The sequence below is a fragment of the Streptomyces sp. NPDC044003 genome (assembly GCF_056435185.1).
The window spans coordinates 225,584-279,090 of sequence record NZ_JBWKFA010000003.1 but is presented as its reverse complement, the minus strand read 5'-3'; the positions used below and the strand labels follow the sequence as shown (position 1 = coordinate 279,090).

The window sequence follows — 53,507 nt, the reverse complement described above, 5'->3', positions numbered from 1 at the left end:
CGCGCCCATGGGACGGCGCCTGCCGCGTCGGGTGCCCTCGGGATGGCCACCTCGCGCACCAGCCGTGCGCCTGCGCGCCCGGAGCCCAACCCCGCCCGTGTGGGCCCGCGCCGGGCGGTGCCCTCAGCCCACCCGCCGTGTGGGCAATCGTCCCGCAGGGGCGATGGGGGTCCCCCCTGCTCGAGCGAAGCCGAGAGCTTGGGGGAGGGTGGGCACACGGGACGGCGCCCTCTAGCGGCGCCTCCGCGTTCCGCGCCTGGACCCGCACCACGACCGCGCCGTACCTGCTGGTGCGGGTCAGGGCACGGAAGCCTAGGCCCGGCAAGGGGCGCCGTCCGTTGTGCCCACCCGTTCCGCCCCAGCGGAACGATTGCCCACAACAGGGTGGGCGGGGGCGCCGCCCCGGCGGAACGCGTGCCCACAACGGGGGCGCGGAAGCGCTGCCCACAACGGGGGCGGGCGCGGGCGTACGGCGGGTGGGCGCAGACCGCGGCGGAGGGGTCAGCGGGTGCCGTACACCGGGTGCGGGGGCTCCGCGGTCGCCAGGAGCTTCAGGGTCGTTTCGCCCGCCTCCGTCGGGGTCCAGCGGGCCCCCTTGTCCGCCGTCGGGCCCGGTCGCCAGCCCTCCATGACCGTGATCCGGCCCGCCTCGGCCTCGAAGACGCGGCCCGTGACCCCGGCCGAGGCCGCGGAGCCGAGCCAGACGACGAGGGGGGAGACGTTCTCGGGGGCCATCGCGTCGAAGGCGGCACCACCCGGCGCGGCCATCGTCTCGGCGAACGTCTGCTCCGTCATCCGGGTCCGGGCGGCCGGGGCGATCGCGTTGACCTGGACCCCGTACCGGCCCATCTCGGCGGCGGCGACGAGCGTGAGGCCGACGATCCCCGCCTTGGCGGCGGCGTAGTTGCCCTGGCCGACGCTGCCGAGCAGCCCCGCGCCGGAGCTGGTGTTGATCACCCGCGCGACGGGCTCTCGCCCCGCCTTGGCCTCCGCCCGCCAGTACGCCGCGGCGTGCTTGAGCGGCAGGAAGTGGCCCTTGAGGTGGACGCGCATGACGGCGTCCCAGTCGTCCTCGTCGAGGTTGACGAGCATGCGGTCGCGCAGGAAGCCGGCGTTGTTGACGAGGGTGTCCAGGCGGCCGAAGGCGTCCAGGGCGGTGGCGACGAGCGAGGCCGCGCCGTCGGCGGTGGCGATGTCGCCGCCGTGGGCGACCGCCTCGCCGCCCGAGGCGACGATCTCGTCGACGACCTGCTGGGCGGGCGCCGCGCCGCCTCCGGTGCCGTCGAGGCCGACGCCGAGGTCGTTGACGACGACCTTGGCGCCCTCGGCGGCGAAGGCGAGCGCGTGCGCGCGGCCGAGCCCGCGGCCGGCCCCGGTGACGATGACGACGCGTCCGTTGCACAGTCCGGTCATGGTGGGTGCCTTTCGGTGATCGGTGATCGGTGATCGGTGAGTGGGTTCAGTGGTTGACGCTCGCCGCGTCCAGGAAGGCCGGGCGTTCCCCGCCTCCGTGCACGAGCAGGCTGGCGCCGCTGATGTAGGCGGCCCGTTCGGAGGCGAGGAAGACACAGGCGTCGCCGATGTCGGTGGGTTCGGCGAGTCGCCCGAGCGGCACGGTGCGGCCGACGGAGGCGATGCCGTCCTCGTCGCCGTAGTGCAGATGGGAGAGTTCGGTGCGGACCATGCCGGGGACGAGCGTGTTGACGCGCACCAGCGGTGCCCATTCGACCGCCATGGAGCGGGCGAGGTTGTCCAGGCCCGCCTTGGCGGCGCCGTACGCCGCGCTTCCCGGTGAGGGGCGGGTGCCGCTGACGCTGCCGATCATGATGATCGACCCGCCGCCGGGCTGATGGCGCATCACCTCGTACGCGGCGAGGGAGGCGGTCAGCGGGGCGACGAGGTTCAGTTCGAGGACGCGGGCCTGTTGCTCGGCGCTCCCCTCGCCGAGCATTCGGAAGGGTGTTCCTCCGGCGTTGTTGACCAGGACGTCCAGCCGTCCGTGGTCCTCCCGCACCCGGTCGAAGAACTCTGTGACGGCGGCAGGGTCGCGCAGGTCGACGGGGAGGAAGCGGGCCGTGCGCCCGCCCGCCTCGACGGGCTTCTCGGGGGCCCGTCGCGCGCAGGTCACGACCTCCGCGCCGGCTTCGAGCAGAGCGCCGGCGATGCCGGCGCCGACGCCTCGTGTGCCGCCGGTGACGACGGCGACTGATCCCGTCAGATCGATGGTGACTGGCAAGGGACACCTCCCGCAGCGAGCGAACCGCTGCTATCTTCCACCTAACAAACGTTTGGTGGAAAGGTAGCTGATCTGCTCATGGGTGTCTCCACCTCCGCCCCGGACAAGGGCATCGCCGTCGTCACCGTCGACTTCCCCCCGGTCAACGCCCTCCCCGTACAGGGCTGGTACGACCTCGCCGCCGCGGTGCGCGCCGCGGGGGCCGATCCCGAGGTGCGCTGCGTCGTGCTCACCGCGGAGGGCCGCGGCTTCAACGCCGGCGTCGACATCAAGGAGATCCAGCGCACGGCCGGGCACGACGCCCTCCTGGGCGCCAACCGCGGCTGTTACGAGGCCTTCGCCGCCGTCTACGACTGCGAGGTGCCGGTGGTCGCCGCCGTGCACGGCTTCTGCCTCGGCGGCGGCATCGGTCTGGTCGGCAACGCCGACGCGATCGTCGCCTCCGAGGACGCGACCTTCGGCCTGCCCGAGCTGGACCGGGGCGCGCTCGGCGCGGCCACGCATCTGGCCCGGCTCGTCCCGCAGCAGCTGATGCGGGCCCTGTACTACACCTCGCGCACGGTCACGGCCGAGGAGCTGCACCGGCACGGCTCGGTCTGGCGGGTGGTCCCGCGCGAGGAGCTGCTCGGCGCGGCGCTCGAACTCGCGCGGGAGATCGCCACCAAGGACGGGCAGCTGATCCGGCTCGCCAAGGCCGCGATCAACGGCATCGACCCGGTGGACGTCCACCGCAGTTACCGCTTCGAGCAGGGCTTCACCTTCGAGGCCAACCTCAGCGGTGTCGCCGACCGGGTCCGCGACACCTTCGGCACGAACGCCGGAACCGACACGGACAAGGAGCAGCAGTCGTGAGCAGGGACAAGACGATGACCGCCGAGGAGGTCGTGGGCCGGCTCCGCAGCGGGATGACGATCGGCATCGGCGGCTGGGGCTCGCGCCGCAAGCCGATGGCGCTGGTACGGGCGCTGCTGCGGTCGGACCTCACCGACCTGACCGTGGTCTCGTACGGCGGCCCGGACGTCGGGCTGCTCGCCGCGGCCGGGAAGATCCGCAAGCTGGTCGCGGCCTTCGCCACCCTCGACTCGATACCCCTGGAGCCGCATTTCGGCGCGGCCCGGCAGCGCGGTGAATTCGAACTGGTGGAACTGGACGAGGCCATGGTCATGTGGGGCCTGACCGCCGCCGTGCACCGGCTGCCCTTCATGCCGATCCGGGCCGGGCTCGCCTCGGACGTGATGACCGTCAACCCCTCGCTGCGGACGGTGACGTCCCCGTACGACGACCGCGAGGAGCTCGTCGCCGTCCCCGCGCTGCACTTGGACGCCGCCCTCGTGCACCTCAACCGTGCCGACGCGCACGGCAACGGCCAGTACCTGGGCCCCGACCCGTACTTCGACGACCTGTTCTGCGAGGCCGCCGACGCCGCGTACGTCTCCTGCGAGCGGATCGTCGAGACCTCGGAGCTGCTCAAGGACGCGGGACCGCAGTCGCTGCTGCTCAAGCGCGCGTTCGTCGACGGTGTCGTGGAGACCCCGAACGGCGCGCACTTCACCTCCTGCGCCCCCGACTACGACCGGGACGAGGCCTTCCAGCGCGCCTACGTCAAGGCGGCCCGGGACCCGGAGGCCTGGCGGGAGTTCACCGCCCGGTTCCTCTCCGGCGACGAGGACGCCTACCAGGCCGCGGTCGCGGCGTTCCAGAAGGAGGAAGCGTGAGCGGCACCGACAGCACCACACCGGCCACGCGGGCCGAGTACTGCGTCGTCGCCTGTGCCGAGGCCTGGCGGGACGCGGGCGAGGTCCTCGCCAGTCCGATGGGTACGGTCCCGATGATCGGCGCCCGCCTCGCGAAGCTCACCTTCTCCCCCGAGCTGCTGCTGACCGACGGGGAGGCGCTGCTCATCGCCGACGTCCCGGCGGTCGGCGCCGCGCCCCGGGTGGTGGAGGGCTGGCTGCCGTACCGCCAGCACCTGGCCATGGTCACCACCGGGCGCCGGCACGTGATGATGGGCGCGAGCCAGCTCGACCGGTACGGCAACCAGAACATCAGCTGCATCGGCGACTGGCAGCGGCCGAAGCGCCAGCTCCTGGGCGTGCGGGGCGCCCCCGTCAACACGCTCAACAACCCGACCAGTTACTGGGTCCCCAAGCATTCGACGCGCGTCTTCGTCGAGCGGGTCGACCTGGTCTCCGGCGTCGGCTACGACCGGGCCGCGGCGGCCGGCCCCTCGGCGACCCGCTACCACCGTCTCCCGGACGTCATCAGCGACCTCGGCGTCTTCGACTTCGAGACCCCGGACCGCACCATGCGGCTGCGCTCGCTGCACCCCGGCGTCACCGTCGACGAGGTCCTCGCCGCGACCGGCTTCGCGCTGACCGTCCCCGACGAGGTGCCGTACACCCGTGAGCCCACCGCCGAGGAACTGCGGCTGATCCGCGAGGAGATCGACCCGAAGGGGCTGCGCGACCGGGAGGTCCCCTCGTGAGCGACGCCACGATCGCCACCCGGCTCACCGAACTCGTCGGGGTGCGCCACCCCGTCGTGCAGACCGGCATGGGCTGGGTGGCCGGTCCCCGCCTGGTCTCGGCCACGGCGAACGCCGGGGCGCTCGGCATCCTGGCCTCGGCGACGATGACCGTCGACCAGCTCCGCTCCGCGGTGCGCGAGGTGAAGTCCCGTACGGACGCGCCCTTCGGCGTGAACCTGCGCGCGGACGCCGGGGACGCGGACGAGCGCGCACGGATCATCATCGACGAGGGCGTGAAGGTCGCCTCCTTCGCGCTCGCTCCGTCCCGCGAGCTGATCGCCCGGCTCAAGGACGCGGGGGTCGTCGTCATCCCCTCCATCGGGGCCAGGCGGCACGCCGAGAAGGTCGCGGCCTGGGGCGCCGACGCGGTGATCGTGCAGGGCGGGGAGGGCGGCGGCCACACCGGCAGCGTCGCCACCACCGTGCTGCTCCCGCAGGTCGTGGACGCCGTGGACATCCCGGTCGTCGCGGCCGGCGGCTTCCACGACGGACGCGGCCTGGTCGCGGCGCTCGCCTACGGCGCCGCCGGGATCGCGATGGGCACACGTTTCCTGCTCACCTCCGACAGCACGGTCCCCGACGCGGTGAAGGCCCGCTACCTCGCCGCCGCGGTCACGGACGTCACCGTCACGACGAAGGTGGACGGACTGCCGCACCGCATGCTGCGCACGGAGCTGGTCGACGCCCTCGAGCGCTCGGGCCGGGCCGCCTCGCTGCTGCGGGCGGTCCGGCACGCGGCGGCCTTCCGGCGCGAGTCCGGCATGAGCTGGCCGCAGATGGTCCGCGACGGCCTGGCGATGAAGCACGGCAAGGACCTGACGTGGAGCCAGATTCTGCTGGCCGCCAACACCCCGATGCTGCTCAAGGCGTCCATGGTCGAGGGCCGCACCGACCTGGGCGTGATGGCCTCCGGACAGGTCGCCGGCCTGATCGAGGACCTGCCGTCCTGCGCCGAACTCGTCGACCGCCTGATGGCCGAGGCGCGGGCGACCCTCCAGGCCCTGCCGGCCACGGACTGACCGATCACGCACATGTCCGCCGGGGTACCTTCGCCCCGGCGGACATGTGTCTCGACCGCAACTCCTCCGCACCTGCTTCGAACGGAACCACCATGCCGATCCAGCGGCTGAACCACGCCGTCCTCTTCGTCTCCGACCTGGAGCGCAGCCTCGCCTTCTACCGCGACGTCCTCGAATTCCGGCCGTTGCCGCAGGCCTTCCCCGGGGCGGCCTTCCTCCAGGCGGCGGGCTCCGCCAACGACCACGACCTCGGTCTGTTCCAGTCCCCCGAGCCGGGCCCCGGGCAGCGCACGGGGCGGGTCGGCCTGTACCACCTGGCCTGGGAGGTGGACACCCTGGCCGAGCTGCGGCGCATGCGGACCCGGCTGGCCGAGGCCGGGGCCCTGACCGGGGCCAGCGACCACGCCTCCACGAAGGCCCTGTACGCCCGGGACCCCGACGGCATCGAGTTCGAGGTGTGCTGGCTGGTGCCCGACCACGCGGTGGCCGAAGAGCTGAAGGCGATGACCTCGCCCACCCGCCCGCTCGACATCGACGCCGAGATCGCGGTCTACGGTGCGGAGACCCCGGGAGGCCCCCGCACCGATCACGCGGTCTGGCAGCAGCTCTTCGGCCCCGGCGTCACAGACGCTCGGTGATCGTCACGTCCGTGGCCGGGGCCTCGTCGGTCAGAGGCGCTCGATGATCGTCACGTTCGCCTGGCCGCCGCCCTCACACATGGTCTGCAGGCCGTAGCGGCCGCCGGTGCGCTCCAGTTCGTGGAGGAGGGTGGTCATCAGCTTGGTGCCGGTGGCGCCAAGCGGGTGGCCGAGGGCGATGGCGCCGCCGTTGACGTTGACCTTCTCCGGGTCGGCGCCGGTCTCCTTCAGCCAGGCCAGGACGACCGAGGCGAAGGCCTCGTTGATCTCCACGAGGTCGATGTCGTCGAGCGTCATCCCGGCCTTCTTCAGCGCGTACGCTGTCGCCGGGATGGGGGCGGACAGCATACGGATCGGGTCCTCGCCCCGGACGGACAGGTGGTGGACGCGGGCCCGCGGCGTCAGGCCGTGCTCCCGTACGGCGCGCTCCGAGGCGATCAGCATCGCCGAGGCCCCGTCGGACACCTGCGAGGAGACCGCAGCGGTCAGGCGGCCGCCCTCGACCAGCGGCTTCAGGCCGGCCATCTTCTCCAGGGTGGTGTCGCGACGCAGGCCCTCGTCGGTCGTGACCTCGCCGTACGGGACGATCTCGCGGTCGAAGCGGCCCTCGTCGATGGCGCGGGCGGCCCGCCGGTGCGAGCGCAGGGCGAACTCCTCCATGTCGCGGCGGGAGATGTCCCACTTGGCGGCGATGAGTTCGGCGCCGTGGAACTGGTTGACGGGCTGGTCGCCGTAGCGGGCGCGCCAGCCCTCGGAGCCGGCGTACGGGCCCTCGGTGAGCCCGAGCGGGTCGGCGGCCTGGCGGCTGGCGAAGGCGATGGGGATCATCGACATGTTCTGCACGCCGCCCGCGACCACCAGGTCCTGGGTGCCGGACAGGACGCCCTGTGCGGCGAAGTGCAGGGCCTGCTGGGAGGAGCCGCACTGCCGGTCCACGGTCGTGCCGGGCACCTCCTCGGGCAGTCCGGCGGCCAGCCAGGCGGTGCGGGCTATGTCGCCGGCCTGCGGGCCGACGGTGTCCAGGCAGCCGAAGACGACGTCCTCGACGGCGGCCGGGTCGGCGCCCGAGCGCTCCATCAGCGCCTTGAGGACGTGTGCTCCGAGGTCGGCCGGGTGGACGGCGGACAGTCCGCCGTTCCGCCGGCCGACCGGGGTGCGGACCGCTTCGACGATATAGGCCTCGGCCATGACGGCTCCTTCTTCTCTGTCCACGATGTCATGTCATCTGCGGGTAGCGGGGGCGATGCCTTCCAGGACCATCGACAGGTACTGGCGGGCGATCTCCTCCGGGCTGTGCTGTCCGTCCGGCCGGTACCAGGACGCGGCGACCCAGACGGTGTCGCGCACGAAGCGGTAGGTGAGCCGGACGTCGAGGTCGGTGCGGAAGACCCCGGCGGCCACGCCGCGCTCCAGGGTCCTGAGCCAGGCTTCCTCGAATCTCCGCTGCGAGCCGGCGAGGTAGCCGAAGCGCGGCTGCTCCCGCAGGTGCCTGGACTCCTTCTGGTAGATGGCGACGGCGGCGCGGTGCCGGTCGATCTCCCGGAACGATTCGGTGACGAGGGCCTCCAGGGTCTCCCGGGGGCCGAGGAGTGCGGCGAGCACGGCGTCGTACCGGGCCCACAGCTCGTCCAGGAAGGCGCGGAGGATCTCGTCGAGCATCGACTCCTTGGAGTCGAAGTGGTAGTAGAGGCTGCCCGCGAGCAGGCCGGCCGCGTCGGCGATGCGGCGGACGGTGGTGGCGTCGTACCCCTGGGCGGCGAACACCTCGGCCGCGGTGTCCAGGATTTCGCGGCGCCGTTCCGGCGCCGGTCTCACGGGTGCTGGCTGCTGACGGAGAGGACCTCGCCCGTCAGGTACGAGGAGTAGCCGCTGGCCAGGAAGACGATCACGTTGGCCACCTCCCACGGTTCGGCGTAGCGGCCGAAGGCCTCGCGGGAGGTCAGCTCTTCGAGGAGTTCGGGGGTGGTGACCTTCACCAGGTGCGGGTGCATGGCCAGGCTCGGGGAGACGGCGTTGACCCGTACGCCGTACTCGGCGGCCTCCAGGGCGGCGCAGCGGGTGAGCGCCATGACGCCGGCCTTGGCGGCGGCGTAGTGGGCCTGTCCCTTCTGGGCGCGCCAGCCGATCACCGAGGCGTTGTTGACGACGACTCCCCCGGCGCCCGCTTCCTTCATCCGGCGCAGTGCGGCGCGGGTGCAGCGGAAGGTGCCGTTGAGGGTGACGTCGAGGACCTTGTCCCACTGTTCGTCGGCCATGTCGACGAGGTCGGCGGTGCCGCCGAGGCCGGCGTTGTTGACGACGATGTCGAGGCGTCCGTGGCGCTCGACCGCGAGGTCGAACAGGGCGGCGACCTGGGTCTCGTCGGTGACGTCGCAGGGCAGGGCGGTGACGCGGTCCGCGCCGAACTCGGCGGCGAGCTCGGCCTCGGACTCCTTGAGTCTGCGGGCGTGGGCGTCGGAGATGACCACCCGCGCGCCCTCGTCCAGGAGCCGCCTGGCGGTGGCGCCCCCGATGCCGGCGCCGGCGGCGGCGGTGACGAGGGCGTCGCGGCCGGCGAGCAGGCCGTGGCCCGGCACGTAGGGGGGTGGGGTGCCGGTCATGGGCGGACCTCCTTGGGCAGGCCGAGGACGCGCTCGGCGATGATGTTCCGCTGGATCTCGTTGGAGCCGGCGTAGATGGTGTCGGAGCGGGAGAAGAGGTAGAGCCGCTGCCAGTCGGTGAGGTCGTACGGCTCGCCGTCGGCCAGCATCCCCGCGGCCCCGCAGACGTCCATGGCGAGTTCGCCGAGCTCGCGGTGCCAGGTGGCCCAGAAGATCTTCCCGATGGAGGCCTCGGGGCCGGGGGCTCCGGCGGCGACGCCGTCGAGCATGCGCAGGGCGTTGAACCGGATGGTCTCCAGGCCGATCCAGGCGCGGGCGATGCGGTCGCGGATCAGCGGGTCGGCTGCCGCGCCGTTGCGCCTGGCCAGCGCGATGAGGGCTTCCAGCTCACGGCGGAAGCCGACCTGCTGGCCGAGGGTGGACACGCCCCGCTCGAAGCCGAGGGTGGCCATGGCGACCCGCCAGCCGTCGCCGGGGGAACCGACGACGTGGGAGGCGTGGGTGCGGGCCCCGTCGAAGAAGACCTCGTTGAACTCGGAGGTCCCGGTCAGCTGGACGATCGGTCTGATCTCCACTCCCGGCTGGTCCAGGGGGACGAGCAGGTAGGACAGGCCGTGGTGGCGGGTGGAGCCGGGTTCGGTTCGGGCGACGACGAAGCACCAGTCGGCCTCGTGCGCGAGTGAGGTCCACACCTTCTGCCCGGTGACCACCCATTCCTCGCCGTCCCGTTCGGCGCGGGTGCGGACGTTCGCCAGGTCCGAGCCGGCGTCCGGCTCGGAGTAGCCCTGGCACCACTGCTCCTCGACGCTGACGATCTTCGGGAGGAAGCGCTCGCGCTGTTCGGGGGTGCCGAAGGCAATAAGGGTGGGGCCCAGGAGCTGTTCGCCGATGTGGCTGACGCGGGCGGGGGCGTCCGCGAGCGCGTACTCCTCGTGGAAGGCGACCTGCTGTTCGAGGCTCGCGCCCCGTCCGCCGTATTCCTTGGGCCAGCCGACGCAGGTCCATCCGGCGGCCGCCATGTGCCGCTCCCAGGCGAGGCGTTCGGCGTGTGCCTCGTGTTCCCGTCCGGGGCCGCCGCGCCCGCGGAGGGCGGCGAACTCGCCCGTGAGGTTGGCGCGCAGCCAGCCGCGGACCTCTCTGCGGAACTCCTCGACGTTGCTCATGGCCGTACGTTAACCTACCAAACACTTGTTAGGGAAGGAGGGCGGATGTCCGCTGCCCGCACCGCATCCACGGCCCCGGTCCGCTACGAACGTCTCGGCCCGGTGGCCGTGGTCACGATGGACCGGCCCGATTACCGCAACGCCCAGAACTCCGCGATGACGTACGCCCTCGACCGCGCCTTCTACCGCGCGGCCGACGACGACGAGGTCAAGGTCGTCGTCCTCGCCGGAGCGGGGAGGCACTTCTCCGCAGGCCATGACATCGGCACCCCCGAGCGCGATGCCCACCTGCCGTTCGACCGACGCGCCGGACTCTGGTGGGACCACTCGGACAAGCAGGGCGCGGAGAGCCGCTTCGCCCGCGAGTCCGAGGTCTACCTCGGCATGTGCCGCCGCTGGCGCGAACTGCCGAAGCCCGTGATCGCCTCGGTGCAGGGCGCCTGCGTCGCGGGCGGCCTGATGCTCGCCTGGGTGTGCGACCTCATCGTCGCCGCCGAGGACGCGTTCTTCGCCGATCCGGTGGTCCGCATGGGCATCCCCGGCGTCGAGTACTTCGCCCACCCGTGGGTGATGCCGCCACGCATCGCCAAGGAGTTCCTCTACACCGGCGACCGGATGGACGCCCGGCGCGCCTACGAGGTCGGCATGGTCAACCGGGTCGTACCGACCGGAGAACTGGCGGAGAGGACCCTGGAGTTGGCGAACCGCATCGCCGAGATGCCCCGCATGGGCCTGGCCCTGACCAAGCGCGCCGTCAACCAGGCCGAGGACCTCCAGGGCCTGCACACCGGCATGGACTCGGTCTTCGGCCTGCACCACCTCGCGCACGCGCACAACGCCGAGACCGCCCCCGACGCGCTGGGCGGCATGGACATACGCGCGATGAAGGAGGCGGGAGCCTGATGGACCTCGACTTCACCGCGGCGGAGGACGCCTTCCGGGCCGAGGCCCGCGCCTGGCTCACCGCCCACGTGCCCGACACCCCCCTGCCCTCGCTGGAGACGGAGGAGGGCTTCGCCGCCCACCGCGCCTGGGAGCGGACCCTCTCCGCCGACCGCTGGTCGGTGGTCTCCTGGCCCGAGGAGTACGGCGGCCGGGGCGCCTCCCTCCTCCGGTGGCTGGTCTTCGAGGAGGAGTACTACGCGGCCGGCGCCCCCGGCCGGGTCAGCCAGAACGGCATCAACCTCCTCGCCCCCACCCTCTTCGAGCACGGCACCGACGAGCAGCGCGCCCGCATCCTGCCCTCCATGGCGAGCGGCGAGGTCATCTGGGCCCAGGCCTGGTCCGAGCCCGAGTCCGGCTCCGACCTCGCCTCGCTGCGCTCCACGGCCCGACGGACCGACGGCGGCTGGCTCCTGAGCGGCCAGAAGACCTGGTCGTCCCGGGCGGCCTTCGCCGACCGTGCCTTCGGTCTCTTCCGCAGCGACCCCGACGCCGCGAAGCCGCACCAGGGCCTGACGTACCTGATGTTCCCGCTGGACGCCGACGGGGTGACCGTACGGCCCATCGGCCGTCTCGACGGCAAGCCCGCCTTCGCGGAGCTCTTCCTCGACGAGGTGTTCGTGCCCGACGAGGACGTGATCGGCGCCCCGGGGCAGGGCTGGCGGGTCGCGATGAGCACCGCGGGCAACGAGCGGGGGCTCACCCTGCGCAGCCCCGGCCGGTTCACGGCCGCCGCCGAACGCCTCACGGCACTGTGGCGGGAGACCGCCGATCCCGCCGACACCGCCCTGCGCGACCGGGTCGCCGACGCGGTCATCGGCGCCCGCGCCTACCGGCTGTTCGCGTACGCGGGCGTCTCACGCATCGCCGCCGGAGGCTCGATCGGCGCCGAGTCCAGCCTCAACAAGGTCTTCTGGTCCGAGCTCGACATCGCGCTCCACGAGACCGCCCTCGATCTGCTCGGACCGTACGGCGAGCTGTCCGACGGGGCCGCGGACGCGCCCGCGCACGGCGGCTGGGCCGAGGGCCACACCTTCTCCCTCGCCGGACCCGTCTACGCCGGTACCAACGAGATCCAGCGCGACATCATCGCCGAGCGGCTGCTCGGCCTCCCGAAGGGACGCCGGTGATGCGGTTCCTCCTCGACGACGAGCAGCGGGAGTTCGCCCGCTCCCTCGACGGCATGCTCACCGCGGCCGACACGCCCGCGGCCGCCCGGGCCTGGGCGGCCGGGGACACCGCGCCGGGCCGCGCGCTCTGGTCCCGGCTCGCGGAGGCGGGCCTCTTCGCCCTCGCCGTTCCGGAACGGCACGACGGGCTCGGCCCGCTGCCCGTCGAACTGGCCGTCGCCTTCACCGAACTGGGCCGCCACGCGGTCCCCGGCCCGCTGGTCGAGACGGTCGCGGCCGCGGCCTTCCTCGACCGGCTCGACGATCCTGCGGCCGCCGCCTGGCTGCCGCAGATCGCCTCCGGGAAGGCGCTCGTCTCGCTGTGCGTGCCGGCCGCCGGCAGCCCCTACGCCCTGGACGCCGACACCGCCGACGCCACTCTCGTCGTCGAGGGCGACACCGTGCGCCTGGCGGAGACGGCCGGCCCCGTCCAGCCCTCGGCCGACCCCGCCCGCCGCCTGGCCCGCCCGCTCGGCGGAGCCGTCCTGGCGCGCGGCCCGGCCGTGCCGGCCGCCGCCGCGCACGCCTGCGACGTCGCCGCGCTTGCCACCGCCGCCCAGTCCCTCGGCCTCGGCCGCGCCCTGCTCGACCGGACCGTGGAGTACGTGAAGCAGCGCACCCAGTTCGGGGTCGCCATCGGCTCCTTCCAGGCGGTGAAGCACCGCCTCGCGGACACGCTCATCGCCCTGGAGTTCGCCCAGCCCCTGCTCCACTCGGCCGCCCTGGCCCTCGCGCACGGGGCGGACCACAGCTCCGCCGAGATCGCCGCGGCGAAGGTCACGGCCGGCGAGGCCGCGTACGCCGCCGCCCGCACCGCCCTCCAGCTCCACGGGGCCGTCGGCTACACCGAGGAGCTGGACCTCGCCCTGTGGATCCGCAAGGCCCGTCCCCTCCGCGACGCCTGGGGCACCCCCGCGGCCTGCCGCGCCCGCGTCCTCGCGTCCTGAGCGGTGCCCGCTGCCCAGGGCCGGGCAGCGGGCACGTACTCCCCCGAAAAACAGGCCCACCACCGCTCATCCGTCCCCACCATCCCTACCGCACCCGGGAGTCAGCGTGTCCCCCGCACCGTCCCCGCACGTCCCCGAGAGACCTTCGGACCCCGCACTGCTGCGCAGGGTGGCGCTGTCGAGTCTGCTCGGCACCGTCATCGAGTACTACGACTTCCTGCTCTACGGCACGATGGCCGCGCTCGTCTTCGGCGAGCTGTTCTTCCCCCGGTCCGATCCCACCGTCGGCACGATCGCCGCCTTCGGGACGCTCGCCGCCGGCTATGTGGCCCGCCCGCTCGGCGGCGCCGTCTTCGGCCACTTCGGCGACCGGCTCGGCCGCAAGTCCATGCTCGTCCTCACCATGGCCCTCATGGGCGTGGCGAGTTTCCTGATCGGCGTCCTCCCGACGTACGGGACGATCGGCGTCGCCGCGCCCGTCCTCCTGGTGCTGTTCCGCGTCGTCCAGGGCATCGCCATCGGCGGGGAGTGGGCCGGCGCGACGCTCATGGTCGTCGAGCACGCCGACCCCGAACGCCGGGGTCTGTGGAGCGGCGTGATGCAGATGGGCTCCCCCATCGGGTTCCTGCTCTCCACGGTCGCCGTCACCCTCGCCTCGCTGCTCCCCCACGACTCGTTCCTGGCCTGGGGGTGGCGCGTCCCGTTCCTGTTCAGCGCGGTGCTCCTCGGCATCGGTCTGTACGTGCGCGTCAGCATCACGGAGAGCCCGCTGTTCCGGCAGGCGGCGCGGAAGGGTGACGCCGGTGAGGCGCCCGGTGTTCCGCTGGCGCAGGTGTTGCGCACGCCGCGCACTCTCGTCCTCGCGTGTGCCGTGGGCATCGGCCCGTTCGCCCTGACGGCGCTGATCAGCACGTTCATGCTCACGTACGCCACGGCCATCGGGTACGCCACGTCCGAGGTGATGACCGGGCTGCTCTTCACCTCGGTCACGGGCCTCGTGTCCATCCCGCTGTTCTCCGCGCTCTCCGACCGCGTCGGTCGCCGGGCCGTGGTCCTCGGCGGTGCGGCCGGCGTCGTGTTGCTCGCCCTCCCGGTCTACGCCCTGGTCGACGCGCGCTCGACCACGCTGCTGATCCTCGGCATGGTCCTCGGCCAGGTGGTGCAGTCCGCGATGTACGCACCCCTGGGCCCGCTGCTCTCGGAGATGTTCGGCACCCGCGTCCGCTACACCGGCGCCTCGCTCGGCTACCAGCTGGCCGCTCTCATCGGGGGAGGATTCACCCCGATGTTCGCCGGCAGTCTGCTCTCCGCCTCCGACGACGTCCGCAGCACGCCCCTCGTGGTGCTCGCCGTCGTCTGCGGGCTCGTGACCGCGCTCGCCGTCTGGCGCACCGCCGAGACCCGGGGCCGGGACCTGTCGGCGGAGGACCCGGCGGCGCCGGACGAGCAGCCCCGTACCCGTACGACATCGAGAGGAGCCGAGGCATGAGGCCGACGGAGGAACAGGAGGAACTGCGGTCCGCCGTACGGGCCGTGCTCGGGCGCCATCCGGGAGACACGGCCTGGCGGCCGCTGACCGAACAGATCGGTGTCGCGGGTCTCGCCGTGCCCGAGGAGTACGGCGGTGCCGGGTACGGGGCCGGGGAGGTCCACGTCGTGGTGGAGGAGCTGGGACGGGAGCTGAGCCCCGTCCCGTACCTCGGATCCGCGGTGCTCACGGTGCAGGCGCTTCTCGCCTCGGGCGACTCGGGGGCGTGCGCGCGCCTGCTGCCCGAGCTGGCCTCGGGTGCCGTGGTGGGGGCCCTGGCGTGGGCCGAGGGAGGTTCCTGGGAGCCGTCGGCGGTACGGGCCGAGGCCGGCGCGGGGCCCGGCGGGACGTGGCGGATCACCGGAATCAAGGAGCACGTCCTCGACGGCGCCGGCGCCGAGGTGCTGCTCGTGGCCGCCCGTACAGGAGCTGGGGTGTCGCTCTTCGAGGTCCCTGTCGACGGCACGGGCGTGGCCCGTGAGGCGACCGTGACGATGGACTCCACCCGGGCGCAGGCGCGCGTGGTGCTCACGGAGGCGGAGGGCCGGCTCGTGGGAGCGGAGGGCGATGCCGAGCGGGTGCTCGCGCACGTGCTCGACCTCGGCTGCACGGCGCTCGCCGCCGAACAGGTCGGCGCCGCCGCGCGCTGCCTCGAACTCACGCTGGCCTACGCCAGGGAACGGGTCCAGTTCGGCCGGCCCATCGGCTCCTTCCAGGCGGTCAAGCACCGCCTCGCGGACGCGTACGTCCTGGTGGAGTCGGCGCGCTCGGCGGCGCTCGGCGCCTCCTTCGCCGCCGCCGCGGGTGACCCGGAGCTGTCCCGCCACGCGGCCGCCGCCAAGTCCGCCTGCTCGGAGGCGTTCTCGGCGGTGGCGGGCGAGATGATCCAGCTGCACGGCGGCATCGGCATCACCTGGGAGCACGACGCCCACCGCTACTTCAAGCGGGCGCACGGCGCGGCCCAGCTCTTCGGCCCGCCGGCCTGGCACCGCGCCCGTCTGGCGGCCGACCTGGGTCTGGCCGTGGCCTGACGGGCAGGGGGCGGGGCCGCGCGCCCCGCCCCCTGACTTCGTCCGTCACCCGGCGTGTACGGCGGCGATGTGGGCGAGCACCGGCGCCGCGCCGTCCTCCGCGGCGATCCCGCGGGCGAGTTCGGCCGCGCGGCGGCGGATGGCCGGTTCGGACACGCAGGTCGTGATCGCGTCGCCGAGGGTCTCGGCGGTCAGGCTCGCGAACGGCACGGGCCGCGGGGCGACTCCCAGCGCGTGCAGCCGGGCCGCCCAGAACGGCTGGTCGTACATGACGGGGACGGGCACAGCGGGGACCCCGGCCCGCAGTCCGGCCCCGGTGGTGCCTGCCCCGGCGTGGTGGACGACGGCGGCGGTGCGCGGGAACAGCCAGTCGTGCGGGACGTCGCCGACGGCCAGGATGTCGGAGCCGTGGCCGCTCAGTTCGGCCCATCCCGCCTGGACCACCGCGCGGACGCCCGCCCGCTTCACCGCCGCGGTCACCAGTTCGCCGAGCCGTTCGCCCTCCCCCGGCGCCATGCTGCCGAAGCCGAGGAAGACCGGGGGCGGACCGGCCTGGAGGAAGTCGACCAGTGCGGCCGGGGGTTGCCAGTGGTCCGGCCGCGGGGGCCACCAGTAGCCCGTGACGTCGACGCCGGGCGGCCAGTCCTCGGGGCGCGGCAGGACCAGCGGGCTGTAGCCGTGGAAGGCCGGCCGGATGTCGGCGGCCGCCGAGGGTGTGTCGGCGGGGAGTCCGAGGCGGTCGCGCAGCCGGGTCACGCCGCCGGCGAAAGCCCCTTCGGCGCGCCTGAGTACGTCCCGGCCCGCGGCGAGGTTGCCCTCGGGGCCCGTGTCTGCGGCGCTCCGCGCGTGGGGCAGCGGGAACGTCCGGGTGGCGAAGGACGGGACGAGGTAGGTGCCGATGACGGGGATGCCGAACGCCTCGCCGGCCGTCCGGCTCAGCGGGGCCGGGCCGTGGGCCGTGAGCAGCAGGTCCGCTCCGCCCGCCACGGCATCCGCCACCCCGTCGGCGAGCCCGTCCGCGTACGCCCTCGTCAGCGCCTGGGCCTCCTCCCGCGAGGACGCCCGTGACCAGCCCCGGAGGAGCGCCTGCGGGTCTCCCGGCATGGGCCGGTGTTCGAGGCCGCATCCGCCGACGAGCGCGGCGAAGGACGGGTGGGCCGCCACGGCGACCTGGTGGCCCGCGTCGAGCAGGCGGCGTCCCAGGCCGGTGAAGGGCGCGACGTCTCCCCGGGAACCTGCGGTGATGATCAGAATGCGCATGGCGCGATTCAACACCCGGCTGCCCGCGCCAAGGCCCCTGATCAGCCAAGCTCGTCGAAGGTCAGGACGGCCTTCCCGCGCAGGCCGCCGGCGCGCAGGGCGGCGACCGCGTCCGCCGCGTCGTCCCAGCCGCCCCGCCAGGTGATGCCCGGATCGAGCGTCCCGTCGGCGACGCGGTGGGCGAGCCAGCCGAGGTCGCGGTCGAGGCCGGTGCAGTTGAGCAGGAAGAAGGTCACGACGGACCGGTCGTGCCGCCCCTGGTCACCGAAGAGCGCCCCGAACGGGAAGTCCTCGCCCGTCCCGGCGGAGTGTCCGAGGGCGACCAGCGTGCCGCCTTCGCCGAGCGTGTCGTACGCCTCCACGAGCAGCGGGCCGCCGACGAGGTCGATCACTCCGTCGACCGGCCGGGAGACCTCCTTCGGTGTTCCGACCATTCGAGAGCCCGCTGTACGTCCTGCCGGTGACGGGCGCACAGCTGATCACGGCGCTCCAGCAGCAGTTCACCGGCGAGAACGCGGCCGCCCCGCGCTTCCTCCAGCTCTCCGACGGGCTCCGCTACTCCGTCGACATGAGCCGGGCGGGCGCCGACCGGCTCCTCGCGGACACGGTCCGCGTCAACGGACAGCCGGTCACTCCGGACTCCACGTACAAGGTGGCGCTCAACGAGTTCCTCGCCAACGGCGGCAACGGCTTCACCGTCTTCGGCGAGATCACCGCGCGGGAAGGGGGCGAGACGACGGACCTGGACGCCCTGGTCACCTACCTGGAGACCACCACCTCGGCCACCGACCCGGCCGCTCCCCCGGCCCCGGGCCGCATCACGTTCGTCGCCCGCTGACGCCGTGACCCGGAGCACCTGAACCGGGCTCCCCGGTTCAGGTGCTCCTCGCCCGCTCAGTCGGGTCGCCTGGCCATGACGACGACGCCCGGGCCGACGTTTTCGTCCGCGGGGAGGCGGAGTTCGGCGACCGGGTGCAGTCCTGCCTTCTCGATCAGCTCCACGAGCTGGTCCGGCTGCCACTGGTGCGTGGTCCAGCGGACGGAGTCGCTTCCGTAGGCCTCGGTGCGCAGGATGTCCTCGTCGCCGACGTGTGTCGCGGTGATGAGGTGTCCGCCCGGCTTCAGGGCCCGCGCGAACATGCCGAGGACCTGCGGGAGGACCTCTCGGGGGAGGTTGAAGAGCGACCACCAGCCGAGCACTCCGCCCAGGGACTCCTCGGCGAGGTCGAGTTCGGTGGCGGAGGCGACGCTGAAGCGGCATTCCGGGTACAGCCGGCGCGCGTTCTCGATCATGCGGGGGGAGAGGTCGACGCCGGACACGTCGAGCCCGCGCTCGGCGAGGTACGCGGTCACCGTTCCGGGTCCGCAGCCGACGTCGAGGACGGGCCCCGACTCGCCCACGCTGTCGGCGAAGGCGTCGATCGACGCCTTGAGCCACGGGTGCTGACGGATGTCGCCGATTCCCGTCGTCAGCACCATGTCGACGTAGTTGTCGGCCACCCGGTCGTAGGAGTCACGGACCACGTCGAGATCCGTCGGGCGGTCGATTCGCTGGGCACACATCGGCCCAGGATAAGAGGGCGCGAAGGCCCGCCGTGTGGATCTTGTGCGGATCGACGGCAGGTCTTGCACCGAACGGCCGCCGTGGCGACGGATCCCGACCGCGCCGACATCAGGACCAGCCCCCGCCCCGGCGGTGCGATGCGGGCATATCGGAGCCAACCCCCCTGAACAAAAGGGTTATTGCCGAAAAATTCCGGCAGGTTTGCGTTCCGCTCAGACGTTCTGGAACCCTCCGTGCGACTTGTCTGACGCTTCATCAACGGAGGCACCCACCCATGCCCTCAAGGCGAATACGCCGCGCCTGGCTCACCGCAGCCGCCGCGGCCTCGCTCGCGTTCACCGGCCTCGTGGCCCCGGCCCAGGCCGAGGTCGTCCCGCAGGCCAGCTCGGACCCCACGGTCCAGGAACCCCTCGCGGCCGAGGCCGCTCCCTCGCCCTTCGCGGCCACCGCCTGGACCTCGCCCGGCGGCGCGGCCTCGCCCGGTGACTTCACCATGTCGCCCGGCGCCCTGAACGCCGAGACGACCTCCCGGGTCGCCCGCCTCGACTCGGTCCTCCCCAAGTCGGGTGTGCAGAACCTCCTCGCCGGGGCGAACCGCACCGTGACGCCGTGGTGCTCCCGCGACCCGTTCGGCACCGCCACGGATCCCGACATCAAGTACTGCCTGCAGAGCGACGACTCCACCTCGCAGGAGTGGGTCCCGCAGGGATTCTCGGGCGTCTCCGACGCCCAGGACGACGAGCTGTGGGGCACGGCCGGGAACATCCAATTGTTCGCCTCGTACGACGGCTGGGACCCGGGCCGCGAGACCGACCCGAACCCGGCCACCGGCGACTGCACCACGGCCGAGCTGGAGGCCGACGACGCCTGCAACCAGAAGGGCGTCCGCATCACCTTCGTGCAGAGCCGGGTCAATCCGGCCTCCGGCATCTCCGAGGTCAAGTACCGGCACGTCCTTCTGGGCTGGACCTACATCAACTCGGCCGACCACGTCTCCTTCGACGGGCTGCACGCCTCCGAGTACCCGATCCAGAAGGGCGTCCACGCCGGCGGGATCGTCTGGTACGGCAACTACCTCTACGTCGCCGACACCCGCAACGGTCTGCGCGTCTTCGACATGCGCTCCATCATGGACCTGGACCCGGACGGCGACCCCAGCACGCACGACGCGATGGGCAGCGACACCGACGGTGTGCAGACCACGGCCAACACCGAGGACAAGACGAAGGTCGGCCGGCACGACAACGTCTGGTACAGCTTCGGCTACCGCTATGTGATGCCGCAGGTCGCCGCGTGGAAGTTCAAGGCGACGCAGAGCAACCCCGCGGGCTCCTACGCCTGCGTCTCCACCGGCGCCCCGAAGGCCTCCTACATCTCCCTGGACCGCAGCACCACCCCGGACCGTCTGCTCATGGGTGAGTACTGCCGTCCGGAGAGCGGCTACCCGTCCACCGGCCGCATCGCCTCCTTCCCCGTCGCGGACCTGGAGGGACGCTCCTCCGACGTGACCGCGGAGGGCTGGGCCAACTACCTGCCGCTGACCAACGGCGGCGCCCAGGGCGCGGCCGCGTACAACGGCAAGCTGTACGTGAACGAGTCGAAGGGCACCGACGAGCCGGGCAACCTCTGGCGCTACGGCTGGAGCAACGGCCAGCTGGTCACGAACGGCGCGGCCGTCAAGACCGCCCGGGGCGCCGAGGACCTCTACATCGAGCGCGGCACGGGCCGCCTGTGGTCCCTCTCCGAGCACCACCCGGGGTCGGCGTCCGACTGCACGGCGAACCGTGACGCCGCCGATCCGGTGGGCACGGACTACTGCCAGCGGGTGCTGTACGGGCACAAGCTGAGCTGGCTCGACGGCCAGCCGTAGCGGGACCGTCGGGAGTGCGTCCCCGCCGGCCGGACGTGCCCGGATGGAGAGAGGTTCCCTCCGGGTGCGGATACGGCCAAGCGGAGGGGCGCGCTCCCGGCGCACGGGCGCGGATCCCCGAAACACCCGCGGGGCCTGGCCCGGGGCGGTCCCGGCACGCGCCGCTGTCGCGCAAGGATCGCGCCGCCGTCATCGTACCGTCACACGGCCATCGTCGCCCGATCACACGCGCCGACCGCACGATGGCTTGAAACCGTGCGTATCAACGCCCCACTCCCCCACCCGCGTTGATCACGTCTTTCTCTCCTCACATACTGCGCTGACCGGCGGCGGGCGCCTCGCGCTCCTGACCGGAATCGACCACTCGACCTCATCCCAAGCTCCTGGGGGAGACTTGCGCGCACCTGTGCAGAGAGCACGCGCCTTCACCATCGCAGCGGCCACGTCGGTGGCCCTCGTCGCAGGCATGACCGGCCCGGCGACGGCGATCACCGCGACCGCGACGGCCGCACCGGACACCACCCCGCACGTCGGCGGCACCCAGCGGATCCCGCTCGTCACGGGCGACCGCGTCGTGGTGGACGCCAAGGGCCGGATGGTGGGCTTCGAGTCCGCCAAGGGCCGCGAACACATACCCGTACAGATAGAGCGCACCGGGGACCACACCCTCGTGGTGCCCGGCGACGCACGGCGTCTGATCGCCACGGGCCGCCTCGACCAGCGGCTCTTCGACCTCAACGTGCTCACGGACCCGCGGCTCCGCAAGAGTCACCGCGCGGGGCTCAAGCTGATCGTGCAGTACGAAGGGGGTGCCGGCGCCGCGCGAGCCGAGGTGCGCGCGGCCGGGGACACCCAGCTTCGGCGTACCTTCCCGACGATCGGCGCCGACGCCATCCGTACGTCTCCGGACGACGTGGCCCGGGTGTGGGAGGCACTGACCGACCGGCAGAGCAGCGGCCTGCGCGCCACGGCCTCCGGCATCGCCTCGGTGTGGCTGGACGGGGTGCGGGGCGCGAGCGTGGACCGCAGCGTCCGGCAGATCGGCGCCGACAAGGCGTGGGAGTCCGGGTTCGACGGCACGGGCGTGAAGATCGCCGTCCTGGACACCGGCGTCGACAAGACCCACGACGACCTGAAGACGCAGGTCGTCGGCGAGAAGAACTTCTCCGCCTCCGCCGACGCCGTGGACCGCGTCGGGCACGGCACGCACGTCGCGTCGATCGCCGTCGGCACCGGCGCCATGTCCGGCGGCCGGTACAAGGGCGTCGCCCCCGGCGCCAAGGTGATCAGCGGGAAGGTCCTCGACGACGAGGGGTACGGGGACGACTCCGCCGTCATCGCGGGCATGGAGTGGGCCGCCGCCGAGGGCGCGGACGTCGTCAACCTCAGCCTCGGCGGCCCGGACAGCCCCGGCGTCGACCCGCTGGAGGCGACGGTCGACCGGCTGTCCGCCGAGAAGGGGATCCTGTTCGCCGTCGCGGCGGGCAACGAGGGCGAGTCCGGTGCGTCGTCCGTGGGCTCGCCGGGGAGCGCGGACGCCGCGCTGACCGTCGGCGCCGTCGACCAGGACGACAGACTGGCCCCCTTCTCCAGCACCGGCCCGCGTGCCGGCGACGGTGCCGTCAAGCCGGACGTCACCGCGCCCGGCGTCGCGATCACCGCGGCCGCCGCCCCCGGCAGCATCCTCGACACCCGCCCCGGCATGCCGCACCCCGCGCCGGGCTACCTCACGATCGACGGCACCTCCATGGCGACCCCGCACGTCGCGGGCGCCGCCGCGATCCTGAAGCAGCGTCACCCCGACTGGAAGTCCGCCGAGCTCAAGGGTGTACTGACCGGCTCCGCCAAGGGCGGTGCCTTCACCGCCTTCCAGCAGGGCTCGGGCCGGATCCAGGTCGACAAGGCGCTCGCCCAGAGCGTCGTCGCCGAGCCGGTATCGCTGAACTACGGCACCGCGCTGTGGCCGCACACCGACGACAAGCCCCTCACCCAGAAGGTCGCGTACCGCAACCTCGGGACCACGGACGTCACCCTCGACCTGTCGGTGTCCGCCCTGGACCCGGCGGGCAAGCCGGCCCCGGCCGGGTTCTTCACGCTCGGCGCCTCGAAGGTGACCGTCCCCGCCGGCGGCACGGCCGAGGTGGACCTCGTCGCCGACACCAGGATCGGGGATGCCGACGGCACCTACTCGGGCTACGTCACCGCCACCGGCGCGGGCCAGTCCGTCCGCACGGCCGCGGTGGCCGTCCGGGAGGCGGAGTCGTACGACCTCACGGTCCGGGCGCTCGGCCGCGACGGCGCCGACGCGCAGAACTTCTCCACCACGCTGACCGGGGTCGGCGGGCTCGCCGCGAACTTCCAGGCCCGCGTGGACAACGAGCCGGGCGCGCACACGATCCGTGTGCCGAAGGGTTCGTACACGCTCAACACGGCCGTCTACCAGGACCCGTCGGACTACAGCGCGGGCACCGACTGGATCGCCCGGCCGAAGCTGGACGTCACGGCCGACACCACGGTCGTCTCGGACGCGCGCACCACCAGGCCGGTGAACCTGACCGTGCCCGGCATCGACAAGGCCGACTACGCGGGGACGTACTACGAGGTCGCGACGGACATCGGCCGCGTCGGCAACGGCTGGGTCCTACGGGGCTTCACCGGCTTCCGCACCGCCCACCTGGGTCCGGCCGTCACCGACGGCTCCCTCCTGCAGACCTGGGACGCGCACTTCCTGAAGGACGCCACCAGCCAGTACTCGGTGGCCTTCGGCGGAAAGGCGAGCACGGTCGCGACCGGCTACACCAAGCACGTGAAGGCGACCGAGCTGGCCACGCTCAAGGTCGGTCTCGGCGCCTCCACCCCGGGGAAGACCGCACTGGCCTCCCCGTACGCCCACCTGCCCGGTGCGCCGGAGGGCAACGGCTTCTCCGCACCGCAGCCGGCGCCGGGCACGCGCACCTTCTACGTCTCCACCGTCGACGGTGCCACGTGGCTCACCCGGTACAACCAGCTGGGCGACAAGGACGAGTGGGGCTACCCGGCCTTCGAGGGCGCCTGGGAGATGGTCCGGCCGAAGCGCTACGAGGCCGGCCGGACGTACCGCGAGACCTTCAACACGGGCGTCCAGGGCCCGCTCCTGGGCGAGGGCACGGGTGTCTTCCGCACGGCTCCCGACCCGGTGACGGGCGAGCAGCAGATCGTCGGCGCCGTGCCGCTGTCCTCCGACGGCGCGGGGCACGTCGGGACCGTCCCGTACTCCTCGGCCACGTCGACGCTGTACCGCGACGGGGTGAAGGTCGCCGAGAACACCGACCCGCTGAGCGGCTACGAGCCGTTCACGGTCGACGCCGCCGACGCCGCATACCGGCTGGTGACCTCCGTGGAGCGCCCGGCGAAGGCCGGCGCGGTCTCCACGCGGATCGAGACCGGCTTCACGTTCCGTTCGCAGCAGGTCGCGGCCACGACGGCGCTGCCGGTGTCCACGGTCCGCTTCGCGGCCCCCGTCGACCTCGCCTCGCGGGTCCCCGCGGGCGCCTCGGTCCTGGTCCCCGTGACCGTGCAGGGCGCCGCGGCCGGTGCGAACCTGAAGTCCCTCTCCGTGTCGGTGAGTTACGACGACGGGAGGACCTGGCAGCCGGCGAAGGTCGTGGGCGGACTGCTCTCCGTGAAGAGCCCGGCGAAGGACAGCGGCATCGCGCTGTCCGCCGAGGTCACGGACAAGCAGGGAAACACCTCGACGGTGACCGTCCACAACGCGTGGCTCGGCAAGTGACCGATTCGGTCTGACGTGGCGTCACCACCCCTTGGTGGTGACGCCACTTCGTCGTGCGGACCAGCGGACTAGCCGAGTACGCGTACGGCCTCCACGATCAGGTCCCAGAAGCCGTCCGTGTCGACCTCCATGCCGACCGCGGTCTCGGCGGGCAGGCCCGTCACCCCGTGCAGGTCCACCACCGTCGCGCCCCGTGTGTGCGTGCCGTTCAGCTCGACCGTCACCGCTGCCCGTACCAGGCTGACCAGCGACGGGTTGATCAGGTGGGCGACGGTGAGCGGATCGTGCAGTGGGGGCGCGTCGAAGCCGTACACCTCGCGGTAGGTGGACGCGAAGTAGGTGAGGAGGTCGATGCAGAGCCCGCTCAGCGGGGTGCCGAGGGCGGCGATCCGGGCGACGACCTCGGGGGTGGCGCGTACCTGATGGGTCGCGTTGAGGCCGAACATCGTCACCGGCAGTCCGCTGCGGAAGACGATGTCCGCCGCCTCCGGATCGCACAGGATGTTGAACTCGGCGGCGGGTGTGGTGTTGCCGCGCCCCGTCGAGCCGCCCATGAGCACGATCCGCTCGATCCGCCCGGCGAGCTCGGGGTGGGCGAGCAGGAAGACCGCGATGTTGGTGAGCGGTCCGGTCGGCACGAGCGTGACCGGCGACGGGTGCGCGAGGAGGGTGTCGCGGATGAGGGTGAGGGCGTCGCGCGGGTCCTGCGGGACGTCCGGCTCGCGCTCGCCGAATCCGGGACCGTCGAGGCCGGAGTCGCCGTGGATGTTCTCGGCGATCCGGCGGGGCCCGTGCAGCGGTCGGTCGCGGCCCGCCGCGATCGGCACGCCCTTGATCCCGGCCACCGAGCAGACCCGGCGGGCGTTGAGCGTGGTCTTCTCCAGCGTCTGGTTGCCCGCGACGGTGGTGATCGCGAGCAGGTCGATCGCGGGGTGCGCGGCGGCCAGCAGGATGTTGAAGGCGTCGTCGTGTCCGGGATCGCAGTCGAGAATCACGGGAACCGGCATGCCACCACCGTCCCACATCGGGACCGGCTGCGGAGGAACGCCTCGGGCCGCGCCCTTCGCCGCGTCCCCGGAACCCGCCCGTCCGGGCGTACGGGTGTTCTAGCGTGCTCGGCATGACCTCGCTCAGGTACTGGCGGGCAACGGCGCTCGCCCTCGTGGCCGTTCTGACTCTCCTCCCCCCGGCGGCGGCGCAGGACCCCTCGGACACCCCCGCGCCCGTGCGGGCGGCGACTCCGGACCGCCCTTCCTACGAGGTGTCGCTGCGCGCCGACGCCGACGGCTCGCACTGGACCGGCCGTCAGACGGTGTCGTTCCGCAACGCCTCCCGTACTCCACTGCGTTCGGTCGACGTACGGCTCTGGGGCAACGGCTCCGACGGCTGCGGAGCCCCCGGCGCACCGTCCCCGGTCCGGGTGAGCCGGGTCGTCGGCGGCAGCCCGCGTCCGCTCGCCGTCGGCTGCACCGCGCTGACGGTCGACCTGCCCGCGCCGCTGCCGTACGGGGCACGCGCGAGCATCTCCTTCGACCTCGCGATCACCGTCCCGGACCGTGTGCACCGCTTCGGCCGGGACGGCGCGCACCGCTACCTCGGGAACGCGCTGCCCCTGCTGTCCGTGCGCGACGCGCAGGGCCGGCACCTCGACCCGGACGTCGGTTTCGGCGAGAGCTTCTACACCCTGGCCGGTGACTTCCGGGTCGTGCTCGACCACCCGGCCACGCTGCTCGTCCCCGCGACGGGCACCACCACCCGGCGCCCGGGAGCGCCCGGTCGCACGGTCAGCACCAGCGTCGCGCACGGGGTGCGGGACTTCGCGTGGGCCGCGGGCCCGTTCCGTACGAAGACGCTGACCACGCCCGGCGGAGTGCGCCTCCACGCGTACTGGACCGCCGCCACGTCCGCCGAGGGCGTCGCCGTCGACCTGAAGGCCGCCGTCGGCTCGGTCGACCGGTTCGGGCAGCGGTTCGGGCGTTACCCGTACGGCGAACTCGACCTCGTCATGAGCGACAACCTCGACGACTTCGGCAACATGGAGTTCCCGGGCCTCGTCCTGCTGTGGACCGAACCGGAAGGGTCGGCGGTCGTGCACGAGATCGCCCACCAGTGGTTCTACGGCATCGTCGGCAACGACCAGTTCTCCTCGCCCTGGCTGGACGAGTCCTTCGCCCAGTACGCGAACCAGTCGTACTACGGGGAGGACACCGCCGGCTGCTGGGAGGACCAGGGGACGTGGCCCAGCGACACGGCCGCCCTCACCCGGTCCATGGGCTACTACGCGGACGGTCACCGCTCCGAGTACGTCCGGGTCGTCTACATGCGCGGCGCCTGCGCCCTGCACGATCTGGAGCGGGTCCTGGGCAGCGCCGCGATGGCTGCCGTGTTGCGCGGCCATGTGCGGGACCACTGGCTGGGCGTCGCCACCACCGCGGACTTCAAGCGCGCCGCACAGGCGGCGACGGACAAGGACCTCGGTCCGTTCTGGACGGAGCACAGGATCTTCTGACGGCGGAACCGCGCCGGGCACGGGCACATGGGTGTGCCCGTGCCCGCGCGTGGTCACGCGTCCCCGGTGACCGGGAGGCCCTCCGCGTCCGGGCTCTCCCGGCGGGCGATCGCCAGGCCGGCGGCGCCGACCAGGAGCAGGACGGCGACCGTACCGAGGGTGAACGCCTCGAACGCCGCCCGGGACATGCCCCAGATGTCGTCGAAGGCGTACTCGATGCCGAGGAGCGCCTCCAGGGTGCCGGGGAAGAGCGCGCACCAGGAGCCGACGAGGATCCAGGCGTAGACGAGCGCCGCACAGGTCATGAAGCCGCGGTGACCGAAGGGGACCTGGTAGGGCCGTACGACCTCGGGCCGGCGCAGCCGGAGCAGGACGAGCGCGGGGACGATGACGAGGTAGGAAAGCAGCAGGGTGGTGACCGCCACGGTGAGCACCACGGCGAACACGGCGCCCGCGTCGCCTTCCGCGACCCGCATGGCCACGATCATGAAGACGGTGGCCACCGCTCCGGAGAGCAGGTTGGTGCGGACGGGTGTGCCGAGCCGCGGGTGGAAGGCGCCGAGCTTGCGGGTGAAGGAGCCGCCGTCGGCGGCGGCCATCGCCTGCATGCGGTCGCTGACGATCATCCACGCGCTGCCCTGGGTGAGCAGGGCGAGGACGAACATGACGGCGGTGAGCGTCAGGAGCGGGCCGGCCGCGCCGCCGTAGATGCCGAACACGAGGCGGGCGCCTTCCATGAAGCCGCCGATGCCGGTGACCTGGTGGGCGGGGACGACGGCGAGGAGCGCCAGGACCGGCAGCAGGTAGCAGCAGGCGGCGACGGAGGCGGAACGTCCGAGGGCGGCGGGCACGTCGCGCTGCGGGTCGTGCATCTCCTCGCCGGCCGCGTTGGGGGCTTCGAAGCCGACGTACGCGAACAGGAGGATCGGCACGAGGGCCAGGAATCCGGCCGTGGTCGGGGTGAAATGGGCGTCGGTGAGCCCGTGGAAGCCGTGTTCGAGCCCGTAGAGCAGCGCGGTCACGGTGAACACCGCGAGGGTGAGGACCTTCACCGCGGCGCCGAGGGTGGTGATCCATTTGCCGCGGCGCAGGGAGACGACGGCGGTGAGGATCGCGGTCCACACGAACAGCAGCTTGAACGTGTAGTCGGCGAAGGTGCCCGAGCCCAGGTGGAAGACGAAGCCGTCCCAGGTCTCGGCGGCGAGGAAGACCAGGGAGCCGCCCAGCCAGATCGGGTTGGTCACCCAGTACAGCAGGGTGGTGAGCGCGGCCGCCGAACGGCCGAGGGTGAGCTTGACCCAGACGTACGGGCCGCCCTCCTGCGGGAAGGCGGCGCCGGTCTCGGCGAACAGCAGGGCGTACGGGACGAGGAAGAAGAGCGCGAGGACCGCCGTCCAGGTGGCGGCCTCACCACCGCCGGTGGCGATCTGCCCGACGGTGTCGAAGGAGATGACGGCGGCGATGCCCAGGGCGGTGATGTCGAGGCGCCGCAGGCTGCGCTTCAGCCCGGACGTGGTGGGGGGAGTGCGCGAGTCGGTGGCGGAGAGAGGGGAGGACACGGGCAGTTCCTAGCGGGGAGAGGGGTACTGCGAGCAGGCGCGCGTGAGCGCGGTGACGGAGTGGCGTCCGTGTCGGGGAGGCCCGGCGGGGCACCGGGCCTCCCGTGCGTCGTCAGGCGGGGCGGATCGCGCCGGTGGGACCGGTGCGCTCCAGGACACCGCGCAGCGCGGTGGCCACCTCCTTGGCCTCGGTCTCCGTCATGACGAGCGGCGGGGACAGGACCAGGCTGTGGGCGGAGTCGCGGACGATCACGCCGGCTTCGCGGCGGATGACGTCGTGGGGCATCCGGGCCGGGTCGAGGGGCAGGGGTGCGCGGGTGGCGCGGTCCTGGACCAGTTCGACGGCCAGCATCATGCCGACGGAGCGGATCTCGCCGACGATCGGCAGGTCGCCCAGCTGCGCCTTCAGTTCGTCGTGGAGGAAGGAGCCCAGGCTCGTGGCACGGGCGAGCAGTCCTTCCCGCTCGATGATGTCGAGGTTGGCGGTGGCGACGGCCGTGGCGACGGGGTGGCCGTTGTAGGTGTAGCCCATGGGGAAGCCGTGGTCGCGCAGGAGCACCTCGGCGAGGTCGTCGCTCACCAGGAGCGCGCCGAGCGGGACGTAGCCGGAGGTGATGCCCTTGGCGGTGACGATGATGTCCGGGGTGACGTCGAAGTACTGGGCGGCGAACCACTCGCCGACCCGGCCGTACGCGGTGACGACCTCGTCGAAGATGAGCAGGATGCCGTGCCGGTCGAGGACCTCCCGCACGCGGGGCCAGTAGTCGGCCGGCGGGACGAGCATGCCGCCGACGCCCATGATGGGCTCGCCGATCATCGCGGCGATGTTCTTCGGCCCGATCTCGGCGATGCGCTCCTCGAGTTCGCGGATGAGGAAGTCGGTCACCTGCTCGGGGCCGAGGGGCTCGTCGCCGTACAGCTCGCTGCGGTACGGCCACGGGGGCGTGAGGTGGGAGACGTGCGGCATCATCGGGGCGAAGCCCTCGTGGTAGACGGGGAAGCCGGTGGCCGAGCCGCCGCCGTAGCCGATGCCGTGGTAGGCCTTGCTGCGCGCGAGGATCCACGTCCGGCTGCCCTCGCCGCGCCGGTGGTGGTAGTAGCGGGCCATCTTGATGGCCGCCTCGTTGCCCTCGGAGCCGCCGGAGGTGAAGTAGACGTGGTTGAGCGGCTCGGGGGCGATCTCGGCGAGGCGGGCGGCGAGCTTGATGGCCGGCTCGTTGGAGAACTCCCAGAAGCTGGTGAAGTACTCCAGCTTCTTCATCTGCTCGTGGGCGATGTCGGCCACCTCCTCGCGCCCGTGGCCGATCTGGGCGAGCCAGAGGCCGCCGGTGGCGTCGAGGTAGTCGCGGCCCTCGGTGTCGGTGAGCCGGCAGCCGGAACCGGAGGCCATGATCACGCGCTCGGTGGCGGTGCCCGGCAGGTAGGGGTGGATGATGTGCGCCCGGTCGAGGCGGATCAGGTCTGCGGTGTCGCTGGTCATGGTGGTGTGTTCCTTGCTGGGGTGAGGGTGTCGGGTCGGGTGCCGCGTCGGCGGGGTCAGCCGTAGGCGATCCAGGTCGTCTTCAGGCCGGTGTACTTGTCGAAGGAGTGCAGGGAGAGGTCTCGGCCGTGGCCGGACTGCTTGAACCCGCCGAAGGGGGTGTACGGGCTGAGGGCGTCGACCGTGTTGACGGACACGGTCCCGGCGCGCAGGGCGTCGGCCACGCGGTGGGCGCGGCCGAGGTCCCGGGTCCACAGGGAGGCGGCGAGGCCGTAGGCGGAGTCGTTGGCGAGGCGGATCGCCTCGGCCTCGTCCCGGAAGGGGAGCACCGTGAGGACGGGGCCGAAGAGTTCCTCCCGGACGAGCGGGGCGTCGGGGCCGAGGCCGGTGACGACGGTGGGGTCGAGGTAGGCGCCGTCCCGCCGGGGCCGTGTGCCGCCGCAGACGACGGTGCCGCCCGATGAGCGCACGGCGTCGAGGACGCGTTCGGCCTGGGCCTCGTCGACGAGCGGTCCGAGTCGGGTCGCGGGGTCGAGGGGGTCGCCCGGCAGCCAGGTGCGGGCGTGCTCGGCGACGCGGGCCGTGAACTCCTCGGCGACGGAGGCCTCGACGAGGAGGCGGGTGGTGGCGGAGCACACCTGCCCGGCGTTGTAGACGAAGCCCCAGGCCGCGCGCTCCGCCGCCGCGTCCAGGTCGGCGTCGGCGAAGACCACATCGGGGCTCTTGCCGCCGGCCTCGGGCCAGACCTGCTTCATGTTGGACTCGGCGGAATAGGCGAGGAAGCGCTTGGCCACGGCGGTGGACCCGGTGAAGACGAGGGTGTCGACGTCCGGGTGGAGGCCGAGGGCCCGCCCGGTCGTCTCCCCCGGGCCGGGGACGACGTTCAGCACGCCGTCGGGCAGGCCGGCCTCCGCGGCGAGCTCCGCGAGGAGCAGGGCGGAGAGCGGGGACTGCTCGGCGGGCTTGAGCACGACGCTGTTGCCCGCGGCCAGGGCGGGTGCCAGCTTCCAGCTCGCGAGGTCGAGGGGGAAGTTCCAGGGCACCACCGCGCCCACGACCCCGAGCGGGGCGCGGCGCACGAGGGCGAGGTTGCCCGGCGGGGCCGGGGCGGCCTCGTCGTAGAGCTTGTCGACGGCCTCGGCGTACCAGGTGAAGACGCCGGCCGCGCCGGGGACGTCGGTGCCGTGGGACTCCGCGATGGGCTTGCCCATGTCGAGGGTGTCGCAGAGGGCGAGCTCCTCGCCGTGCTCCTCGATGAGGCGGGCGAGGGCGAGCAGGACCCGCCTGCGCTCCGCGGGGGCGGTGCGCGACCAGCGGCCGTCCTCGAAGGAGGTGCGGGCCGCGGCCACGGCCCGGTCGACGTCCGCGGCGGAGCCGGCCGCCACCTGGGCGGTGGTCTTGCCGGTCGCGGGGTTCACGGTCGGGAGCCAGTGGTCCTCGGCGGGGTCGGTCCATGCTCCGTCGATGAACAGGCGGGTGCGTGGGATGAGTTCGGCGGCGCGCTGCCGCCAGTGGTCGTACGTCTGCATGGTGTGGCCTTCGATCGCGTCGTGGGACGTCTGCGAGCCGGTGCCCGTTCGGGGGGACGGGGGAGGTGCGGCCCGGGCGGTGTGCGGGGGCGGCGGGGAGGGAGAGGAGCTCGGCGGGGATCGTCCGCACCGACTTCTTTGAGTTGGGATTCAAACAATTGGTGAAGCGGCCGTCAATGCTCTGGACGAGAACTTCTTGCACAACCTGAGCCGGGCATCAGAGAATGGGCGCCATGAGGAAAGCGGGCAGACCACGCGACCAGACGGCACGCCGAGAGGCCCTGGTCACCGCCGCGGGGCGGGCCATCGCCGAGCGCGGCCTCGAAGCCCTGCGCATCAAGGACATCGCGGAGGCCGCGGGCGTCTCCCAGGGCTCGGTGCTGTACTACTACCCCGAGCTCGACGACCTCGTCCTTGAGGTGCACCGGGGCGCCGTGGAGAGTTACCTGGCCACCCGGCAGCAGGCCTACGACGAGGCGCCCGCCGACGATCCGGCGGCGCGGCTGCGCGCCCTCCTGAACAGCGGTCTGCCGAGCATGACGGACGACCCGGTCCACGGGCTGCTCTACGAACTGCACCGGCGGGCGGGGCGCAGCCCCGGGCACGCCGAGCTGATGGCCTCGCTCTTCGCCCGGGAGGTCGCGCTCTACACCACCGCCCTCGCGGTGGGCGCCGCGACCGGCGGTTTCACGCTCGCCGCGGCCGCGCCGGACCTGGCGCACGGGCTGGTGGCCCTGGAGGACGGCTACGGACTGCACATCGTCAGCCGCAACGCCGCGCTGCGCCCCGACCGGGCCCGTGAGCTGATCCTGGCGCACGCCCGGGCGGTGACGGGCCGCGCCGATCTGTAGCGTGGGGAGATCCCCGCTCAGGCCCCCGCGGGCCTGCCGGCGATCTCCCGGAGCAGGTCCATGACCGCCCGGGCGCGGGCCGTCTGGGTCATGCTCCGCACCGAGGCGATCTTGACGTCGAGCGGCGGTCCGCCGTCCCGGAGCCTGAGCTCCGCGACCTCCCCGCCGCCGTACGTCTGGCTGGTCGCCGGCCGCTGGTTGAGCACCGAGTAGCCGAGCCCGCGTGCCACCAGGGAGCGGACGGTCTCGTAGCTCCCCGTGCGGTAGCGCACGTCGGGCGTGGTGCCGGTGGCGGCCACCAGGGAGCGGAAGTAGTCGCGGCTGTGGGGCAGGTCGAGCAGGACGAGCGGTTCCGCGGACAGGTCGGCCAGCTCGACGCTGTCCCGTCCTGCCAGCGGGTGACCGGCCGGGACGATGACGTACGCCGGGGCGCGGGCGACCGTCTCGCCGTCCAGGTCCGGCTCGGTCGCGAGACCGAGGTCGTAGGTGAGCGCGAAGTCGATGCGCCCCGCCGCCAGGGCCTGGACGAGCTGGTCCGCCTCCGCCTCCATCACGTCCAGCTCGATGCCCGGATGGCGTCGGGTGCACTCGCTGAACAGAGCCGGCAGGTAGTGCGGGGCCAGGGTCACGAAGCAGCCGACGGCCACCGGCCCGGAGAGGGACTCGCCCCCTCCCCGGGCCTCCTCCGCGACCTCGCGGGCGCGGGCGAGGAGCTCTTCCGCCTGCTGCCGGAGCCGCTCCCCTGCGGGTGTGAGGGTCAGGCCCCGGCCCCGCCGGCGGATGAAGAGCTGGACCCGGAGGTCCTGCTCCAGGTTGTGGACGGCCGTGGACACGGCGGACTGCGCGATGTGCAGCTCCGCCGCCGCCTCCGTCATCGAGCCGCGTTCGGCGGCGACGAGGAAGTAGCGGAGCTGGACGAGTGTGAAACCCACTGGTGACGTCATGCGTGGCCCTCGCGCCTGGTGATCCGGTCGCCTCCGACCCTATGCGGCACGGGCCGGAATGCCCTCAGAGGGCGGGCAGACCGGTGAGGGCGGCGGGGCTGAGGAGCTCGTCGAGTTCCGCCTCGGTCAGCAGCGCCCGCTCGCGTACGAGGTCGAGCGCGGGTCTGCCCGTGTGGTGGGCCTCGACCGCGAGGGCGCAGGCGGTCTCGTAGCCGAGCGCGGGACCGAGCGCGGTGACGAGTCCGGTGGAGGCGGCGACCGTCTCGGCGAGCCGCTCGCGGTTGGCGGTGATGCCCCGCACGCAGTGTTCGGCGAGGACGCCGATGCCGGCGGTGAGGTGGTCGAGGCCCGCACTCAGGCTGCGGTGGATGACCGGCCCGAACGCGTTGAGCTGGAGCTGTCCTCCCTCGGCGGCGAGCGTGACGGTCACGTCGTTGCCGATGACCTCGAAGGCGATCTGGTTGACCGCCTCCGGGATCACCGGATTGACCTTGCCGGGCATGATGGACGAACCGGCCTGCCGTGCCGGGAGGTTGATCTCGCCGAGTCCGGCCTGCGGTCCCGAGGACAGCAGCCGCAGGTCGTTGCAGATCTTGGACAGCTTCACGGCGACGCGCTTGAGCACGCCGGACAGGTGCACGAAGACGCCGACGTCCTGGGTGGCCTCCACGAGGTCGGGCGAGGACTCAAGCGTCGGGATGCCGGTCAGCCGTCGGAGCTCCGCCACCGCGCGCTCCCGGTAGCCGGGGCGGGCGTTGAGGCCGGTGCCGATCGCCGTGCCGCCGAGGCTGAGCTCGTGCAGCAGGGGTCTGACCTCGGCGAGCCGCTGCTCGTCCTCGGCGAGGGTGGCGGCGTACGCCCCGAACTCCTGGCCCAGGGTCATGGGCACGGCGTCCTGGAGCTGGGTGCGGCCCATCTTCAGGACGCCGGCGAACTCGGCGGCCTTCTCCTCGAAGGCGCCGCGCAGCCCGGCCAGGGCGGCGAGCAGTTCGGCCACGTGCGCGTCCAGGGCCAGCTTCAGGGCGGTCGGACAGACGTCGTTGGTGCTCTGGCCGAGGTTCACATGGTCGAGCGGGTGCAGGACCGTGTACTCGCCGCGGGACCGGCCGAGCAGTTCCAGGGCTCGGTTGGCGATCACCTCGTTGGCGTTCATGTTCGTCGACGTGCCCGCGCCGCCCTGGACGAGGTCGACCACGAACTGGTCGTGGAGCGCCCCGTCACGGATCTCGGCGCAGGCGTCCGCGATCGCCGAGGCGAGCGTGGCGTCCAGGGCGCCGACCTCGGCGTTGGCGCGGGCCGCGGCGCACTTGACCGCCGCGAGGGCGCGGATCATGTGCGGGCGGGAGGCGAGGGTCTCCCCGGTGAGGGGGAAGTTGACCAGCGCCCGGGCGGTGTGCGCCCCGTAGTAGGCGTCCGCGGGGACGTCGATGTCGCCGAGCATGTCGTGCTCCGTCCGGTACCCGTGGTCCGGCGGGACGGTGCGCCGGGGGTCGGAGGTCGGGGTCATCGGGGTCCTTCGGAGGGTCGGGGAGGGCGGGCGCGGTCCACGCCGGTCCAGGCCAGCGCGATCGCCCCGTCGAGCAGGGCCCGCTCCGCCGTCCCGCCCACGCAGTGCGCGGCGAACTCGCGCTGGTGGTTGGTGGCGGGCAGGGAGCCGATGCCGATGTACGGGTGGATGGCGGGCACGACCTGGGAGACGTTGCCCATGTCGGTGGAGGCCCGGTTCATCCGTGCGGCCTGACCGGGCGGCGCGAACTCCCGGCCCAGGGCGAGGGCGTTCGTACGGTAGTGGCCGAGGGCGGTCCCGTCGTTGCGGAACTCGGCGTACGGCCTGCTCTCCGGCTCGATCCGGAGCTCGCAGCCCGTCGCGAGGGCACCGGCCTCGAAGGCCCGCATGACGCGTGGTTCCAGTGCGGCGAGTTCCGCGAGCGTCTCGGCCCGTACGTACCACCGTCCGGTCGAGCGCTCCGGGATGGCGTTCGGGGCGTCCCCGGCGTGGGTCACCACGCCGTGCACCCGTGCCGAGGCGGGCAGTTGCTGGCGGAGCAGGCCGATCGCGACCTGGGCCACGGTGAAGGCGTCGGCGGCGTTGACCCCGGCCTCCGGATAGGCCGCGGCGTGCGCGGACTTCCCGGTGTAGGAGATCCGGGAGTGGCTGACCGCGAAGGGGCGGGCCTCGGCGACGTCGACCGGCGCCGGATGCACCATCATCGCGAGGTCGACGCCGGCGAAGGCACCCCGGTCGAGCAGCTCGATCTTTCCGCCGCCGCCTTCCTCGGCCGGGGTGCCGTAGACCTCGACGGTGAGACCTGCGTCGTCGGCGACGGCCGCGAGGCCGAGCGCGGCCCCGACGGAACTCGCCGCGATGAGGTTGTGCCCGCAGGCATGCCCGAGGCCGGGGAGCGCGTCGTACTCGGCGCACAGGGCGATCCGTACGGGCCCGCTGCCGAACCGTGCGTGGAACGCCGTCTCCAGCCCCAGGTAGGACGGGGTGATGTCGAATCCGGCCCGGTCGAGGAGTTCCGGTACGGCGGCCGCGGCCCGGTGCTCCTCCCAGGCGGTCTCCGGATCGGCGTGCAGGCGCTCGGAGAGAGTGATGAGCTCTTCGGCGTGGCGGTGGACCGCGTGCCGGGCCGCTTCCTTCATGTCCGCTGTCACAGGTCCCCCGGGACGCCGTACGAGGGGGCGGAGGCGGGGTCGAGTCCGCGCCGCACGTAGTCGTCGCGCTGCGGCAGCCAGACGTCGAGGAGTTCGCCGAGCCGGTCGACGGGGTCGTCGGCCCAGTCCACCCGCAGATCGGTCACCCGCCAGTCCACGTTTGCGACGACCGCGAGACCCGCGGAGTGCACCGGCCCCTCCTCGCCGCCGGCCGCGACGGCGGCCTTGAGGGCGGTGAGGAGACGCTCTTCGAGTTGTCCGCCGGCGGCGGCGTACGCGTCGAGGAGCACGCCGGGGATGTGCGTGCCGGACAGCATGTTGCCGGCGGCCACCGCGCCGTCCGCGGTGGCCGAGGCGTAGGTGCCGAGCGTCCGCGCGCCGCTGTGGGCGAAGCCGGGGCCGGAGCGGCCGAGGACGGTCAGCTGCCGGTACGCGATGGTCTCGGCGTTGCGGGCGGCGCCGGTGACTCCGGCCAGGGCGCGTTCCGGGTCCGCGTGCTCCGCGAGGCCCGCGAGGAGGTCCGTGCCGAGCGTGGGGTCGGTGATGTTCTGCGAGGCCGCCGCGCCGACCCCGGGCCGCAGATGGGCGACCCGGGCGAAGACGGCCGGACTCGACGAGCTCGCCACCACGCCGAACCGCGCACCGTCGCGTACGAGGAGGGAGAAGGTCATGCCGATTCCTCCCGCGGGATCACGGCGATCGCGTCGATCTCGCACAGCCACTCCGGCCGGGCGAGGGCCGAGACGACGAGACCGGTGGAGATGGGGTGCACGCCCTTGGTCCAGCGGCCGACCGTGCGGTACACCGCCTCGCGGTAGCGCGGGTCGATCAGGTAGATCGTCAGCTTGACCAGGTGCTCCATCCGGCTGCCGGCCTCTTCGAGCAGCATCGTGATGTTGGCCATGGCCCGCTCGGCCTGGGCCTCGGCGTCGCCGAGGCCCACGGACTCGCTGGTGTCGAGGTCCTGGCCGATCTGGCCCCGGACGTACACCGTGTTTCCGGCGACGACGGCCTGGCACAGGTCGTTGTCGAGGTTCTGCTCGGGATAGGTCTCGCGGGTGTTGAACGGCCGGATCCGGGTGTGCCCGCCGGCGACGATCGGGGCCTTGGGGGTCGTGGAGGTCATGATCCGCTCCTCAGTTCTGCCGGTCGGCGGGGTCGTACGCGAGATAGCCGCGCTGCCGTGCGATGTGGTCGGCGACGTACCGGGCGTCGTGCCAGACGCCCCAGATGAAGCTCGACCCGCGGCGGGACAGCCAGGGCAGTCCCAGGAAGTACACGCCGGGCTCGACGGAGACTCCGCGTCGCTGGTCCGGTCGGCCGTCCGCGTCGAACGCGTCGACGTCGAGCCAGCCGTAGTCGCTCGCGAAGCCCGTCGCCCACACGATGGAGGTGACACCGGCCTCGGCGAGGTCCAGCTCCAGGCGGGGGCCGGTCACGCAGTCCGGGTCCGGCCCGAGGACATGGGCCTCCGGCTCCTCGGGGAGGTCGAGCCCGTTGCGCTCGACGTACGCGTCCGCGGCCCGGAGGAATTCCAGGTACTGGGCGTCGCCGAAGGCGAGGTTCGCGGCGAGGTCCGGCGCGAAGCGCAGCACGCCGTGCTCGTAGGACGTGGTCAGGCCGACGAGTTCGATGCCGGAGGCGGCCAGGTCGCGGAAGTCCACGGTGTGACCGCCGCGCGCGCCGCTGACCGCGATGGTGACGTGCTCGGCCCCCTGGGCGGGTGTCTGCGCGTCCCAGATCCCGAGCACACCGAGCCACCAGCAGAAGTCGCGTCCGCGGTAGGCGCGGGGCGGACGGTCGTGCGGGCCGACGGAGAGGAACACCCGGCGCCCGGACCGGCGCAGTTCGTCGGCGATCTGGACCCCTGAGGAGCCGGCCCCGACGACGAGGACCGCGCCCTGGGGCAGCTGCTCCGGGTTGCGGTAGCCGCTGGAGTGGATCTGTGTGGGGACGGCGCCGTCCGGCACGACGGGCGGGATCACGGGCCGTTGGAACGCCCCGGTCGCGGCCACGACGAAGCGCGCGTCGATCGAGCCCTGCGGCGTCTCGACGCGGAAGCCGGGCCGGCCGGCGAGCCTGCGCACCGAGGTCACCTCGACACCGCTGCGGACCGGGGCGCCGATCTTCTCGGCGTACGCGACGAAGTAGTCGGCGACCTGCTCCTTCGACGCGAAGGCGTCGGGGGCGAGGTCGGTGAACTCCAGGCCGGGGAAACGGTCGTGCCACGCGGGCCCGTTGGCGACCAGGGAGTCCCAGCGCTCGGAACGCCACCGCTCGGCGATCCGGTGCCGCTCCAGGACGAGGTGCGGGATGCCGTGGGCGCCCAGGTGCTCGCTCATCGCCACGCCCGCCTGGCCGGCCCCGACGACGACTACTTCGGTCTCTTCATGCGGCATGTGTGCCTCCGCTCTCGTGGACTGTGCAACCGCACGGCACATCCTTGGAGCGACCCGCGGAACTGTCCAACAGATGTTTCAGTTGAGAGCCATCTGATGAACAGATGCACACAGCTGGGACGGCTCTTGACCCCGGTGATCGCCGGGCATTAATTTGCAGCCTCGACCCATGACGACCGAGAGGAGGCGACCGGCGGATGAACACCAGCTCCGACCTGAGTCGCCTCGCCCACACCACGGTCTGGGTTCCGGGTCGCATCGCCCACGGCTGCTGACGACGCCGTTCCGCCGTGCCCGTCCACGGGCACGCCCCTGGCCTTCCTGTTTCCCCTTCACCGCTTCCCGGCACGCCGCTGTCGCGTGCCGTTCCGCGCCCGCTTCCGCGAGATGGCGCGTCTGACCACAGAAAGCTGCCCGACATTGGCGAACATGAGGAATCGACCCATCGCGCACGGAAACGAGGGCCCGTCATGGTAGCGGCGCGTATCACCGTCAACGGAGAAGAAGCACCCCTCGCACCGGCCCCGCCCCACACCACGGTGCTCGACTTCCTGCGCGAGCGCGGGCTCACCGGCACCAAGGAGGGCTGCGCCGAGGGTGAGTGCGGCGCCTGTTCGGTCCTGGTGGCCCGCCCCGGGGTGGACAAGCCCACGGACTGGGTGGCGGTCAACGCCTGCCTGGTCCCCGCCGCCTCGCTCGACGGCCAGGAGATCGTCACCTCCGAGGGCCTCGCCACCGCCGGCGCACCCGGCACACCGCCCACCCTGCACCCCGTGCAGGAGGAGATGGCGGTCCGCGGCGGGTCCCAATGCGGCTACTGCACACCGGGGTTCGTGTGCAGCATGGCCGCCGAGTACTACCGGCCCGACCGCTGCGCCCACGCGGCCACGGAGGGCGGATCCGACGCCGAGCACGGCCCCAACGGCTTCGATCTGCACGCGCTGAGCGGGAACCTGTGCCGCTGTACGGGCTACCGCCCCATCCGCGACGCCGCCTTCGCCGTCGGCGCGCCCACCGACGAGGACCCGCTGGCGCGGCGCCGCGAGCAGGCCCCGCCCGCACCGGTCGCCACCGCATACGCCCAGGACGACAGCGTGTTCCTCCGGAAGGACAGCCTGGCCGAGACGCTGCGGCTGCTGCGCGAGCGGCCCGACGCGGTGGTGGTCGCGGGCTCCACCGACTGGGGTGTGGAGGTGAACATCCGCTCCCGGCGGGCCGGTTGTGTCGTCGCCGTCGACCGGCTTCCCGAACTGCGGGAGCTGCGCGTCGAGTCCGGCTCCGTCGAGATCGGTGCGGCGCTGACCCTCACCGAGATCGAGCGCCGCCTCGACGGCGAAGTCCCGCTCCTCGCGGAGCTGTTCCCCCAGTTCGCCTCCCGGCTCATCCGCAACGGCGCGACCCTCGGCGGCAATCTGGGCACCGGCTCCCCCATCGGTGACAGTCCTCCGGCGCTGCTCGCGCTGGAGGCGTCGGTGGTGCTCGCCGACGCCGACGGTGAGCGCGAGGTCCCCCTCGCCGCGTACTTCACCGGCTACCGGCAGAGCGTGCGCCGGCCCGGCGAGCTGATCCGCGCCGTGCGCGTCCCGCTGCCGCTGTCGCCGGTCACGGCCTTCCACAAGATCGCCAAGCGGCGTTTCGACGACATCTCCAGTGTCGCGGTCGCGTTCGCGCTCGACGTCCGGGGCGGGATCGTCCGCAAGGCCCGCATCGGCCTGGGCGGCGTCGCCGCCACCCCGATCCGCGCGCTCGCCACCGAGGCGGCCCTGGAGGGCAGGCCGTGGACGGCGGAGACCGTCGAGGCCGTGGCGCCGGTGCTGCGGGACGAGGGCACGCCGATGAGCGACCACCGGGCGAGCGCGGCCTACCGCTCCGCGATGCTCGGCCAGAGCCTGCTGAAGCTGTACGCGCGAACCACCGAGGCGGTGTCGTCATGAGCCAGTTGTCCCAGCGCCCCGAGAAGTCCGTCGTGGGCCTCCCGATGCCGCACGAGAGCGCCGCCCAGCACGTCACCGGCACCGCGCTCTACACCGACGACCTGGTCCACCGCACCAAGGACGTGCTGCACGCCCACCCGGTCCAGGTCATGAAGGCCCACGGCAGGATCACCGCGCTGCGCACCGAGCCGGCGCTCGCCGTGCCCGGTGTGGTGCGCGTCCTGACCGGTGCCGACGTGCCCGGCGTCAACGACGCCGGGATGAAGCACGACGAGCCGCTCTTCCCCGACGAGGTCATGTTCCACGGGCACGCGGTCGCCTGGGTGCTGGGCGAGACCCTTGAGGCGGCCCGGCTCGGCGCCGCGGCCGTCGAGGTGGAACTCGACGAGAGGCCCTCCCTGATCACCCTCCAGGAGGCGATCGCCGCCGACAGCTTCCACGGCGCCCGGCCCGTGATGGAGACCGGCGACGTCGACGCCGGCTTCGCCGACTCCGCGCACGTGTTCACCGGCGAGCTGCAGTTCTCCGACCAGGAGCACTTCTACCTGGAGACGCACGCGGCCCTCGCCTACGTCGACGAGGCCGAGCAGGTGTTCGTCCAGAGCAGCACCCAGCATCCGTCGGAGACCCAGGAGATCGTCGCGCACGTCCTCGGACTGCACAGTCACGAGGTGACCGTGCAGTGTCTGCGGATGGGCGGCGGCTTCGGCGGCAAGGAGATGCAGCCGCACGGCTTCGCGGCAGTCGCCGCGCTCGGCGCCAGGCTGACCGGCCGCCCGGTCCGGGTCCGGCTCAACCGGACGCAGGACCTCACCATGTCCGGCAAGCGGCACGGCTTCCACGCCGCGTGGCGGATCGGCTTCGACGCCGAGGGCCGTATCCAGGCCCTCGACGCCACCCTGACCGCGGACGGCGGCTGGAGCCTGGACCTGTCCGAGCCGGTGGTGGCCCGCGCGCTGTGCCACATCGACAACACGTACTGGCTCCCCAACGCCCGCATCACCGGTCGCGTCGCCAGGACGAACAAGGTCTCCAACACCGCCTTCCGCGGCTTCGGCGGCCCCCAGGGCATGCTGGTGATCGAGGACATCATGGGCCGGTGCGCACCGCTGCTCGGCCTCGACCCGGCGGAGCTGCGGGAGCGCAACTTCTACTGGAGGGGCCAGTCGACGCCGTACGGACAGGCGGTCCTCCAGCCGGAACGGATCTCCGCCGTCTGGGAGCAGGTCAAGCAGAACGCGGCCTTCGCCGACCGCCGGCGCGAGATCGCCGCGTTCAACGCCGCGCACCCGCACACCAAGCGGGCCCTCGCGCTCACCGGCCTCAAGTTCGGCATCTCCTTCAACCTCACCGCCTTCAACCAGGGCGGCGCGCTGGTGCTGATCTACAAGGACGGCTCCGTCCTGATCAACCACGGCGGCACCGAGATGGGCCAGGGCCTGCACACCAAGATGCTCCAGGTGGCCGCGACCACCCTCGGCATCCCGCTGCACAAGGTGCGCCTCGCCCCGACGCGTACGGACAAGGTGCCCAACACCTCCGCCACCGCCGCCAGCGCCGGAACGGACCTCAACGGCGCGGCGGTGAAGAACGCCTGCGAGCAGCTGCGCGAGCGGCTGCTCCAGGTGGCCGCGACTCAGCTCGGCACGAACGCCTCGGACGTACGCATCGTCGAGGGCGTCGCGCGGGGCCTCGGCAGCGACAGGGAACTGGCCTGGGACGACCTCGTCCGCACCGCCTACTTCCAGCGGGTGCAGCTGTCGGCGGCCGGTTTCTACCGGACCGAGGGGCTGCACTGGGACGCGAAGACGTTCCACGGCTCGCCGTTCAAGTACTTCGCCCACGGTGCCGCGGCGGCCGAGGTGGAGGTGGACGGCTTCACCGGCGCGTACCGCATCCGGCGGGTGGACATCGTGCACGACGTCGGCGACAGCCTCTCCCCGCTGATCGACATCGGTCAGGTCGAGGGCGGTTTCGTGCAGGGCATGGGCTGGCTGACCCTGGAGGACCTCCGCTGGGACGCCGGCGACGGCCCGCACCGCGGCCGTCTCCTCACGCAGGCGGCGAGCACGTACAAGCTGCCGAGCTTCTCCGAGATGCCCGAGGAGTTCCACGTCACGCTCCTCCGGAACGCCGCCGAGGAGGGGGCGGTCTACGGCTCCAAGGCCGTGGGCGAGCCCCCGCTGATGCTGGCCTTCTCGGTACGGGAGGCCCTGCGGCAGGCCGCGGCCGCGTTCGGGCCGGACGGGATCAGCGTCGAGCTGGCCTCGCCCGCGACGCCGGAAGCGGTGTACTGGGCGATCGAGGGGGCCCGCGACAGGTCCCGGACCGGCGCGGAAGCGTTCAGCCGTGCCTGACATGACGTGGTTCGCCGCGGTCGCGCGGCTGCGGGAACGCCGGGAGTCCGGCGTGCTCGTGACCGTCGCGACCGTGCGCGGCCACGCCCCGCGCGACGCCGGCGCGAAGCTCGTGGTCGGAAGGACCGAGACCTGGGGCTCGATCGGCGGCGGCAACGTGGAGGCCGTCGCGATCGACCGGGCCCGGGAGATGATCGCCGCGTCCGAGGCGGAGCCGGAGCTGATCGACTTCGCCCTCAACGACAAGGTGACCAACCGGCACGGCGTGCAGTGCTGCGGCGGCACGGTGTCGGTGCTGCTCGAACCGCTGCCGGTGGTACGGGCGGTGGCGATCTTCGGCGTCGGGCACGTGGGGCTCGAACTGGCGCGGATCCTGGCCCGCCAGGACCTCGACCTGCATCTCGTCGACACCCGCGCCGACCTCCTCGCCGAGGAGCGGCTCGGTGTGCTCGCGGACGCGGTGGCGCAGGTGCGCGTGCACCATACGCCGCTGCTGCCCGAGGAGGTCCTGGAGGAGCTGCCGCTCGGCACCCACGTCCTGATCATGACCCATGACCATGCCGAGGACGCCGCGCTGTGCGACGCCGCCCTGCGCACGCCCCACCTCGGCTCCATCGGTCTGATCGGCTCGGCGGCGAAGTGGGCGCGGTTCCGCAAGCGTCTCGCGACCGAGGGCGGTCACGACGACGCCGCCGTCGACCGGATCAAGACGCCGATCGGGCTTGCCGACATCAGCGGCAAGGAACCGGCGACGATCGCGGTGAGCGTGGCGGCCGACCTGCTGCGCACCTTCGAGTCCGAGGGGCACTGACTCCCCTGCCCGCGGTGCCCCCACGCTCCGGTTCGTGCCGGGCGTGGGGGTGCTCGGCCTTGTGCAGCGCGGCGGCGCGGCCGCCGAACTCGTTTCATTTCGGGCATGAGCTCCCAATTCATCCGCTAGGGTCACGAGTTCGCCGTACCCGAGATGTCAGGAGACCCCGCATGGCGATCCAACGGATGGACAACGTCCTCATCGTCGTCGAAGACCTCGACGCCGTCGTCTCGTTCTTCGTCGAGCTCGGCATGGAACTGGAGGGCAGGAGGCCCCTGGAGGGGCCGTGGGTCGATCGGGTCGTCGGAATCGACGGCTGCCGGGAGGACATCGCCGTGCTGCGCACTCCGGACGGCCACGGAAAGATCGAGCTGGCGAAGTTCCACACGCCGGAGGCGATCCGCTCCGAACCGCGGGACGCGCCGGTGAACACACTGGGCATGCGTCGCGTCATGTTCGCCGTCGACGACATCGACGCGACCGTCTCGCGCCTGCGCACCTCCCACGGCGCCGAACTCGTCGGCGAGGTGGTGCGGTACGAGGACATCTACCTGCTCTGCTACCTCCGCGGCCCCGAGGGCCTCGTCGTAGGGCTGGCCGAAGAGCTCGGCTGACGGTTCCCGAGGGGGCCGGACCGCTCGGCGTACGGGCATCCGCTGCGCGGCCCAACGGTTGTCCCCCGTGCGTGGGCGAGCGAACGTTTCCGCTGTTCCCGTCCCGTGACGTGCCGGGTCATGATCGGCGCCGCCGCCGGACCGCCTGAGCCGATGCCGGCCGTGCGGGGATCGCTGGCGCCCCGCACCGGAGTTGTGTTGTGATGAACCCATGAGCCTTCTCGTGACGCGCCGACACGTGGACTACGTGCGCGTCACGACCATGGCGTGTTCCCGCTGACACCGAGGCCTCGACCCGGCGTCCGGACACCGACGCGCATGCCCCCACCGCTCCTGGGCGCCCTCTGACGGCCTCGTCCTGCCTTCCCACCCTTCACCTCAGCAGGAGGAGACGCATGAGCGTCCATGACACCACCCATGCCCCCGAGGCCGCCCGCGAGGCCGCCGACGTCGATCCGGAGCTCTTCGCCGCGGAATGGGAGAAGTGGCACCGGGACAAGGACGCCCGGCTCGCCTCGGAGCACGGCTTCCTCGCGATCACCGGGCTGCACTGGCTCTCCACCGAGCCGCAGGCCTTCCCCGGCGCGCCGGGCACCTGGTCGACCGGACCCGAAGGCGTCGTCGTCGAGCTCGACGAGGGCACCGAACTCGTCGTCGACGGCGAAGCCGTCCGGGGGCGGCACCCGTTCGGGGTCATCCCGGAGCGCGGCGGCATCGACGCCGTCTGGGGCGACACCGTGATCGAGGTCGCCAAGCGCGGCGGCAACGACATCATCCGGCCGCGGAACCCCGGCCACCCGCTGCGGGTCGCCTTCGACGGCACGCCCGCGTACGAGCCCGACCCGCGCTGGGTGGTCACGGGCCGGTACGAGACCTTCGACGAGCCGCGGCCGACGACGGTCGGCGCCTCCGTCGAGGGTCTGCAGCACGTGTACGACGCTCCGGGCCGGGTCGTCTTCCGGCTGGGCGGACAGGAGTTGAGCCTGACCGCGTTCAACGGCCACGCGCCCGGCAGCCTCACGCTGCTGTTCACCGACGCGACCTCGGGCGTCACCACGTACGCGGCCAACCGGAATCTCACGGTGGAGACCCCGGGAACCGACGGCACGGTCGTGCTCGATTTCAACCGCGCGACCAATCTGCCCTGCGCCTACACCGACTTCGCGACCTGCCCGCTGCCGCCCGCCGAGAACCGGCTGCCCGTCGCGGTCGAGGCCGGAGAGCGGATCCCCCACGAGCGCGGTCCCGTCGACCAGCGGGCCTCGCGGGCGGCCGCGCCACGGTGTGTTGCCACGACGTGACGGCGTCGTGGCAACCCGGTGGCGATCCCGTCCGCTTCCCGGCGGCGCGGCCCTGACTCGCCTAGCATCCCGGGACACGGCTCCACCGCCGGCGCGTTCCGCTTATCGCAAGGACAGGTTCCCCATGGGCATTTCCCGCACCCTCAGCGTCGACGAAGCACTGCCACGGCTGCCCGAGCTGAACGTGGTCGACGTCCGCACCCCCGGAGAGTTCGCCTCCGGCCGCCTGCCGGGAGCCGTCAACGTTCCTCTGGAACGTCTCGACGGCAGCCTCACGGACCTGCGGCAGGCCGGCGAGAACGGGACGCTGCTCCTGGTGTGCGCCTCCGGCACCCGCTCCGACAAGGGCGCCGCGGTCCTCGCCTCGCACGGGATCACCGCCGCGAGCCTCGCCGGCGGCACCCGGGCCTGGGCCGATGCCGGTCACGGTCTCGAGTACCCGCCCGGTCCCGTACGAACCGTCTGGGGGATGGAGCGTCAGGTGCGGTTCACCGCCGGGGCCCTGGTGCTGCTCGGCCTGGTCCTCGGGCTGCTCGTGCATCCGGCGTTCCAGTTCCTCTCGGCGGCGATCGCGGGAGGCCTGGTGTTCTCGGCGCTCACCGACACCTGCGGCATGGCGGTGGTTCTGGGCCGGCTTCCCTTCAATCGGCGCGGCTAGCCGCCTCCGTACCTCCGGGCCGGACCCGGCCGAGCAGTGCGGTGAGGAGGACCGCCGTCAGGGTGCCGGCGACGACGCCGCTGCCCAGGATCGTCCGGGCCCAGCCGGGGAAGCCCGCGTACAGGTCCGGGCTGAGCAGCGGCAGCAGGCCCGCGGTGAGCGCGAGCGCGGCCGTCAGCGAGCCCGTGCCCGTACCGGAGAGATCGGCCCGTCGGAGCATCTCGACGCCCATGACGGCGATCACGGCGTAGACGACGAGGGCGGAACCGCCCACGACGGCCTCGGGTATGCCGGCCAGGGCCCGGGAGACGGGCGTGGCCAGGCCGAGGGCGACCAGGAGCGCTCCGGCGCCGGCGGTCACGAAGCGGCTGCGGACGCCGGTGAGCCGGCCGATGCCGATGTTCTCGGCGCTGGTGACCATGAGGGAGGTGCCGAAGAGTCCGCCGACGAGGGACACCAGGGCATCGGCGCGGGCGACGCGGGGGACGTCGCGCGCGGGTGCGGGAGTCCGGCCCACGGTCTCGCTGTTGAGCACGGTCTGTCCGGTGATCTCGGCCAGGGTGGTGAGGCTGAACACGAGGAGCGGGAGCGCGGCCACGAGGTCGAACCGCGGTGTGCCGAAGGGCAGGAACACGGGCAGCGCGAAGCCGCTGCCGGCCGCGGGGCTGAAGGAGCCCAGGCCGGTCACCACCGCGACGACGGTTCCCGCCGCCATCCCGAGGAGGACGGAGGTCTGTCGCCAGACGCCGCGCAGGAACACGTACGCGGCGACGGTCGCCGCCACGGTGAGCGCGGCGAGGAGCACCGCGCGGGGCTCCCCCGTACCGTCAGGCCCGGTGACGAGCCGGGCGGCGACCCGGATCATCGCGACCCCGATGAGGAGCACGGTGACGCCCATGACGAGCGGCGGGAAGAGCCGTACGACTCGGGCGTACAGGGGAAGGACGGCGAGCAGCAGCGCGGCCGCCAGGAGGACGGCGCCGGTGGCGGTCGCCGGCCCGTGTTCCTGGGCGATCTGGAGGAACAGCGCGGTCGCGGCGCCGCCGGGCAGCATGACGAACGGCAGGCGGCCGCCGATCCGCCAGACACCGAGGGACTGGAGCAGGGCGCCCGCGCCGCAGAGGAGCAGGACGGTGCTGAGCAGCGAGGCCGTCGCTCCGGGCGTCGTCTTCAGGCTGCCGGCGACGAGGAAGACGGTGGAGACCGGGGCGGCGATCATCGCGAGGACGTGCTGGGCCGCGAGCGGTACCAGGCGCCGGAGCGGGACGCGCGCGTCGACGGCCTCGACCGGGCGGGACTCCGCGGTCACGGAGGCGGGTGCGGTTCTCATGCAGTCGCCTCCAGCCACGGGATGTCGGCGGCGGCGTAGCGGTAGGCGCGGAAGACGGCGTTGGGCTGGGACGGGAAGAGGCTGCGGACCTCGCTCTCGCCGTAGCCGGCGAAGTGCGGGACGACGTACTCCCAGCACAGGTAGCCGTCCTTCGTCACCTCGAACAGCCGGCCGGACGGAGAGTCGGTGACGAGCGTGTTGCCGTTCGGCAGGCGCTGCGCGGAGCCCATGAAGGGCGCGAAGAAGAACTCGCGGGCCGGGTCGTGGTACTCCCACACGATCTCGCCGTCGGTCCGGTCGATCTCGATGACGCGGGAGTACGGGACGTCGTGGCCGGGGCGGAAGACGCCGTTGTCGAAGACGAGGAGCCGGCCGTCGTCCAGTTCGGTGGGCGCGTGCTGCTGGCTGACGGCGCCGGGGCGGCTGCGCCAGAGGATCTCGCCGGTGGCGCGGCTGATGACGACGACGGCCGAGACGCTGCGCAGACTGGCGAGGATGTTGCCGTCCCGCAGGGGCGTGACGCTGTTGATCAGGGGCCAGTGCTCGCGGGCGTACGCCTCGTGCAGCGGGAAGGCCTCGCGGTCGAGGTGCTCCGCGGCGCGCCAGGACCACAGGAGTTCGCCGTCGGGGCCGACCTCCTTGATGGTGTCGGCCCACACGAGGCCGCCTTCGGCCTCGGAGCCGGGCACTCCGCCGCGTACCGCCGCCGCCTCCGCCCCGGCAAAGGGTTCCAGGGCGGTGTAGAGGATCCGGCCGTCGTCGAGGTGGTGGGCGTCGTGGTGCTGGAGGGGGTCGTGGTGCTCCCGCAGCACGGTTCCGTCGGGTGCCGCGTGGAGCATGACGCCGCCGCGGTACTTGTGCCACATCGGGAAGAGGGCCTTCTCCCCCGGGAGGACGCCGTTGTAGGCGAGGGTTCCGTCGGCGAGCAGCCGGGCGTGGCGGCCGGGGCGGTACGGCAGGTCCCACCGGTGGACGGTGCGGCCCTGCAGGTCGATCAGGTAGACCTCGCCGGTGCCGGTGAGCGGTGCGTAGAGGGTGTAGCCCTCGGACGCGGCCGTCTCGTCGAGGGCGATGAGGCCGGTGGGACGTCGGCGGCGTGAGTTCTGGTCGATCGTGGGCACGTCGGAGCTCCTTCAAACTTTCTTTGATGAGAACAACCGACTTTGACGTTAGGGGCGTTGTGTGACGGGCGTGTGTCGGGAGTACGAAACCGCTTCCGGGCTTCGTCGCCGCGCCGCGTAGGGTGCCGTCAGGCGCCGTCGGGCGCCGGAGGGAAGGGACGGGAGCATCCATGGAGGCCGCGAACACACCGCGGGTGGGCGCCGCCGTGCGCCGCCGTCGACGGGCACTCGACCTGACGCTCGCCGAGGTGGCGCGGAGCAGCGGGCTGTCCTCCCCCTTCCTCAGCCAGATCGAGAACGACCGGGCGCGGCCCAGCATGCGCTCGCTCCAGCGGATCGCGGACGCGCTCGGGACCACGGCGGTCCAGCTGCTCGCGGCCTCCGACGAGACCCGTACGGTCGACGTGGTGCGCGCCGACGACGACAGCGGCCTCGACCGGGAGGCCCGCGTCCGCCCGGTCGTGCGCGGGCGGCATCAGCTGCACGCGCTCGAGTTCGTCGGCGCGCACGAGGCGGACCGCGAGTTCCGGCACCGGAACGACGAGCTGCTGTACGTGGCGGACGGCGCGGTGGAGGTGGAGGCCGACGGCCGCGTCCACCGCCTCGGCCGCGGGGACACGCTGCTGCTGTCCGGCGGCGTCCGCCACCGCTGGCGCACCACCGAACCGGGCTCCCGGATCCTGGCGGTCGCGATCGGGGACCACGTGGAGGTACTGGAGTCGTGACCTGGACGGCACCACCGGTCGTACGCACCGAACAGCTGGGCGACCTCGGCACTGTGACGGAACGTCAGATGCTGGAGGGTTGGCTCACGTGGCACCGGGAGACCCTGCTCGCCAAGTGCGCCGGGCTCGCCCCGGACCAGCTGGCACGCGCGACGGTGGAGCCCTCGGACCTCACCCTCCTCGGCCTGGTCCGGCACATGGCGGAGGTGGAGCGGTGGTGGTTCCGGCGCGGCTTCGCGGGTGAGGAGCTCGGTGACGTCTTCACCGGCCCGTCGGACGGCGACGAGGGACTCGACGGGGTGCACGCGGCGGACGCCGAGCGGGACTTCGGGGTGTACCGGGCCGAGGTCGAGGCCTGCGACGCGGCGGCGGCCGGCCACGACCTCGACGAGACCTTCCTGTCCTCGCGCGGGGTCTCCCTCAGTCTGCGCTGGGTCTACCTGCTGATGATCCAGGAGTACGCCCGGCACAACGGCCACGCCGACTTCCTGCGGGAGCGGACCGACGGGGCGACGGGGGACGGGTGACGTCCGGTACGGCGGCGCTCGGGGCTGCCGTACCGGAGGGACCGGCTACGGCGGCGTTCTGGCTGCCGTACCGGACGGGCCGGCTACGGCGGCGTTCTGGCTGCCATACCGGACGGGCCGGCCACGGCGGCGTTCTGGCTGCCATACCGGACGGGCCGGCCACGGCGGCGTTCTGGCTGCCGTACCGGACGCGCCCGCTCAGGCCTCGCGGGTGCCTTCGTACATGGCCTCGACGAGTTCGGCGTACGCGCGCTCCACGACCGGCCGCTTCACCTTGAGGCTCGGCGTGAGCTCGCCGTGTTCGACGTCCAGGTCGCGCGGCAGGAGCGAGAACTTCTTGATCGTCTGCCAGCGCTGGAGGTCACCGTTGACGCGCTGGACGAAGCCGTCGATCAGGTCGTGCACCTCCGGCGAGGAGACGACCTCGGCGTAGCCGCGGCCCCCGAGGCCGTTCGACGCGGCCCAGGGCATGATCGCGGTCTCGTCGAGCGTGATCAGGGCCGTGCAGTAGTTGCGGCCGTTGCCGATGACCAGGATGTTGCTGACGAACGGACAGACGGCCTTGAACCGGCCCTCGATCTCCGTGGGCGCCACGTACTTGCCGCCCGAGGTCTTGAACAGGTCCTTCTTCCGGTCCGTGATCCGGACGAAGCCCTCCTTGTCGACCTCACCGATGTCCCCGGTGCGGAACCACCCGTCGCTCTCCAGGACTTCGGCGGTCTTGTCGGGAAGGTTGTGGTAGCCGCGCATGATGCCGGGCCCGCGCAGGAGGATCTCCCCGTCCTCGGCGATGCGGACCTCGGTGCCCGGCAGGGGCCTGCCGACCGTGCCCACCCGGTAGTCGTCGACGGGGTTGACCGTGCAGGCCGCGCTGGTCTCCGTCAGACCGTAGCCCTCCAGGACGGGCACGCCCGCTCCGGCGAAGAAGTAGCCGATGTCGGGGGCGAGCGCGGCGCTGCCCGAGGCGCTGCCGCGGAGCTCTCCGCCGAACGCCGCCCGTATCTTGCCGTAGACCAGCTTGTCGGCGAGGGCGTGCTGGGCGCCGAGCCACAGCGGCACCTTGCGGCTGCCCGTCGCCACCAGGCTCTCCTGCCCGGTCCTGGCGTGGTCGCGGGCGACCTTCGCCGCCCAGCGGAAGATCTTGTACTTCGCGCCGCCCTCGGCCCTCGCCTTGGCGGCGATGCCGTTGTAGACCTTCTCGAAGACCCTCGGCGCCGAGGCCATCACGGTGGGCCGGACGACGGGCAGGTTGGTGACGATGCGGTCGATCCGCCCGTCCACCGCCATCACGTGCCCGGTCTGCACCTGACCGGAGATCAGGGCCTTGCCGAAGACGTGGGACAGCGGAAGCCAGAGGAACTGCACGTCGTCGGGTTGCAGCAGCCCGCTGACCTCCTGCGCGGCGCCCTGGTAGGACCAGCAGTCGTGCACCAGCCGCACGCCTTTGGGACGGCCGGTGGTGCCGGAGGTGTAGATCAGGGTGGCGAGCTGGTCCCGCTCGATGGCCCCGACCGTCGTGTCGATCGCGTCCGGGTGCTCCTGCAGGTACGCCGCGCCGCGCTCCTCCAGCTCGGCGAGGGACAGTATCTCCAGGCCTTTGACCTGTGGGAGGTCCGCCTCGGAGTCGAAGAGGATCGCGTGGCCGAGCCCGGGCAGCCGGTCCGCGTGCTCGACGACCTTGGCCAGTTGGGCGGCGTTCTCGACGAAGATCGCCCGGCTGTCGGAGTCGGCGAGGATGTACGCCGTCTCGTCGGCGTTCGTGCTCGGGTAGACGGCCGTCGCGGCGGCGCCCGCGCACATCACGCCCAGATCGGCGAAGATCCACTCCACCCGGGTCGAGGAGGAGATGGCCACGCGTTCCTCGGTCCGCAGACCGAGGGCGAGCAGGCCGGCGGCGATCGCCCTCACCCGCTCGGCCGTCTGGGCCCAGGTCAACGAGCGCCATTCCTCGGGCCCGGAGGCGCCCGCGGCGCCCGGCACGGGGTAGCGGTAGGCCTCCCGTTCGGGGGTGGCCTCGACCCGCGAGAGGAAGAGGTGCGCGATCGAACGCGGCCGGTTTTCGAGCAGGTGTTGCGCGGAACTCATGGCGACCTCCCGGACCCAGTGCGCCTGTCAACGTTATTGACCGGCAGGTAACTTGCGCGCAGGGGTGAGGCTAAGGGGGAAACCCGCCGCCGCGTAAGGGGTCGGTCCACGTCCGTCTCCGGGCCGGCGTCGCGTAAGGGGGTCGGTCTGCGTCCGCCTCCGGGCCGCCGCCGCGCAAGGGGTCAGTCCGCGTCCGCCTCCGGGCCGCCGCCACGCAAGGGGTCAGCCCCCGCCCATCTCCAGGCCGGCGCCTCGTAAGGGGTCGGCCCCCGCCCATCTCCAGGCCGGCGCCTCGTAAGGGGTCGGCCCCCGCCCATCTCCAGGCCGGCGCCTCGTAAGGGGTCGGCCGGTCCGTCTGCCGGCCCCTCGCCCCCGTCAGTCCCCGTCCGTCTCCCCGCGTGCCGCGATCAGCGGGCCCAGGAGTCGCGTGCCGGGTCCCACCCGGCCGCCGGGGCCCGGCAGTTGGGTGGTGTCGGCGACCGTGAGCGGCTCCCGGCAGGCGCCGCAGGCCAGGACCGGGGTGCCGACGTGCCCGCAGGCGTCGTGGCGGATCCGGGCGGGCGGGCCCGCGGGTCCCGCGTACCACTTGTCCCCCCATGCCATCAGCGCGAGCAGTACGGGGTAGAGCTCCCGGCCCTTCTCCGTGGCCACGTACTCCTCGCGCGGCGGACTGTCCTGGTACCGCTCGCGCGCGAGGACGCCCTCCTCGACGAGCCGGGCGAGGCGCGCGGCGAGCACCTTGCGGGAGAGGCCGAGGTCCTCCACGAGCTCGTCGAAGCGGCGGATGCCGACGAGGACGTCACGCATGATCAGGGCCGTCCAGGCGTCGCCGAACAGGTCGGTCGCGCGGGCGATCGAGCACGCGACGTCGGAGAGCGGGGTTCGGGTCACTCCCCCACCCTATCCGCGCCGGGTTTCCTCGGGGAACTGGCGATGCTAGGTTTACTCAGGGAACTCACCCGACCGTCGAGGGAGCCGCCATGTCCGTCGCCCCGCACATCGCACTCGACACGGCCGGGCCCTCGGCCATCGACGGCCGCCACATCCGGGCCCTGACCTTCCAGTCCGTACGCCTCCACTACCTGCGGCGCGTGCTCGCGGAGCTGAACCTCCCGGCGGACGGCGGCCGGGCGCTCGTCCTCGGCAGCGGGCGGGGTCTGCTGGCCCGCGGCCTCGCGCAGCTCGGTTTCGAGGTCGTCGCCGCCGATCCCTCCCCCGCCGCGACGGCGCTCGCCGTGGCGGCGGACGACGGCCTCGGCGTCACCCATCTGACGTCGCCGGCGGAGGAACTCGATCTGCCGGACGGCTCGTTCGACCTCGTGTACTGCGCCGACACCCTGGAGATCACCGAGCGGCCGGACGCGGTCCTCGCGGAGGCCGCGCGCGTCCTGCGCCACGGCGGAGCCTTCGTGTACGACACGGTGAACCGCACTGCCTTGTCCCGGATCATCTACCTCGGGGCCTTCCAGGCCTTCCCCGGCACCCGGATCATGCCGCGCGGCCGCTACGCCGCGCACCGGCTGCGCCGCCCGGCGGAGCTCGCCGAGGCCCTCGGCCGGGCGGGCCTTTCGGCGCGGGACGTCTCGTCGTTCAAGCCCCGGGACGTCCGCAGTCTGGTGCGGGCGACGCGCGGGCGCAGGCGCGGCACGCTGACCGACGAACAGCTGCCGGCCCTGGTCGACATGGTGCTTCAGCCGGACGGCAGCCCGGTGGTGACGTACCTGGGGTACGCGGTCCACCGGGCCTGAAACGCTCCACGCGAGCGGCTGGCCCTGGCCGTCACAGGCGAGCGGAGCAGGCCACGCGCGAGATGCGGATGAGTGGCTGGTGTCCCACGCTCGAGAGAGGGAGA

At 72.7% G+C, this 53,507-nt stretch carries 47 protein-coding genes; 24 read left to right on the top strand and 23 right to left on the bottom strand.

The window, feature by feature from the left end; translation table 11 throughout:
• Positions 1-501: 501 nt before the first annotated feature.
• Together AC07AW_RS13340 and AC07AW_RS13335 are read right to left on the bottom strand one after the other, a co-directional pair.
• Entirely contained in the window at positions 502-1,413 is a 912-nt protein-coding gene (locus AC07AW_RS13340) for an SDR family oxidoreductase (RefSeq protein WP_478815569.1), read from the bottom strand.
• 46 nt (positions 1,414-1,459) lie between these two features.
• Entirely contained in the window at positions 1,460-2,236 is a 777-nt protein-coding gene (locus AC07AW_RS13335; protein ID WP_478815568.1) for an SDR family oxidoreductase, read from the bottom strand.
• A gap of 78 nt (positions 2,237-2,314) precedes the next feature.
• Here AC07AW_RS13335 and AC07AW_RS13330 point away from each other — a divergent pair, with 78 nt between their 5' ends.
• From AC07AW_RS13330 to AC07AW_RS13310, 5 genes are all read left to right on the top strand, one after another.
• On the top strand, positions 2,315-3,088 hold the full coding sequence (locus AC07AW_RS13330; protein WP_478815567.1) for an enoyl-CoA hydratase family protein: 774 nt from the start codon (positions 2,315-2,317) through the stop codon (positions 3,086-3,088).
• A 14-nt stretch (positions 3,089-3,102) separates the two neighbouring features.
• Positions 3,103-3,951 (top strand): CoA transferase subunit A, encoded by an 849-nt coding sequence (locus AC07AW_RS13325; RefSeq protein ID WP_478816229.1) that lies wholly within the window; start codon positions 3,103-3,105, stop codon positions 3,949-3,951.
• Positions 3,948-4,721: a CoA-transferase subunit beta gene (locus AC07AW_RS13320; protein ID WP_478815566.1), complete on the top strand. Its 774-nt coding sequence runs from the start codon at positions 3,948-3,950 to the stop codon at positions 4,719-4,721. Before AC07AW_RS13325 ends, AC07AW_RS13320 begins: the two co-directional genes overlap by 4 nt.
• An 11-nt stretch (positions 4,722-4,732) precedes the next feature.
• Positions 4,733-5,782 carry an NAD(P)H-dependent flavin oxidoreductase gene (locus tag AC07AW_RS13315; protein ID WP_478816228.1) on the top strand — a complete coding sequence of 350 codons (1,050 nt, stop codon included), beginning with the start codon at positions 4,733-4,735 and terminating at the stop codon, positions 5,780-5,782.
• A 92-nt stretch (positions 5,783-5,874) separates the two neighbouring features.
• Positions 5,875-6,420, top strand: a complete 546-nt coding sequence (locus AC07AW_RS13310; RefSeq protein WP_478815565.1) for a VOC family protein — start codon at positions 5,875-5,877, stop codon at positions 6,418-6,420.
• 30 nt (positions 6,421-6,450) lie between these two features.
• Here the strand turns inward: AC07AW_RS13310 and AC07AW_RS13305 are convergent, their stop codons facing one another.
• Genes AC07AW_RS13305 through AC07AW_RS13290 form a run of 4 tightly spaced genes read right to left on the bottom strand, consistent with a single transcriptional unit; the run spans position 6,451 to position 10,183 of the window.
• Entirely contained in the window at positions 6,451-7,608 is a 1,158-nt protein-coding gene (locus AC07AW_RS13305) for an acetyl-CoA C-acetyltransferase (protein WP_478815564.1), read from the bottom strand.
• A 33-nt stretch (positions 7,609-7,641) separates the two neighbouring features.
• Complete coding sequence (locus AC07AW_RS13300; RefSeq protein WP_478815563.1) at positions 7,642-8,235, bottom strand: TetR/AcrR family transcriptional regulator; 594 nt, start codon at positions 8,233-8,235, stop codon at positions 7,642-7,644.
• Positions 8,232-9,020: an SDR family oxidoreductase gene (locus tag AC07AW_RS13295; RefSeq protein ID WP_478815562.1), complete on the bottom strand. Its 789-nt coding sequence runs from the start codon at positions 9,018-9,020 to the stop codon at positions 8,232-8,234. Before AC07AW_RS13295 ends, AC07AW_RS13300 begins: the two co-directional genes overlap by 4 nt.
• Positions 9,017-10,183: an acyl-CoA dehydrogenase family protein gene (locus AC07AW_RS13290; protein ID WP_478815561.1), complete on the bottom strand. Its 1,167-nt coding sequence runs from the start codon at positions 10,181-10,183 to the stop codon at positions 9,017-9,019. Before AC07AW_RS13290 ends, AC07AW_RS13295 begins: the two co-directional genes overlap by 4 nt.
• 45 nt (positions 10,184-10,228) lie before the next feature.
• Between AC07AW_RS13290 and AC07AW_RS13285 the strand changes: the two genes are divergently transcribed.
• From AC07AW_RS13285 to AC07AW_RS13265, 5 genes are all read left to right on the top strand, one after another.
• A complete protein-coding gene (locus AC07AW_RS13285) occupies positions 10,229-11,086 on the top strand; it encodes an enoyl-CoA hydratase (RefSeq protein WP_478815560.1) in 858 nt (285 codons plus the stop codon).
• Positions 11,086-12,255 carry an acyl-CoA dehydrogenase family protein gene (locus AC07AW_RS13280; protein WP_478815559.1) on the top strand — a complete coding sequence of 390 codons (1,170 nt, stop codon included), beginning with the start codon at positions 11,086-11,088 and terminating at the stop codon, positions 12,253-12,255. The genes AC07AW_RS13285 and AC07AW_RS13280 overlap by 1 nt, the downstream gene beginning before the upstream one ends.
• The gene (locus AC07AW_RS13275; protein ID WP_478816227.1) at positions 12,255-13,241 is read left to right on the top strand and encodes an acyl-CoA dehydrogenase family protein; all 987 of its coding nucleotides are present in this window, start codon (positions 12,255-12,257) and stop codon (positions 13,239-13,241) included. Before AC07AW_RS13280 ends, AC07AW_RS13275 begins: the two co-directional genes overlap by 1 nt.
• Before the next feature lie 106 nt (positions 13,242-13,347).
• Positions 13,348-14,730: an MFS transporter gene (locus tag AC07AW_RS13270; RefSeq protein ID WP_478815558.1), complete on the top strand. Its 1,383-nt coding sequence runs from the start codon at positions 13,348-13,350 to the stop codon at positions 14,728-14,730.
• Positions 14,727-15,800, top strand: coding sequence for an acyl-CoA dehydrogenase family protein (locus AC07AW_RS13265; protein ID WP_478815557.1), 1,074 nt, complete (start codon positions 14,727-14,729; stop codon positions 15,798-15,800). The genes AC07AW_RS13270 and AC07AW_RS13265 overlap by 4 nt, the downstream gene beginning before the upstream one ends.
• A gap of 45 nt (positions 15,801-15,845) precedes the next feature.
• On the opposite strand, the gene AC07AW_RS13260 is transcribed toward AC07AW_RS13265, so the two are convergent.
• Positions 15,846-17,060 carry a glycosyltransferase gene (locus AC07AW_RS13260; protein ID WP_478815556.1) on the bottom strand — a complete coding sequence of 405 codons (1,215 nt, stop codon included), beginning with the start codon at positions 17,058-17,060 and terminating at the stop codon, positions 15,846-15,848.
• A 41-nt stretch (positions 17,061-17,101) separates the two neighbouring features.
• The gene (locus AC07AW_RS13255; RefSeq protein ID WP_478815555.1) at positions 17,102-17,494 is read right to left on the bottom strand and encodes a zinc-binding dehydrogenase; all 393 of its coding nucleotides are present in this window, start codon (positions 17,492-17,494) and stop codon (positions 17,102-17,104) included.
• Between AC07AW_RS13255 and AC07AW_RS13250 the strand changes: the two genes are divergently transcribed.
• A complete protein-coding gene (locus AC07AW_RS13250; protein WP_478815554.1) occupies positions 17,482-17,898 on the top strand; it encodes a 5'-nucleotidase C-terminal domain-containing protein in 417 nt (138 codons plus the stop codon). The two genes, AC07AW_RS13255 and AC07AW_RS13250, sit on opposite strands and share 13 nt — an antisense overlap.
• Positions 17,899-17,954: 56 nt before the next feature.
• On the opposite strand, the gene AC07AW_RS13245 is transcribed toward AC07AW_RS13250, so the two are convergent.
• Positions 17,955-18,623 carry a class I SAM-dependent methyltransferase gene (locus AC07AW_RS13245; protein ID WP_478815553.1) on the bottom strand — a complete coding sequence of 223 codons (669 nt, stop codon included), beginning with the start codon at positions 18,621-18,623 and terminating at the stop codon, positions 17,955-17,957.
• A 275-nt stretch (positions 18,624-18,898) separates the two neighbouring features.
• Here AC07AW_RS13245 and AC07AW_RS13240 point away from each other — a divergent pair, with 275 nt between their 5' ends.
• Both AC07AW_RS13240 and AC07AW_RS13235 read left to right on the top strand, forming a co-directional pair.
• Complete coding sequence (locus tag AC07AW_RS13240) at positions 18,899-20,494, top strand: hypothetical protein (protein ID WP_478815552.1); 1,596 nt, start codon at positions 18,899-18,901, stop codon at positions 20,492-20,494.
• 406 nt (positions 20,495-20,900) lie between these two features.
• Positions 20,901-24,263, top strand: a complete 3,363-nt coding sequence (locus AC07AW_RS13235; RefSeq protein ID WP_478815551.1) for a S8 family peptidase — start codon at positions 20,901-20,903, stop codon at positions 24,261-24,263.
• Positions 24,264-24,331: 68 nt separating this feature from the next.
• Here the strand turns inward: AC07AW_RS13235 and AC07AW_RS13230 are convergent, their stop codons facing one another.
• The gene (locus AC07AW_RS13230) at positions 24,332-25,270 is read right to left on the bottom strand and encodes a nucleoside hydrolase (RefSeq protein ID WP_478815550.1); all 939 of its coding nucleotides are present in this window, start codon (positions 25,268-25,270) and stop codon (positions 24,332-24,334) included.
• Between the two features lie 113 nt (positions 25,271-25,383).
• On the opposite strand from AC07AW_RS13230, the gene AC07AW_RS13225 reads away from it, so the two are divergent.
• Positions 25,384-26,772 carry a M1 family metallopeptidase gene (locus AC07AW_RS13225; RefSeq protein ID WP_478815549.1) on the top strand — a complete coding sequence of 463 codons (1,389 nt, stop codon included), beginning with the start codon at positions 25,384-25,386 and terminating at the stop codon, positions 26,770-26,772.
• A gap of 53 nt (positions 26,773-26,825) precedes the next feature.
• Here AC07AW_RS13225 and AC07AW_RS13220 read toward each other — a convergent pair whose 3' ends face one another.
• The 3 genes from AC07AW_RS13220 to AC07AW_RS13210 all read right to left on the bottom strand — a co-directional run bounded on the left by AC07AW_RS13220 (position 26,826) and on the right by AC07AW_RS13210 (position 31,340).
• The gene (locus AC07AW_RS13220) at positions 26,826-28,331 is read right to left on the bottom strand and encodes an APC family permease (RefSeq protein WP_478815548.1); all 1,506 of its coding nucleotides are present in this window, start codon (positions 28,329-28,331) and stop codon (positions 26,826-26,828) included.
• A gap of 112 nt (positions 28,332-28,443) precedes the next feature.
• The gene (locus tag AC07AW_RS13215; protein WP_478815547.1) at positions 28,444-29,811 is read right to left on the bottom strand and encodes an aminotransferase family protein; all 1,368 of its coding nucleotides are present in this window, start codon (positions 29,809-29,811) and stop codon (positions 28,444-28,446) included.
• A gap of 56 nt (positions 29,812-29,867) precedes the next feature.
• Positions 29,868-31,340: an aldehyde dehydrogenase family protein gene (locus AC07AW_RS13210; protein ID WP_478815546.1), complete on the bottom strand. Its 1,473-nt coding sequence runs from the start codon at positions 31,338-31,340 to the stop codon at positions 29,868-29,870.
• Between the two features lie 233 nt (positions 31,341-31,573).
• On the opposite strand from AC07AW_RS13210, the gene AC07AW_RS13205 reads away from it, so the two are divergent.
• A complete protein-coding gene (locus tag AC07AW_RS13205) occupies positions 31,574-32,191 on the top strand; it encodes a TetR/AcrR family transcriptional regulator (RefSeq protein WP_478815545.1) in 618 nt (205 codons plus the stop codon).
• A 17-nt stretch (positions 32,192-32,208) separates the two neighbouring features.
• Here the strand turns inward: AC07AW_RS13205 and AC07AW_RS13200 are convergent, their stop codons facing one another.
• The 6 genes from AC07AW_RS13200 to AC07AW_RS13175 all read right to left on the bottom strand — a co-directional run bounded on the left by AC07AW_RS13200 (position 32,209) and on the right by AC07AW_RS13175 (position 38,192).
• Positions 32,209-33,135, bottom strand: coding sequence for a LysR family transcriptional regulator (locus AC07AW_RS13200; protein WP_478815544.1), 927 nt, complete (start codon positions 33,133-33,135; stop codon positions 32,209-32,211).
• A gap of 64 nt (positions 33,136-33,199) precedes the next feature.
• Entirely contained in the window at positions 33,200-34,642 is a 1,443-nt protein-coding gene (locus tag AC07AW_RS13195) for an aspartate ammonia-lyase (RefSeq protein ID WP_478815543.1), read from the bottom strand.
• The gene (locus AC07AW_RS13190) at positions 34,639-35,781 is read right to left on the bottom strand and encodes a M20 family metallopeptidase (RefSeq protein ID WP_478815542.1); all 1,143 of its coding nucleotides are present in this window, start codon (positions 35,779-35,781) and stop codon (positions 34,639-34,641) included. Before AC07AW_RS13190 ends, AC07AW_RS13195 begins: the two co-directional genes overlap by 4 nt.
• An 8-nt stretch (positions 35,782-35,789) precedes the next feature.
• Positions 35,790-36,464: a DUF1028 domain-containing protein gene (locus AC07AW_RS13185; protein WP_478815541.1), complete on the bottom strand. Its 675-nt coding sequence runs from the start codon at positions 36,462-36,464 to the stop codon at positions 35,790-35,792.
• On the bottom strand, positions 36,461-36,919 hold the full coding sequence (locus AC07AW_RS13180; RefSeq protein WP_478815540.1) for a RidA family protein: 459 nt from the start codon (positions 36,917-36,919) through the stop codon (positions 36,461-36,463). Before AC07AW_RS13180 ends, AC07AW_RS13185 begins: the two co-directional genes overlap by 4 nt.
• A gap of 10 nt (positions 36,920-36,929) precedes the next feature.
• Positions 36,930-38,192: a flavin-containing monooxygenase gene (locus AC07AW_RS13175; RefSeq protein ID WP_478815539.1), complete on the bottom strand. Its 1,263-nt coding sequence runs from the start codon at positions 38,190-38,192 to the stop codon at positions 36,930-36,932.
• Positions 38,193-38,662: 470 nt separating this feature from the next.
• Between AC07AW_RS13175 and AC07AW_RS13170 the strand changes: the two genes are divergently transcribed.
• From AC07AW_RS13170 to AC07AW_RS13145, 6 genes are all read left to right on the top strand, one after another.
• Entirely contained in the window at positions 38,663-40,126 is a 1,464-nt protein-coding gene (locus AC07AW_RS13170; RefSeq protein WP_478815538.1) for a xanthine dehydrogenase small subunit, read from the top strand.
• Positions 40,123-42,483: a xanthine dehydrogenase molybdopterin binding subunit gene (gene xdhB / locus AC07AW_RS13165; protein WP_478815537.1), complete on the top strand. Its 2,361-nt coding sequence runs from the start codon at positions 40,123-40,125 to the stop codon at positions 42,481-42,483. The genes AC07AW_RS13170 and xdhB overlap by 4 nt, the downstream gene beginning before the upstream one ends.
• Before the next feature lies 1 nt (position 42,484).
• A complete protein-coding gene (gene xdhC / locus AC07AW_RS13160) occupies positions 42,485-43,294 on the top strand; it encodes a xanthine dehydrogenase accessory protein XdhC (protein ID WP_478816226.1) in 810 nt (269 codons plus the stop codon).
• A gap of 170 nt (positions 43,295-43,464) precedes the next feature.
• A complete protein-coding gene (locus AC07AW_RS13155) occupies positions 43,465-43,908 on the top strand; it encodes a VOC family protein (protein ID WP_478815536.1) in 444 nt (147 codons plus the stop codon).
• A 395-nt stretch (positions 43,909-44,303) separates the two neighbouring features.
• Positions 44,304-45,209, top strand: coding sequence for a DUF1684 domain-containing protein (locus tag AC07AW_RS13150; RefSeq protein ID WP_478815535.1), 906 nt, complete (start codon positions 44,304-44,306; stop codon positions 45,207-45,209).
• A 124-nt stretch (positions 45,210-45,333) separates the two neighbouring features.
• Positions 45,334-45,867 (top strand): rhodanese-like domain-containing protein, encoded by a 534-nt coding sequence (locus AC07AW_RS13145; protein ID WP_478815534.1) that lies wholly within the window; start codon positions 45,334-45,336, stop codon positions 45,865-45,867.
• Here AC07AW_RS13145 and AC07AW_RS13140 read toward each other — a convergent pair.
• Both AC07AW_RS13140 and AC07AW_RS13135 read right to left on the bottom strand, forming a co-directional pair.
• Entirely contained in the window at positions 45,851-47,197 is a 1,347-nt protein-coding gene (locus AC07AW_RS13140; RefSeq protein WP_478815533.1) for a uracil-xanthine permease family protein, read from the bottom strand. The two genes, AC07AW_RS13145 and AC07AW_RS13140, sit on opposite strands and share 17 nt — an antisense overlap.
• A complete protein-coding gene (locus AC07AW_RS13135; RefSeq protein WP_478815532.1) occupies positions 47,194-48,318 on the bottom strand; it encodes an aryl-sulfate sulfotransferase in 1,125 nt (374 codons plus the stop codon). Before AC07AW_RS13135 ends, AC07AW_RS13140 begins: the two co-directional genes overlap by 4 nt.
• A gap of 170 nt (positions 48,319-48,488) precedes the next feature.
• Here AC07AW_RS13135 and AC07AW_RS13130 point away from each other — a divergent pair, with 170 nt between their 5' ends.
• Both AC07AW_RS13130 and AC07AW_RS13125 read left to right on the top strand, forming a co-directional pair.
• On the top strand, positions 48,489-49,043 hold the full coding sequence (locus AC07AW_RS13130; protein ID WP_351190672.1) for a helix-turn-helix domain-containing protein: 555 nt from the start codon (positions 48,489-48,491) through the stop codon (positions 49,041-49,043).
• Entirely contained in the window at positions 49,040-49,570 is a 531-nt protein-coding gene (locus AC07AW_RS13125) for a DinB family protein (protein ID WP_478815531.1), read from the top strand. The genes AC07AW_RS13130 and AC07AW_RS13125 overlap by 4 nt, the downstream gene beginning before the upstream one ends.
• A gap of 198 nt (positions 49,571-49,768) precedes the next feature.
• On the opposite strand, the gene AC07AW_RS13120 is transcribed toward AC07AW_RS13125, so the two are convergent.
• On the bottom strand, positions 49,769-51,655 hold the full coding sequence (locus AC07AW_RS13120) for an AMP-dependent synthetase/ligase (RefSeq protein WP_478815530.1): 1,887 nt from the start codon (positions 51,653-51,655) through the stop codon (positions 49,769-49,771).
• Between the two features lie 375 nt (positions 51,656-52,030).
• Positions 52,031-52,546 (bottom strand): winged helix-turn-helix transcriptional regulator, encoded by a 516-nt coding sequence (locus AC07AW_RS13115; RefSeq protein ID WP_478815529.1) that lies wholly within the window; start codon positions 52,544-52,546, stop codon positions 52,031-52,033.
• Positions 52,547-52,635: 89 nt separating this feature from the next.
• On the opposite strand from AC07AW_RS13115, the gene AC07AW_RS13110 reads away from it, so the two are divergent.
• A complete protein-coding gene (locus AC07AW_RS13110; protein WP_478815528.1) occupies positions 52,636-53,403 on the top strand; it encodes a class I SAM-dependent methyltransferase in 768 nt (255 codons plus the stop codon).
• Positions 53,404-53,507 lie beyond the last annotated feature (104 nt).

Coding starts and splice junctions, on each gene's coding strand:
- AC07AW_RS13340 (WP_478815569.1), bottom strand. CDS start 1,413: ATGACCGGACTGTGCAACGGACGCGTCGTCATCGTCACCGGGGCCGGC.
- AC07AW_RS13330 (WP_478815567.1), top strand. CDS start 2,315: ATGGGTGTCTCCACCTCCGCCCCGGACAAGGGCATCGCCGTCGTCACC.
- AC07AW_RS13325 (WP_478816229.1), top strand. CDS start 3,103: ATGACCGCCGAGGAGGTCGTGGGCCGGCTCCGCAGCGGGATGACGATC.
- AC07AW_RS13310 (WP_478815565.1), top strand. CDS start 5,875: ATGCCGATCCAGCGGCTGAACCACGCCGTCCTCTTCGTCTCCGACCTG.
- AC07AW_RS13305 (WP_478815564.1), bottom strand. CDS start 7,608: ATGGCCGAGGCCTATATCGTCGAAGCGGTCCGCACCCCGGTCGGCCGG.
- AC07AW_RS13295 (WP_478815562.1), bottom strand. CDS start 9,020: ATGACCGGCACCCCACCCCCCTACGTGCCGGGCCACGGCCTGCTCGCC.
- AC07AW_RS13290 (WP_478815561.1), bottom strand. CDS start 10,183: ATGAGCAACGTCGAGGAGTTCCGCAGAGAGGTCCGCGGCTGGCTGCGC.
- AC07AW_RS13285 (WP_478815560.1), top strand. CDS start 10,229: ATGTCCGCTGCCCGCACCGCATCCACGGCCCCGGTCCGCTACGAACGT.
- AC07AW_RS13280 (WP_478815559.1), top strand. CDS start 11,086: ATGGACCTCGACTTCACCGCGGCGGAGGACGCCTTCCGGGCCGAGGCC.
- AC07AW_RS13275 (WP_478816227.1), top strand. CDS start 12,255: ATGCGGTTCCTCCTCGACGACGAGCAGCGGGAGTTCGCCCGCTCCCTC.
- AC07AW_RS13265 (WP_478815557.1), top strand. CDS start 14,727: ATGAGGCCGACGGAGGAACAGGAGGAACTGCGGTCCGCCGTACGGGCC.
- AC07AW_RS13260 (WP_478815556.1), bottom strand. CDS start 17,060: ATGCGCATTCTGATCATCACCGCAGGTTCCCGGGGAGACGTCGCGCCC.
- AC07AW_RS13255 (WP_478815555.1), bottom strand. CDS start 17,494: ATGGTCGGAACACCGAAGGAGGTCTCCCGGCCGGTCGACGGAGTGATC.
- AC07AW_RS13245 (WP_478815553.1), bottom strand. CDS start 18,623: ATGTGTGCCCAGCGAATCGACCGCCCGACGGATCTCGACGTGGTCCGT.
- AC07AW_RS13240 (WP_478815552.1), top strand. CDS start 18,899: ATGCCCTCAAGGCGAATACGCCGCGCCTGGCTCACCGCAGCCGCCGCG.
- AC07AW_RS13230 (WP_478815550.1), bottom strand. CDS start 25,270: ATGCCGGTTCCCGTGATTCTCGACTGCGATCCCGGACACGACGACGCC.
- AC07AW_RS13225 (WP_478815549.1), top strand. CDS start 25,384: ATGACCTCGCTCAGGTACTGGCGGGCAACGGCGCTCGCCCTCGTGGCC.
- AC07AW_RS13215 (WP_478815547.1), bottom strand. CDS start 29,811: ATGACCAGCGACACCGCAGACCTGATCCGCCTCGACCGGGCGCACATC.
- AC07AW_RS13210 (WP_478815546.1), bottom strand. CDS start 31,340: ATGCAGACGTACGACCACTGGCGGCAGCGCGCCGCCGAACTCATCCCA.
- AC07AW_RS13205 (WP_478815545.1), top strand. CDS start 31,574: ATGAGGAAAGCGGGCAGACCACGCGACCAGACGGCACGCCGAGAGGCC.
- AC07AW_RS13200 (WP_478815544.1), bottom strand. CDS start 33,135: ATGACGTCACCAGTGGGTTTCACACTCGTCCAGCTCCGCTACTTCCTC.
- AC07AW_RS13195 (WP_478815543.1), bottom strand. CDS start 34,642: ATGACCCCGACCTCCGACCCCCGGCGCACCGTCCCGCCGGACCACGGG.
- AC07AW_RS13190 (WP_478815542.1), bottom strand. CDS start 35,781: ATGAAGGAAGCGGCCCGGCACGCGGTCCACCGCCACGCCGAAGAGCTC.
- AC07AW_RS13185 (WP_478815541.1), bottom strand. CDS start 36,464: ATGACCTTCTCCCTCCTCGTACGCGACGGTGCGCGGTTCGGCGTGGTG.
- AC07AW_RS13180 (WP_478815540.1), bottom strand. CDS start 36,919: ATGACCTCCACGACCCCCAAGGCCCCGATCGTCGCCGGCGGGCACACC.
- AC07AW_RS13175 (WP_478815539.1), bottom strand. CDS start 38,192: ATGCCGCATGAAGAGACCGAAGTAGTCGTCGTCGGGGCCGGCCAGGCG.
- AC07AW_RS13170 (WP_478815538.1), top strand. CDS start 38,663: ATGGTAGCGGCGCGTATCACCGTCAACGGAGAAGAAGCACCCCTCGCA.
- xdhB (WP_478815537.1), top strand. CDS start 40,123: ATGAGCCAGTTGTCCCAGCGCCCCGAGAAGTCCGTCGTGGGCCTCCCG.
- xdhC (WP_478816226.1), top strand. CDS start 42,485: ATGACGTGGTTCGCCGCGGTCGCGCGGCTGCGGGAACGCCGGGAGTCC.
- AC07AW_RS13155 (WP_478815536.1), top strand. CDS start 43,465: ATGGCGATCCAACGGATGGACAACGTCCTCATCGTCGTCGAAGACCTC.
- AC07AW_RS13150 (WP_478815535.1), top strand. CDS start 44,304: ATGAGCGTCCATGACACCACCCATGCCCCCGAGGCCGCCCGCGAGGCC.
- AC07AW_RS13145 (WP_478815534.1), top strand. CDS start 45,334: ATGGGCATTTCCCGCACCCTCAGCGTCGACGAAGCACTGCCACGGCTG.
- AC07AW_RS13140 (WP_478815533.1), bottom strand. CDS start 47,197: ATGAGAACCGCACCCGCCTCCGTGACCGCGGAGTCCCGCCCGGTCGAG.
- AC07AW_RS13130 (WP_351190672.1), top strand. CDS start 48,489: ATGGAGGCCGCGAACACACCGCGGGTGGGCGCCGCCGTGCGCCGCCGT.
- AC07AW_RS13120 (WP_478815530.1), bottom strand. CDS start 51,655: ATGAGTTCCGCGCAACACCTGCTCGAAAACCGGCCGCGTTCGATCGCG.
- AC07AW_RS13110 (WP_478815528.1), top strand. CDS start 52,636: ATGTCCGTCGCCCCGCACATCGCACTCGACACGGCCGGGCCCTCGGCC.